The sequence below is a fragment of the Pokkaliibacter sp. MBI-7 genome, from assembly GCF_029846635.1.
Lineage (GTDB): Bacteria > Pseudomonadota > Gammaproteobacteria > Pseudomonadales > Balneatricaceae > Pokkaliibacter.
Genome location: NZ_JARVTG010000001.1, coordinates 2042400 through 2096812, shown reverse-complemented (window position 1 = coordinate 2096812; position 54413 = coordinate 2042400). Strand labels below are relative to the sequence as shown.

At 59.9% G+C, this 54413-nt stretch carries 61 protein-coding genes (2 of these 61 cut by a window edge); 34 read left to right on the top strand and 27 right to left on the bottom strand.

The window, feature by feature from the left end; translation table 11 throughout:
* Nucleotides 1–601, bottom strand: the 5' portion of a protein-coding gene (locus tag QCD60_RS09390; protein ID WP_279784583.1) for an L-lactate permease. Its footprint begins 1076 nt before the window's first position; the window shows 601 of its 1677 coding nt (coding positions 1–601); its start codon is at nucleotides 599–601; the stop codon falls past the left edge of the window.
* Between the two features lie 625 nt (nucleotides 602–1226).
* Here QCD60_RS09390 and rpmB point away from each other — a divergent pair.
* The 6 genes from rpmB to QCD60_RS09360 all read left to right on the top strand — a co-directional run bounded on the left by rpmB (nucleotide 1227) and on the right by QCD60_RS09360 (nucleotide 6178).
* Nucleotides 1227–1463 (top strand): 50S ribosomal protein L28, encoded by a 237-nt coding sequence (gene rpmB, locus QCD60_RS09385; RefSeq protein ID WP_104155515.1) that lies wholly within the window; start codon nucleotides 1227–1229, stop codon nucleotides 1461–1463.
* 11 nt (nucleotides 1464–1474) lie between these two features.
* On the top strand, nucleotides 1475–1642 hold the full coding sequence (rpmG, locus tag QCD60_RS09380) for a 50S ribosomal protein L33 (RefSeq protein ID WP_104155516.1): 168 nt from the start codon (nucleotides 1475–1477) through the stop codon (nucleotides 1640–1642).
* A gap of 267 nt (nucleotides 1643–1909) precedes the next feature.
* Nucleotides 1910–3349 carry an ATP-binding protein gene (locus QCD60_RS09375; protein ID WP_279784580.1) on the top strand — a complete coding sequence of 480 codons (1440 nt, stop codon included), beginning with the start codon at nucleotides 1910–1912 and terminating at the stop codon, nucleotides 3347–3349.
* Between the two features lie 11 nt (nucleotides 3350–3360).
* The gene (locus tag QCD60_RS09370; RefSeq protein WP_279784578.1) at nucleotides 3361–4749 is read left to right on the top strand and encodes a sigma-54 dependent transcriptional regulator; all 1389 of its coding nucleotides are present in this window, start codon (nucleotides 3361–3363) and stop codon (nucleotides 4747–4749) included.
* A 274-nt stretch (nucleotides 4750–5023) separates the two neighbouring features.
* On the top strand, nucleotides 5024–5281 hold the full coding sequence (locus QCD60_RS09365; RefSeq protein ID WP_279784576.1) for a PepSY domain-containing protein: 258 nt from the start codon (nucleotides 5024–5026) through the stop codon (nucleotides 5279–5281).
* A 345-nt stretch (nucleotides 5282–5626) separates the two neighbouring features.
* The gene (locus QCD60_RS09360) at nucleotides 5627–6178 is read left to right on the top strand and encodes a DedA family protein (protein WP_279784574.1); all 552 of its coding nucleotides are present in this window, start codon (nucleotides 5627–5629) and stop codon (nucleotides 6176–6178) included.
* Between the two features lie 45 nt (nucleotides 6179–6223).
* On the opposite strand, the gene QCD60_RS09355 is transcribed toward QCD60_RS09360, so the two are convergent.
* Complete coding sequence (locus QCD60_RS09355; RefSeq protein ID WP_279784572.1) at nucleotides 6224–6589, bottom strand: hypothetical protein; 366 nt, start codon at nucleotides 6587–6589, stop codon at nucleotides 6224–6226.
* A gap of 365 nt (nucleotides 6590–6954) precedes the next feature.
* On the opposite strand from QCD60_RS09355, the gene QCD60_RS09350 reads away from it, so the two are divergent.
* Entirely contained in the window at nucleotides 6955–7848 is an 894-nt protein-coding gene (locus tag QCD60_RS09350; protein WP_279784571.1) for a DMT family transporter, read from the top strand.
* 16 nt (nucleotides 7849–7864) lie between these two features.
* Here QCD60_RS09350 and pspC read toward each other — a convergent pair whose 3' ends face one another.
* From pspC to pspA, 3 genes are read right to left on the bottom strand one after another with little or no spacing between them, the layout of a single operon-like run.
* Nucleotides 7865–8254, bottom strand: coding sequence for an envelope stress response membrane protein PspC (gene pspC / locus QCD60_RS09345; protein WP_104152629.1), 390 nt, complete (start codon nucleotides 8252–8254; stop codon nucleotides 7865–7867).
* Nucleotides 8254–8514, bottom strand: a complete 261-nt coding sequence (gene pspB / locus QCD60_RS09340) for an envelope stress response membrane protein PspB (RefSeq protein ID WP_279784568.1) — start codon at nucleotides 8512–8514, stop codon at nucleotides 8254–8256. Before pspB ends, pspC begins: the two co-directional genes overlap by 1 nt.
* A complete protein-coding gene (gene pspA, locus QCD60_RS09335) occupies nucleotides 8514–9191 on the bottom strand; it encodes a phage shock protein PspA (RefSeq protein ID WP_279784566.1) in 678 nt (225 codons plus the stop codon). The genes pspB and pspA overlap by 1 nt, the downstream gene beginning before the upstream one ends.
* 230 nt (nucleotides 9192–9421) lie before the next feature.
* On the opposite strand from pspA, the gene pspF reads away from it, so the two are divergent.
* Nucleotides 9422–10468 carry a phage shock protein operon transcriptional activator gene (gene pspF / locus QCD60_RS09330; RefSeq protein WP_279784564.1) on the top strand — a complete coding sequence of 349 codons (1047 nt, stop codon included), beginning with the start codon at nucleotides 9422–9424 and terminating at the stop codon, nucleotides 10466–10468.
* Between the two features lie 28 nt (nucleotides 10469–10496).
* On the opposite strand, the gene cyaY is transcribed toward pspF, so the two are convergent.
* On the bottom strand, nucleotides 10497–10820 hold the full coding sequence (cyaY, locus tag QCD60_RS09325) for an iron donor protein CyaY (protein ID WP_279784562.1): 324 nt from the start codon (nucleotides 10818–10820) through the stop codon (nucleotides 10497–10499).
* Nucleotides 10821–10928: 108 nt separating this feature from the next.
* Here cyaY and QCD60_RS09320 point away from each other — a divergent pair, with 108 nt between their 5' ends.
* From QCD60_RS09320 to QCD60_RS09290, 7 genes are all read left to right on the top strand, one after another.
* The gene (locus QCD60_RS09320) at nucleotides 10929–11138 is read left to right on the top strand and encodes a lipoprotein (protein WP_279784560.1); all 210 of its coding nucleotides are present in this window, start codon (nucleotides 10929–10931) and stop codon (nucleotides 11136–11138) included.
* A gap of 199 nt (nucleotides 11139–11337) precedes the next feature.
* Entirely contained in the window at nucleotides 11338–12168 is an 831-nt protein-coding gene (gene dapF / locus QCD60_RS09315; RefSeq protein ID WP_146074226.1) for a diaminopimelate epimerase, read from the top strand.
* Nucleotides 12165–12893, top strand: a complete 729-nt coding sequence (locus QCD60_RS09310) for a DUF484 family protein (protein ID WP_279784556.1) — start codon at nucleotides 12165–12167, stop codon at nucleotides 12891–12893. Before dapF ends, QCD60_RS09310 begins: the two co-directional genes overlap by 4 nt.
* A gap of 48 nt (nucleotides 12894–12941) precedes the next feature.
* On the top strand, nucleotides 12942–13841 hold the full coding sequence (xerC, locus tag QCD60_RS09305; RefSeq protein ID WP_279784554.1) for a tyrosine recombinase XerC: 900 nt from the start codon (nucleotides 12942–12944) through the stop codon (nucleotides 13839–13841).
* Nucleotides 13792–14538, top strand: a complete 747-nt coding sequence (locus QCD60_RS09300) for an HAD family hydrolase (protein WP_279784552.1) — start codon at nucleotides 13792–13794, stop codon at nucleotides 14536–14538. Before xerC ends, QCD60_RS09300 begins: the two co-directional genes overlap by 50 nt.
* Before the next feature lie 11 nt (nucleotides 14539–14549).
* Entirely contained in the window at nucleotides 14550–15035 is a 486-nt protein-coding gene (locus QCD60_RS09295) for a GNAT family N-acetyltransferase (RefSeq protein ID WP_279784550.1), read from the top strand.
* 95 nt (nucleotides 15036–15130) lie between these two features.
* Nucleotides 15131–15943 carry an NERD domain-containing protein gene (locus QCD60_RS09290; RefSeq protein WP_279784547.1) on the top strand — a complete coding sequence of 271 codons (813 nt, stop codon included), beginning with the start codon at nucleotides 15131–15133 and terminating at the stop codon, nucleotides 15941–15943.
* 66 nt (nucleotides 15944–16009) lie between these two features.
* On the opposite strand, the gene QCD60_RS09285 is transcribed toward QCD60_RS09290, so the two are convergent.
* The 8 genes from QCD60_RS09285 to QCD60_RS09250 all read right to left on the bottom strand — a co-directional run bounded on the left by QCD60_RS09285 (nucleotide 16010) and on the right by QCD60_RS09250 (nucleotide 21407).
* On the bottom strand, nucleotides 16010–17287 hold the full coding sequence (locus QCD60_RS09285; RefSeq protein WP_279784545.1) for a dihydroorotase: 1278 nt from the start codon (nucleotides 17285–17287) through the stop codon (nucleotides 16010–16012).
* 12 nt (nucleotides 17288–17299) lie between these two features.
* Nucleotides 17300–18328, bottom strand: a complete 1029-nt coding sequence (locus QCD60_RS09280; RefSeq protein ID WP_243410203.1) for an aspartate carbamoyltransferase catalytic subunit — start codon at nucleotides 18326–18328, stop codon at nucleotides 17300–17302.
* Between the two features lie 43 nt (nucleotides 18329–18371).
* Nucleotides 18372–18884, bottom strand: a complete 513-nt coding sequence (gene pyrR / locus QCD60_RS09275; RefSeq protein WP_104152618.1) for a bifunctional pyr operon transcriptional regulator/uracil phosphoribosyltransferase PyrR — start codon at nucleotides 18882–18884, stop codon at nucleotides 18372–18374.
* The gene (gene ruvX, locus QCD60_RS09270; RefSeq protein ID WP_279784542.1) at nucleotides 18885–19355 is read right to left on the bottom strand and encodes a Holliday junction resolvase RuvX; all 471 of its coding nucleotides are present in this window, start codon (nucleotides 19353–19355) and stop codon (nucleotides 18885–18887) included.
* Complete coding sequence (locus QCD60_RS09265; RefSeq protein WP_104152616.1) at nucleotides 19348–19920, bottom strand: YqgE/AlgH family protein; 573 nt, start codon at nucleotides 19918–19920, stop codon at nucleotides 19348–19350. The genes ruvX and QCD60_RS09265 overlap by 8 nt, the downstream gene beginning before the upstream one ends.
* 71 nt (nucleotides 19921–19991) lie before the next feature.
* Complete coding sequence (locus QCD60_RS09260) at nucleotides 19992–20312, bottom strand: antibiotic biosynthesis monooxygenase (RefSeq protein ID WP_279784538.1); 321 nt, start codon at nucleotides 20310–20312, stop codon at nucleotides 19992–19994.
* A gap of 170 nt (nucleotides 20313–20482) precedes the next feature.
* Nucleotides 20483–20701: a TOBE domain-containing protein gene (locus QCD60_RS09255; RefSeq protein WP_104152614.1), complete on the bottom strand. Its 219-nt coding sequence runs from the start codon at nucleotides 20699–20701 to the stop codon at nucleotides 20483–20485.
* Between the two features lie 154 nt (nucleotides 20702–20855).
* Nucleotides 20856–21407 (bottom strand): GNAT family N-acetyltransferase, encoded by a 552-nt coding sequence (locus tag QCD60_RS09250; RefSeq protein WP_279784535.1) that lies wholly within the window; start codon nucleotides 21405–21407, stop codon nucleotides 20856–20858.
* Between the two features lie 107 nt (nucleotides 21408–21514).
* On the opposite strand from QCD60_RS09250, the gene QCD60_RS09245 reads away from it, so the two are divergent.
* Nucleotides 21515–22396 (top strand): LysR family transcriptional regulator, encoded by an 882-nt coding sequence (locus QCD60_RS09245; protein WP_279784533.1) that lies wholly within the window; start codon nucleotides 21515–21517, stop codon nucleotides 22394–22396.
* A gap of 3 nt (nucleotides 22397–22399) precedes the next feature.
* On the opposite strand, the gene QCD60_RS09240 is transcribed toward QCD60_RS09245, so the two are convergent.
* Nucleotides 22400–22807, bottom strand: coding sequence for a hypothetical protein (locus tag QCD60_RS09240; RefSeq protein ID WP_279784531.1), 408 nt, complete (start codon nucleotides 22805–22807; stop codon nucleotides 22400–22402).
* A 210-nt stretch (nucleotides 22808–23017) separates the two neighbouring features.
* Here QCD60_RS09240 and QCD60_RS09235 point away from each other — a divergent pair, with 210 nt between their 5' ends.
* Nucleotides 23018–23923 carry a LysR family transcriptional regulator gene (locus QCD60_RS09235; RefSeq protein WP_279784528.1) on the top strand — a complete coding sequence of 302 codons (906 nt, stop codon included), beginning with the start codon at nucleotides 23018–23020 and terminating at the stop codon, nucleotides 23921–23923.
* A gap of 207 nt (nucleotides 23924–24130) precedes the next feature.
* On the top strand, nucleotides 24131–25060 hold the full coding sequence (locus QCD60_RS09230; RefSeq protein ID WP_279784526.1) for an AEC family transporter: 930 nt from the start codon (nucleotides 24131–24133) through the stop codon (nucleotides 25058–25060).
* Between the two features lie 98 nt (nucleotides 25061–25158).
* On the opposite strand, the gene QCD60_RS09225 is transcribed toward QCD60_RS09230, so the two are convergent.
* From QCD60_RS09225 to ssuE, 4 genes are read right to left on the bottom strand one after another with little or no spacing between them, the layout of a single operon-like run.
* Nucleotides 25159–26001, bottom strand: coding sequence for an ATP-binding cassette domain-containing protein (locus QCD60_RS09225; RefSeq protein WP_279784524.1), 843 nt, complete (start codon nucleotides 25999–26001; stop codon nucleotides 25159–25161).
* Nucleotides 25998–26825, bottom strand: a complete 828-nt coding sequence (gene ssuC / locus QCD60_RS09220) for an aliphatic sulfonate ABC transporter permease SsuC (RefSeq protein ID WP_279784522.1) — start codon at nucleotides 26823–26825, stop codon at nucleotides 25998–26000. The genes QCD60_RS09225 and ssuC overlap by 4 nt, the downstream gene beginning before the upstream one ends.
* Entirely contained in the window at nucleotides 26822–27814 is a 993-nt protein-coding gene (locus tag QCD60_RS09215) for an aliphatic sulfonate ABC transporter substrate-binding protein (protein ID WP_279784519.1), read from the bottom strand. The genes ssuC and QCD60_RS09215 overlap by 4 nt, the downstream gene beginning before the upstream one ends.
* Before the next feature lie 35 nt (nucleotides 27815–27849).
* Entirely contained in the window at nucleotides 27850–28494 is a 645-nt protein-coding gene (ssuE, locus tag QCD60_RS09210) for an NADPH-dependent FMN reductase (RefSeq protein WP_279784517.1), read from the bottom strand.
* A gap of 705 nt (nucleotides 28495–29199) precedes the next feature.
* On the opposite strand from ssuE, the gene QCD60_RS09205 reads away from it, so the two are divergent.
* From QCD60_RS09205 to QCD60_RS09175, 7 genes are all read left to right on the top strand, one after another.
* On the top strand, nucleotides 29200–30324 hold the full coding sequence (locus QCD60_RS09205; RefSeq protein ID WP_279784515.1) for a poly(3-hydroxybutyrate) depolymerase: 1125 nt from the start codon (nucleotides 29200–29202) through the stop codon (nucleotides 30322–30324).
* A gap of 95 nt (nucleotides 30325–30419) precedes the next feature.
* Nucleotides 30420–30926 carry a hypothetical protein gene (locus tag QCD60_RS09200; RefSeq protein WP_279784513.1) on the top strand — a complete coding sequence of 169 codons (507 nt, stop codon included), beginning with the start codon at nucleotides 30420–30422 and terminating at the stop codon, nucleotides 30924–30926.
* Between the two features lie 276 nt (nucleotides 30927–31202).
* Entirely contained in the window at nucleotides 31203–31412 is a 210-nt protein-coding gene (locus QCD60_RS09195) for a YezD family protein (protein WP_279784511.1), read from the top strand.
* A gap of 134 nt (nucleotides 31413–31546) precedes the next feature.
* The gene (locus QCD60_RS09190; RefSeq protein WP_279784509.1) at nucleotides 31547–32623 is read left to right on the top strand and encodes a sulfate ABC transporter substrate-binding protein; all 1077 of its coding nucleotides are present in this window, start codon (nucleotides 31547–31549) and stop codon (nucleotides 32621–32623) included.
* Between the two features lie 83 nt (nucleotides 32624–32706).
* On the top strand, nucleotides 32707–33543 hold the full coding sequence (gene cysT, locus QCD60_RS09185; RefSeq protein WP_279784507.1) for a sulfate ABC transporter permease subunit CysT: 837 nt from the start codon (nucleotides 32707–32709) through the stop codon (nucleotides 33541–33543).
* A gap of 33 nt (nucleotides 33544–33576) precedes the next feature.
* Nucleotides 33577–34476: a sulfate ABC transporter permease subunit CysW gene (gene cysW / locus QCD60_RS09180; RefSeq protein WP_279784505.1), complete on the top strand. Its 900-nt coding sequence runs from the start codon at nucleotides 33577–33579 to the stop codon at nucleotides 34474–34476.
* Nucleotides 34477–34503: 27 nt separating this feature from the next.
* The gene (locus QCD60_RS09175; RefSeq protein WP_279784503.1) at nucleotides 34504–35565 is read left to right on the top strand and encodes a sulfate ABC transporter ATP-binding protein; all 1062 of its coding nucleotides are present in this window, start codon (nucleotides 34504–34506) and stop codon (nucleotides 35563–35565) included.
* A gap of 5 nt (nucleotides 35566–35570) precedes the next feature.
* Here QCD60_RS09175 and QCD60_RS09170 read toward each other — a convergent pair whose 3' ends face one another.
* From QCD60_RS09170 to QCD60_RS09145, 6 genes are all read right to left on the bottom strand, one after another.
* Nucleotides 35571–35930 (bottom strand): DUF86 domain-containing protein, encoded by a 360-nt coding sequence (locus QCD60_RS09170; protein WP_279784501.1) that lies wholly within the window; start codon nucleotides 35928–35930, stop codon nucleotides 35571–35573.
* Nucleotides 35923–36213, bottom strand: coding sequence for a nucleotidyltransferase family protein (locus QCD60_RS09165; protein WP_104152598.1), 291 nt, complete (start codon nucleotides 36211–36213; stop codon nucleotides 35923–35925). The genes QCD60_RS09170 and QCD60_RS09165 overlap by 8 nt, the downstream gene beginning before the upstream one ends.
* A gap of 185 nt (nucleotides 36214–36398) precedes the next feature.
* Nucleotides 36399–36701 carry a hypothetical protein gene (locus tag QCD60_RS09160; protein ID WP_279784499.1) on the bottom strand — a complete coding sequence of 101 codons (303 nt, stop codon included), beginning with the start codon at nucleotides 36699–36701 and terminating at the stop codon, nucleotides 36399–36401.
* Nucleotides 36702–36871: 170 nt separating this feature from the next.
* On the bottom strand, nucleotides 36872–37459 hold the full coding sequence (locus QCD60_RS09155; RefSeq protein ID WP_279784497.1) for an alpha/beta hydrolase: 588 nt from the start codon (nucleotides 37457–37459) through the stop codon (nucleotides 36872–36874).
* A 46-nt stretch (nucleotides 37460–37505) separates the two neighbouring features.
* Nucleotides 37506–37772: a hypothetical protein gene (locus QCD60_RS09150; RefSeq protein ID WP_279784495.1), complete on the bottom strand. Its 267-nt coding sequence runs from the start codon at nucleotides 37770–37772 to the stop codon at nucleotides 37506–37508.
* Nucleotides 37773–37867: 95 nt separating this feature from the next.
* Entirely contained in the window at nucleotides 37868–38812 is a 945-nt protein-coding gene (locus QCD60_RS09145) for a CysB family HTH-type transcriptional regulator (protein ID WP_279784493.1), read from the bottom strand.
* Between the two features lie 398 nt (nucleotides 38813–39210).
* Here QCD60_RS09145 and QCD60_RS09140 point away from each other — a divergent pair, with 398 nt between their 5' ends.
* From QCD60_RS09140 to QCD60_RS09125, 4 genes are all read left to right on the top strand, one after another.
* Nucleotides 39211–40551, top strand: a complete 1341-nt coding sequence (locus tag QCD60_RS09140; protein WP_279784491.1) for an efflux RND transporter periplasmic adaptor subunit — start codon at nucleotides 39211–39213, stop codon at nucleotides 40549–40551.
* Nucleotides 40552–40556: 5 nt separating this feature from the next.
* Entirely contained in the window at nucleotides 40557–42539 is a 1983-nt protein-coding gene (locus QCD60_RS09135; protein WP_279787903.1) for a MacB family efflux pump subunit, read from the top strand.
* A gap of 10 nt (nucleotides 42540–42549) precedes the next feature.
* Nucleotides 42550–44097 carry an efflux transporter outer membrane subunit gene (locus QCD60_RS09130; RefSeq protein ID WP_279784488.1) on the top strand — a complete coding sequence of 516 codons (1548 nt, stop codon included), beginning with the start codon at nucleotides 42550–42552 and terminating at the stop codon, nucleotides 44095–44097.
* A gap of 178 nt (nucleotides 44098–44275) precedes the next feature.
* Nucleotides 44276–44833 (top strand): YbhB/YbcL family Raf kinase inhibitor-like protein, encoded by a 558-nt coding sequence (locus QCD60_RS09125; protein ID WP_279784486.1) that lies wholly within the window; start codon nucleotides 44276–44278, stop codon nucleotides 44831–44833.
* A 30-nt stretch (nucleotides 44834–44863) separates the two neighbouring features.
* Here QCD60_RS09125 and QCD60_RS09120 read toward each other — a convergent pair whose 3' ends face one another.
* Entirely contained in the window at nucleotides 44864–45685 is an 822-nt protein-coding gene (locus QCD60_RS09120; protein WP_279784484.1) for an AraC family transcriptional regulator, read from the bottom strand.
* Between the two features lie 401 nt (nucleotides 45686–46086).
* On the opposite strand from QCD60_RS09120, the gene QCD60_RS09115 reads away from it, so the two are divergent.
* From QCD60_RS09115 to QCD60_RS09100, 4 genes are all read left to right on the top strand, one after another.
* On the top strand, nucleotides 46087–46593 hold the full coding sequence (locus tag QCD60_RS09115) for a sigma-70 family RNA polymerase sigma factor (protein WP_279784482.1): 507 nt from the start codon (nucleotides 46087–46089) through the stop codon (nucleotides 46591–46593).
* 19 nt (nucleotides 46594–46612) lie between these two features.
* On the top strand, nucleotides 46613–47608 hold the full coding sequence (locus QCD60_RS09110) for a FecR domain-containing protein (RefSeq protein ID WP_279784480.1): 996 nt from the start codon (nucleotides 46613–46615) through the stop codon (nucleotides 47606–47608).
* Nucleotides 47609–47911: 303 nt separating this feature from the next.
* On the top strand, nucleotides 47912–50362 hold the full coding sequence (locus tag QCD60_RS09105) for a TonB-dependent receptor (protein ID WP_279784478.1): 2451 nt from the start codon (nucleotides 47912–47914) through the stop codon (nucleotides 50360–50362).
* Nucleotides 50363–50544: 182 nt separating this feature from the next.
* The gene (locus tag QCD60_RS09100) at nucleotides 50545–51924 is read left to right on the top strand and encodes a PepSY-associated TM helix domain-containing protein (RefSeq protein ID WP_279784476.1); all 1380 of its coding nucleotides are present in this window, start codon (nucleotides 50545–50547) and stop codon (nucleotides 51922–51924) included.
* Here the strand turns inward: QCD60_RS09100 and QCD60_RS09095 are convergent.
* The gene (locus tag QCD60_RS09095) at nucleotides 51906–53528 is read right to left on the bottom strand and encodes a methyl-accepting chemotaxis protein (protein WP_279784474.1); all 1623 of its coding nucleotides are present in this window, start codon (nucleotides 53526–53528) and stop codon (nucleotides 51906–51908) included. The genes QCD60_RS09100 and QCD60_RS09095 overlap by 19 nt on opposite strands.
* Nucleotides 53529–53921: 393 nt before the next feature.
* On the opposite strand from QCD60_RS09095, the gene QCD60_RS09090 reads away from it, so the two are divergent.
* Nucleotides 53922–54413: the 5' portion of a sigma-70 family RNA polymerase sigma factor gene (locus tag QCD60_RS09090; protein ID WP_279784472.1), read on the top strand. The gene runs 12 nt beyond the window's last position; only the first 492 of its 504 coding nucleotides appear in the window; it begins with the start codon at nucleotides 53922–53924; its stop codon lies beyond the right edge, outside the window.

Sequence of the window (54413 nt, the reverse complement as noted above, 5' to 3'; positions counted from 1 at the left end):
CCACATGGTCAGTGATCTGTTGCAGGAACTGCGCCCAGTTGCTGCCATCCGCCAGTAACTGCTGCTCGATGCTGTCGTTCTTCAAACCTGCGGTGACGCCAATAACAATCGGGGTACCGACAGCACCAAAGGAAACCGGCGTACTCTGGATCATCATGCCGATCATGACTGCCGCCAGTGCGGGGAAGCCCAGGGCTACCAGCAAGGGAGCGGCGATGGCTGCAGGTGTACCGAAACCACTGGCCCCTTCGATAAAACAGCCAAACAGCCAGGCGATGATGATGGCCTGCACCCGGCGGTCAGGGCTGACATCAGCAAAGCCGGAGCGAATGGTGCGGATGGCGCCGGAGTACTGCAGTGCTTTCAGCAGCAGAATGGCACCAAAGATGATCCACAGAACCGAGGCCGTCACGACCAGACCCTGCAGGCTGGAGGCCGCAATACGCAAGGGAGTCATGTCCCAGCCTAGCCAGGCGATGGCCGCAGTCAGCAGAAAAACGAGAGGCATAGCGCGGCGTGCTGGCCAGTTCAGGCCCACCAGCAGAAAGCCAGCAGTGGCGATGGGCAACACCGCCAAGAGTGCTTGGATGGATGGTTGCATAGTCTTTTCCTGTAGTGCCTGGTAAGGCTGCCGTTGCATCACGGAGCAACGTTGTCGGCAACGAAAGGCAGTCATTGCGCCAGGCGGTTTATTTTTATTGAGCTGTCAGAAGTGTGCAGACCTATGACAGGGAGTGTTCACGACGAACCGCTGAGGCAGTGATGGCTGGAAAGCCACTCTGGCCTCAATGGTTCGCGGATAAACAGCACCATACGCAAAGTCAAACTGCTTGTTAAATAGACAAAGGTTGAATTTTGTAAAATGGTAATACCAATAAATGGCGTTTTTAGGCTATTTATAGACTAAAATCACTATTCTTAATTATTGGTATTACCAATATTCGATATGAACTCGGCGCTCGTCAGCAGGTGGTTTTGCACGGACGCAGGCCTGTTTTGATGGGAGTTGAGATGGCTGAGAAACGTGGCGGGGCGAGTAAAAAGTGAGCAGTTTTCTTGCTATTGGCAGGGGGGAGGGGTATCATGCCGCCCGCTTGTACCTGTGGTACGGGATTTTGCCCCTGAATGGTTGGGGTGCTCCGCCTGAGGCTGGGCCTGGGTTGACCCGCAAGGGACTCGGTAGCAGCCGATAATGTTTGGACAACAAGCAAATTAAGGTATAGATAATGTCTAAAGTTTGCCAAGTTACCGGTAAGCGTCCAGCTGTTGGTAACCACGTTTCTCACTCTAACATCAAGACCAAGCGTCGCTTCATGCCTAACCTGCACTACCATCGTTTCTGGGTAGAAAGCGAACAGCGTTTTGTGCGCCTGCGTGTATCTTCTAAAGGTATGCGTGTCATCGATAAGAAAGGTATCGATGCAGTTCTGACCGAAATCCGCGCTCGCGGCGAGAAAGTGTAAGGGGATAGATCATGGCTAAAGGTGTTCGTGAGAAGATCAAGCTCGTTTCAAGCGCTGGTACTGGTCACTTCTATACCACTACCAAGAACAAGCGCACCATGCCTGAGAAAATGGAGATCAAAAAGTTTGATCCCGTTGTTCGTCAGCATGTGAACTACAAAGAAGCCAAAATCAAGTAAGCTCTGGCTTCTTCTGATTGGATTCGTAAAGACAGCTGCCTCCGGGTGGCTGTTTTTATTTGTGCGCCTCCCTGTCGTTTACCCTTCCCGTATTTGACAACGCGTTGCCGGCAAAAAGCGGCTAGAATATTTCGCGTCTGTCTTACTGTCAGACGAGTTACCCTGCCAGCGCTTCTCCCATGCCGGGTGCTGGTACCCTCATCTGTTTGAAACACGTCGTCGGCCGTCCGTCTGGCCGGTGTTCCTTTGTCAAAGCCGAGGCATGAGATGCTGCGTTCTGTCTTTCTTCGCTCGGTATTGTGGCCAGTGCTGCTGGTCACGGTACTGTTGTTATTGGCTCTGGGGCTGTTGCTGGCCAAGTCCTGGCGCACACTGGAAAATCTCCAACCCGTCGAAGATCACCTGGAAGTGCTGGTGCAGCTGCAGACCACTGAGCAGCATTTGCAGCGTCTGGTGCTGGCTGAAGTCAGCCCGCTGCCCTGGGGGCTGTTGCAGGCGGACGTCAAACGTCTGTATGACATGAACGGCTTTATCGATCTTGACTCCAACGATCATCTGCGCAATGTGCGGCGGGTGCTGAACAACGCCGATCTCAATGACCACCAGCGGCTGCAGCAGTTGCAGGAGCTGCTGTTTACCCTGTCTGATGAAGAGCATGCCGCCCACCAGAATCTGCTGCGGCATGTACGGGCGTCTGCATGGCAGGAAGCCTGGCTGTCTGCCCTTGCGCTAGGGCTGTTCCCCTCGCTGGGTATCGGGCTGCTGTTCCTGATGCGTAAACGCATCTGGCAGCCTCTTGAGCAGCTGGGCCTGCTGATGACGGCACTAACCGACGAAGGCTACCGGCCTATGTCCACCGAGGATGTAGACCCGCTGCTGCAGACACTGTTCCGGCATTACAACACCATGGTAGCGCGCCTGGCAGAGCTGGAGCAGGAACATATCAGCCGCAATCAGCTGCTGCAGAATGAAGTGGAGCAGGCCAGCCGGACTTTGCTGCTGCATCAGCGTGAGCTGGCCACCGCTGAGCGTCTGGCGGCGGTGGGTGAACTGGGGGCCAGTCTGGCGCATGAGTTGCGCAACCCGTTGGCGGGTATTTCCCTGACCCTGTCCAATCTGCGTGCAGAGCTGGACGATGAGGATCAAACCGAGCGCCTTACTCTGGCCATCGGTGCGCTGGACCGGATGTCGAAGCAGCTCAACACACTGCTGGCGCAGACGCGGCAGCAGCCGGAGCCGCTGTGCCGCTGTCAGTTGCATCGCAGTATCGAAGAAATTGTCGCACTGGTGCGCTACCAGATTCCCGAGCACGTCCATATCCATAACAACATTCCCGAGCATATCCGTGTGCAGCTGGCCGAGGGCAGGTTGCATCAGGCCATTCTCAATCTGATTCTTAACGCGGCGCAGAGCCTGGATCATCAGCTGGGGCAGATCGTGCTCGACGCCACCGAAGATGCCGATCACGTGACGCTGACGGTAGCTGACGACGGTCCTGGCTTCCCCGCCGCATTGTTGAGCGGAGGGATTCGTACCTTTGCCAGCTTCCGCGAAGGCGGGACTGGTTTGGGGCTGGCGATGGTCCGGCGTTTTATGCAGGACATGGGCGGCGAGTTGCAGGTGGCGAACCGGGCAGAAGGCGGGGCACTGGTGTCGCTGCGCTTTCGCATCGGTGAGACCGGAGATTACCGCGAGCAGGCAGGCTAAAGGAGACCTAGATGGCCGATACCATAATGATCCTCGAAGATGAATCGTTGCTGGGCGCCGAGCTGCGTCGCCATTTTCAGCGTCAGGACTGGGAAGTGTGCCTGTGCTCCAGTCTGGCCGAGGCGCGTCACTGGTTGCTGGAGCAGCAGCTGGATCCGCTGGTAGTGCTGTCTGATATGAGCCTCGGCGATGGTAACGCCCTGAGCCTGCTGGAAGAGGTGCGCAAAGCGCAGCGGCCGCAGGAGTGGATCTTCCTGACAGGCTACGGCTCGATTCCGGACTCGGTGCAGGCGTTAAGACTGGGTGCTTTCGATTTTCTGGAAAAACCCTGTGATCTGGGGCGTCTGGATCTGGTGGTGCAGGGGGCTGCCCGCAGCGCCCGTGCCCAGCGACGTGTAGAGCTAATGAGCAGTAGCGATGGGCAGGGGGTGGATGCCTTCGTCGGTCGTAGTGAGGCAGCAGAGCGGGTGCGGGCATTGCTACAACGGTTACTGACCGTGCCGTTCAGTGCGCTGGCCATTACCGGCGAGACCGGGACAGGCAAGGGGCTGGTTGCACGTATTCTGCATCAGGGCGGTTTGCATCGTGACGGGCCGATGGTGGAGATCAACTGTGCGGCGTTGCCCAAGGAGCTGCTGGAATCTGAATTGTTCGGCCATGAAGCCGGTGCTTTTACCGGTGCCAAGGGACGTCGCCGTGGTCTGCTGGAGCAGGCCAGTGGTGGCACGTTGTTCCTCGATGAACTGGGCGAGATGGACATCGAGCTGCAGGCCAAACTGCTAAAGGCTATTGAAGACAAGCGTATTCGGCGTTTGGGTGGGGAACAGGAAATTCAGGTGGATGTGCAGATCATCGCGGCCACCCATCGCAATCTGCAGCAGCGGGTCGAGCAGGGCTCCTTCCGCGAAGACTTGTATCATCGCCTGAGTGTCTTTCAGCTCGAGCTGCCTGCGTTGCGGGAGCGTCTGGACGATATTCAGGATCTGGTCTGGCCGCTGGTGCATGAGTTCAATCTCAAGGCGAATCGCCGGGTACGGCATATACCGCCCGAGGTCTGGCAACGGTTGCGTCAGCATCACTGGCCGGGCAACGTGCGTGAGCTGCGCAATGTCGTGGAGCGATGCGTGCTGCTGGCCGAAGATGAGCGTTTTCCGCTGGAGTGGCTGCAGCTCGGTAAAAGCCATGAAGCGGAGCCGGCGCCGGTGATGAAGGCAGAGGTTCAGGGAGATGCTCTGGTGCTGCCGCTGGATGGCAGTATGGCGCTGGATGAAATGGAGAAGCACATCATCGAAACAGCACTGACGCGCCATGGTAATAATGTGGTGGCCACGGCCAGAGCCCTGGGGACCACGCGCGAAACCCTGCGCTATCGTCTGCAGAAGTACCACATCAAGATTTGATGCGTGTGGATTCGTCCGGCGCTTATGCATTGGCAGTGGGTAATATCACCCAACTGGTTTATATCAACCACCGATTTGCCGATGTGGTGGTTGATATCCACCATCTCCCGTTCGGTTTTTGCTCCTGATCAAGACGAAGCCCAGTAAAATCAAGGCTTGTAGGAGTTGGCACAGCAGATGCAATAGTACAGATGACTCTCTGGTCATCTCCCCGTCCGAGAGTTATGGCATGGGACGGGGAGATTCTCCAGACCGTAGAGGAGGATCTACTAAAATGTTGAAACATCGCGCTATTGCCACTTACGTTGCCGCTGTACTTTTCTCTGGCGGTGGTCTTGCAGAAGCAGACAGTGGTGTTACCCCCGAAAGTATCCAGCGTACAGCACTTGATGCATACCCCGGTAAGCTGCGTAAGGCAGTCAAGGTGCAGAAAGGCGGTATTGAAGTCTGGCAAATCCAGATTCACGGTAAAGACCTGCAGGATCACACCCTGTATTACAACGCCCGCAGCGGCGAAGAAATCGAAGCCTGATCCACTGCGCTGCTGATGACCTTGTTGTAAGTCGTCTTCAGCTAGCTGGGGCTGGTCGCTAAGCTGCTGTGTTGCTGAGCTCTCTTCTCTCTGATCGTTCGTGGGAAGTCGGGCTCCGCCATCTGAAATCATTCCTCAGCATCAAAGCGACGCGCATAGGTCATGATGAAGACGACATCATGACTTGTGCCGGCAGGTTTCCCTCAGATCGGCCTGTCTGATTTTTGTCCTGAATATCTCCCATTTTCCGAATTCGAGTTGGTTTACGATTTGTGCCCCGTCCTGTTCGGGGTTTTTTCGTTGTGCAGATTTTATGCTTCAGTGGTAAGGGAGGTCAGGTCACGCATGTATGGTTGGGAGTACTGGGTCGGTCATTATGGCTATCTGGCGATTGCCATTGGCACTCTGCTGGAAGGGGAAACCGTGCTGGTGCTGGCCGGTCTGGCCATTAGTCAGGGGCAGTTGCTTTATCTCAAGGTGATACTGCTGTCAGTCATCTGCAGCTTTATCGGAGATCAGTTCTGGTTCTGGCTGGGGCGGCGTTACGGCGATCGGCTGATCTATGCCTGGCCGCGCCTGCAGCCACGTGTGGAACGTATGCAGCGGCTGATCAGTCGCTACCACGCACCGGTGATTATCGTGAACCGCTTTCTTTATGGTTTGCGGGCGCTGGGGCCTGCGCTGTTCGGGACCACGCCGTTGCCGCTCTGGGTATTTGTCTTCTTCAATCTGGTCGGGGCGGTCATCTGGAGCATGGTGGTGGTCGGGGTGGGCATGGGACTGCATGAGTTCTGGAGCCGCTTTGCTGCCACCCTGCCCTTGGCGCTGGTGGCAGTGCTTTGTCTGATCGCTGTGGTGTTGTGGTGGCGGCGAGGCCGGCGTCAGCGGGCGGCGTGAGTTGGCTCACTGCTGCCCGCACGGTATCGGGGTGGTTGGTGCCTGTTAGTTGAGACGCTGTAATGGCAGCGTAATGGTGTTACCTGCATAGCCCAGATTGCTGTCGTGGGCGCGCAGATAGACCAGCTTGACGTTGTCCGGAATCATGACGCCTGTCATGGTTTGATTGCAGGGTTGCTCAGTCTGATCGTTCAGTGACATGTAAGTGATGGCCAGCACTTCGCCTTCTTCCGTCAAAACCTCCCATCGGTCGGCATAATGCTGGGCATTGGGTTTGTTGGTGTAGATGGTGACATCGAAACGCCAGCTGCCATCGCGCTGCTGACGGGCATCGGCATCAATGATATCCGCTTGCCCGGCAAAGCGATCAAGCGAAAGCAGCAGACCCAAATCGGAAATCGTTTGTTGCATGACTCTTCTCTCTGTACTAACCCCGCAAGCGCCGGTCGATCCACTGCAAAACTCAGTCGAGATGCCAGTGGTGACCTGTTGTCCGTGACCTGCCAACGGTCAATGCCATCCTTTGGGTCAGAAATGCTCTCAGTACCGCCAGCTTCAGCAACAGGCGTTACTGAGGCTGGCAGTCGTTTAAGTATGGTTCAAGGTCGCACAGTTGCACGGTCAAGATGTGGATTTATCTGTTTCTGTGCATGTCCTGTTGCTGAATCTGGCTTGACCGTCCGACAGGCTGAGCCGGATTTAAAGTTGTTAGTCAGATTGCATGCAATTTATAGTGGGCCGCCTGCGATGAAATTGCTGTCAGAGAGGATATCGCCATGACATCTGCCAAGACGCCGGCCAGCCCGTGGTTGGCGCTGGTGCCCTGGGCCTTCGTGCTGCTATGGAGTACCGGTTTTATCGGTGCCAAATACGGCCTGCCTTACATTGAGCCTTTCAACTTCCTGTTTATCCGCATGCTGCTGACCCTGGTGGTGTTTGCCATCCTGATTGGCTGGCAGCGCACGCCCTGGCCCAGCTGGTCAGAGGCCCGCCAGCAGATGCTGGTGGGAGCACTGGTGCATGGCTTGTATCTGGGTGGCGTGTTTGCTGCTATCAAAACCGGTCTGCCTGCCGGAATGACGGCCATTATTGTCGGGTTGCAGCCCTTACTGACGGCGGTAGTCGCCCGTTTCTGGCTGGCTGAGCGTTTGTCTCTCATGCAGCTGCTGGGCTTCTGGTTAGGGTTGCTCGGTGTGATTCTGGTGGTGCTTGGCCGGCAGGCTGCCGTCGGTGCTGTGCAGCCTGCCGGAATACTGTGGGCACTGGCTGCACTGCTGGGTATCTGTGCCGGTACCCTGTATCAGAAGCGCTACGGCGGGAAGGTGCCACTGCTGACAGGCACGTTCTGGCAGTACTGTGCAGCGGCGCTGATGATGGGGCTGATGACCTGGAGTACAGAGAGCGGCTCGGTGATCTGGTCACCCCAACTGCTGCTGGCCATGGCCTGGCTGGTGTTGGGATTGTCACTGACCGCGATTCTGCTGTTGATGGTGATGATCCGTGAAGGGGAGTCGGCCAGGGTGGCCAGTTACTTCTATCTGGTTCCCCCCCTGACCACGCTGGAGGGCTGGTTGCTGTTCAATGAGCATCTCAGCCTGTTGAGTGTATGTGGTGTAGGTCTGACCGCGGTGGCGGTATGGCTGGCGGTGGCCCGAGCGACCTCCGCCTGAGGTTCAGCCAGTTGCGTCACAGATCACGAAACTCTTTGTCATAGCGAAAGCGGTTGGAGGTGACATAGCGCTCCATCCGCTGCAGGCGGCGATCCAGCTCTCGCATCCGCTCTGCCAGGGCACGAGCGCGCTGGGTCAGGGGCTGCCCGTAATCAAACTTCGGCTGGCGTGGTTCGGCTTCCCGGGCGCTGAGCGGGCGGCGTTTGAGCAGAATGACCCCAGCCAGATAAAGCAGAACTCCGAGGCTGCCGCTAAATACAAACAGGGTCAGCATCACGATACGAGCCAGCCACACTGGCTGGCCGTAACTTTCTGCCAGCCCGGCACAGACGCCGGCGATCCAGCCCTGGCTGGAGCTGCGATACAGGTTACGCAGGTAACCATTGTCTTTATTAGCACTGTTCATCAGCTTCCTCCTCGACGGTAGTCATCCTCACGGGCGGTGCGCCAGCTCGGATGCTCCGCATCCAGAATGGTTTCCAGCGTGGTGACGCGTTTTTCCAGCCGTTCCGCCACGCTCAGGGAATCCTCCAGCGTCTGGCGCTCCTCATCACTCAGGCCCTTGTTTTGTCGTGAACGGGTCCAGTAATGCAGGATCAGCCAGATGGGAGCGACGACGGTGAGAAAGATCACCGCCGGCACGAAAAAGAACACCAGCATGCTCATTAGCTCTCGCTCCGTGCATCACCATTCATCCGGGCCTTCAGGGCTGCCAGTGCTTCTTCCACCTTATCGTTGCGTTCAAGCTCTGCAAATTCATCATGCAGGCTGCGGCCACGGCCCAGATCCTCAGACTCCAGTTGTGCCTCCAGATCATCCATCTTGCGCTCATAGGCGTCGAACTTGCGGAACGCCTCTTCCAGCTTCTCGCGGTTGCCACTACGACGCATGTCCATACGTGAACGGCTGGTTTGCTCGCGTACCAGCAGGGTTTTCTGCTTGGCTTTGGCATCATCCAGTTTCTGTTGCAGCTGTCCGATTTCCTCGTGCAGCACCTGCAACTGTTCTTCAATAACGGTGAGTTCGCGGCTGCAGGCTTTGAGGCTGTCTTCTACCGCCTGCTGTTCAGCCAGAGCGGCGCGGGCCAGGTCTTCGCGCCCTTTACTGATCGCCAGCCGGGCTTTAGATTCCCAGTCGCCGGCTTCTTGTTGCAGGCGGGCCACCCGGCGCTCCTGTTCTTTGCGGTCGGCGATGACCCGGGCGGAGGTGGTGCGGACTTCCACCAGTGTTTCCTCCATTTCCTGAATCATCATACGAATCATCTTGGCCGGGTCTTCAGCACGGTCGAGCAGGGCGGTCAGGTTGGCGTTAATGATGTCGCCGAAGCGTGAAAAAATTCCCATGGTGGTTCTCCTTTTGATCAGGGCGTAAATCAGGTTGTGACCACCGATATATAGCGATAGCTGTGCCAGTGTTTTTAACTCACTGTTTTTGAAGTGTTTTTGTCATTATTGCTGCGCTGTTAAAGGCCCTTGGCTCAATAGTTTTGGCTGAATACACCTTTTTATGGTTTTTTTGACTACAGTAACTGGCTCAGATAACCAGATTTCGAGATGTGTTACAGGGAGGAGCTATGGCGTCGGCCAGGCAGAACATCATCGGCAGTTCGGAAGCCTTGCACCAGGTACTGCAACAGACGTCGAAAGTTGCGGTGCTGAATCGACCGGTGCTGGTTATAGGTGAGCGCGGTACCGGCAAGGAGCTGATTGCAGAGCGCCTGCACTATCTGTCCGGGCGCTGGCAACAACCCTATCTGCAGGTCAACTGTGCGGCGATGAGTGAGCATCTGCTGGAGTCGGAGCTGTTTGGTCACGAGGCAGGTGCTTTTACCGGTGCCAGTCGCAGTCGTGCCGGGCTGTTTGAGCGTGCTGATGGTGGCACCCTGTTCCTTGATGAGCTGGCGACCGCCTCACTGCAGGTGCAGGAAAAGCTGTTGCGGGTGATTGAGTACGGCCGCTTTGAACGGTTGGGTGGTAGCCGCACTCTGCAGGTCGATGTCCGGGTTGTCGCTGCTACCAACGCCTGTTTGCCTGAGCGGGTCGCATCGGGAGCGTTTCGCGGTGATCTGCTGGATCGCCTGGCGTTTGATGTAATCAACCTGCCGCCACTGCGGGTGCGGCAGGATGACATTGCCGAGCTGGCAGAGCATTTTGCTCTGCGTATGTCGCTGGAGCTGCAGCGTGAATACTTTGCCGGATTCTCGCCAGCCGCTATGCGAGAACTGTTGGAATACACCTGGCCTGGCAATATTCGTGAGCTGAAGAACGTGGTGGAGCGCAGTGTCTATCGCCATGAAGAGCCGGCAATGCCTGTTCAGCATATCGTGCTGGATCCCTTTGCAGTCAGCTGGCAAGCCTATCCGTTTGCCGGGGTTAACGATAAGGCCGCTTCGCCGGTCGATTCCAGGCAGAAGAGTGGCAACGAGGCTGCACCGGTGTGTTATCCCTTGGATCTGCGAGCGCTGCTGGAGCAACAGGAGCAGCAGCTTATTGGCCAGGCGCTGACCGCGCATGGCTTTCATCAGCGTCAGGCTGCCGCTGCTCTGGGGCTCACTTACCACCAGCTGCGAGCGGCTTTGCGCAAGTACCCTGAGTTGCTGGCGCAGCGTCAGGGTAATTGAGAAGGGGAGGGTATGCCGGGCTGTGGCCTTACAGATCAAATGCCAGCGTTTCTCCGGCCTGAGCACGCAGTGCCTCCTGCAGGCGCTCTGCCAGGGTTCCGCCCTTGGCTCTTTCCAGCCAGCATTGCCCGTCACTGTCCCAGTCGAAGTGATAACCATCCTGTTTGGTCGCCAGCCACAGCTGTTTGACCGGTGTCTGCCGGGTCAGAATGATGCGGCTGCCGTTCTCACAGATGACGGTCAGAATGCCGTTGTTGAGATTAACGTCGAGATCGCTTTCGGCATCATCAAGGATGGTTTCCACCTGCTCCAGCGTGTCGTCAACCTGCTGGTGGAATTCGCTCTCGGTCATCTGTTGCTCCTGATTAACAAATAAACATTTTGGGTGGGATCGCCTGTGGCGACGGGCTATAATCGCCTAATTGTTTTGCTGGTCCAACGGCTTTTTTCAAGAGCTGTGATGCTCGCCAGTGATTCTCTGTGGCCAGCCCTGCTGGGCGCCTCTCCTGATATCACCGTACCCAGGCAGGCGTTGCCTGGTCAGATAGGAAACCGGTCAATGCGCATAGTGTTTGCTCTGCTGATTCTCACCACCAGCCTGCTGGCCGGATGTGGTAACAAGGGGCCGCTGTATTTGCCTCAGCAGTCTTCGGCGCAGACCAGCCAGTGATGCTCGTCTGAGTGGCGTGTATACCCTGTGGCCACCTCCAGCATCAGCTTGGCGGTGCTGAGGGAGTGGGTTATAAAGAACATTCTAGGCATCACTCTGCTGTGTAAAGCCGAGTGCCAATCATCGAAAGTGGAACAGTTCTGGCAAGGTGTTTCTCAGCCAGCCAAACTGGACTAGCCCTGGGCAGGATTAAAGACAAGTGTTGATACGTTTTACCAAGATGCATGGCCTGGGCAATGATTTTATGGTGCTGGATCTCGTTACCCAGCGCCTGTCCCTGAGCACTGAAAAAGTGCGTGAGCTGGCCGACCGGAACTTTGGCATTGGCTTTGACCAGCTGCTGGTGGTTGAGCCGCCCAGCAACCCCGAAATGGACTTCCGCTACCGTATTTTCAATGCTGATGGCTCCGAGGTGGAGCAGTGCGGTAACGGTGCCCGTTGTTTCGCCCGTTTTGTGCGGGAGAAGCGCCTGACCGGTAAACGTGAAATCGCGGTAGAAACCGCCAAAGGCATCATTCACCTGTTCCATACCGATGATCATCAGGTGCGGGTGAACATGGGGGCTCCCTTCCTTGAGCCTGCCGACATTCCCTTTGTTGCTGATCTGCGCGCTGCGACCTACAGCATTGCCGCTGGCAGCAGCATGTATGATATTTCTGCCGTTTCCATGGGCAATCCTCATGGTGTGCTGGTCGTCGACAACGTCGATACTGCCCCGGTGCTGACACTGGGGCCTGTGCTGGAGCGCCATGAACGCTTTCCGGCCAAAGCCAATATCGGTTTTATGCAGATTTTGTCCCGCAAGGAAGTACGTTTGCGGGTGTTTGAACGAGGTGTGGGTGAAACCATCGCCTGCGGCTCCGGCGCCTGTGCTGCAGTAGTAGCAGGGCGGCTTCGTGGGCTGCTTGATGAGCAGGTCAGTGTTCATCTGCCGGGCGGCACCCTGACTATCCAGTGGGCAGGTGAGGGCAGTCCGGTGTGGATGACGGGCCCGGCGACCACCGTGTTTGAAGGGCAGATCCATATATGAGCAGAAAGGTGCAGACCAGCCCTCTTCCTGAGACCCCCACCGCCGAACAGGTGGCCGACTACTTGCGGGAACATCCCGAATTTTTCGTCGACCACCCGGCGGTGCTGGAAGAATTGCGTATTCCCCACGCCTGTGGCCCCGCAATTTCTCTGGTGGAACGGCAACTGCACCTGCTGCGTGAGCGTAATGGTGCGCTGTCTCACCGGCTGGACGAAATGATCGACACCGCCCGGGAAAATGACCTGATCTTTGAAAAGACCCGCCGTCTGGTACTGGGCGTTCTGCAGTCTGCCAGTCTGGAAGAGCTGGCGCGGGTGCTTGACCGCCATCTCTGCTTTGAGCTGCGTGCCGATCGCTGCGAGTTGCTGATCATCGACGATGAGGATGCCTGGGTAGCGGCGGGCGTGCGTCGGGTGGAGCGCAATGAAGCAATGAGCATCATCGGCAGTCTGGTGGATTCGCGCTGGGCCGTCTGTGGTGAGCTGAGCGATGAAGAAAAGTACTACCTGTTCATCCATGACTGTCATCGTATCGGTTCCGTGGCTCTGGTACCGCTGATGGTCAACAATGTCACCGTCGGTGTGCTGGCCATGGGCAGCTACGACCGTCAGCTGTTTCACTCCAGTCTGGGAACGCTGTTTCTGGATTACGTCGGTGAAGTGCTGACCCTGACCCTGCCACGTCTGCTCGATGCTGTGCCGCCTGTCGCGGTTAACGCCGAGTGATCATCCGCGTTGCGCTGAACCCGCATGTCAGCTTCTGGTAATGCGCCCATGACCGTCTGGCCTGATGCCTTTCTGCAGTATCTGCAGAAGGAGCGCCACTACTCTGACCATACCCTCGATGCCTATCAGCGGGATCTGCACGACTGCCAGCAATGGCTGCAACAGCAGCAGCTGGACTGGCAGACGCTGGACGCCGCCCATCTGCGTCGCTTCCTCGCTTCGCTGCGACAGAAGCAGCAAAGTAGCCGCACACTGCAACGCAAACTGTCTTCCCTGCGGGCGTTCTATCGCTACCTGCAAACACAGCAGCTGATGCAGCGTAATCCCTGTGATGGCGTGCAGGCACCCAAAGCCGATAAGCCGCTACCCGACGTGCTCAGTGTCGATGACCTGCAGCAGCTGCTGGACGTCAGCAGCACCGATCCACTGGAATGCCGCGATCTGGCGATGATGGAGATGCTGTACTCCTCGGGCCTGCGTCTGGCTGAACTGGTGGACCTGGATTGCGCTGACGTCGATTTTGCACAGCAGCTGGTACTGGTGCGCGAAGGTAAGGGCGGTAAGAGCCGTCTGGTGCCGGTTGGGCGCAAAGCCATTGACGCCCTGCGCCGTTATCTGAGCCTGCGGCCGACCCTGCTCAAGGGGCGCGGTGAAGCCGCCCTGTTTCTCAGTCAGCAGGGCAATCGGCTGGGCGCCCGCGCCGTACAGCAACGCCTCAGTCGCTGGGCCAGACAGCAGGGGCTGGGTCAGCATATGCACCCACATCAGCTGCGGCATTCCTTTGCCAGCCACATTCTGGAGTCCAGTGGAGATCTGCGCGCGGTGCAGGAACTGCTGGGCCATGCGGATATCCGCACCACTCAAATCTACACTCATCTGGATTTCCAGCATCTTGCCCATGTCTATGATCAAGCCCATCCCCGTGCCCGTAAAAAATCCTCATCTTGACTGGATCTGCTTCGATCTTGACGACACCCTGTGGGCGGTCGAGCCGGTCATTGATCGTGCCAACAGCCGCATGTTCGACTGGCTGGCCAGCAACGTGCCGGGAGCGGCCGGGCAGTATTCAGTAACCGACTGGCCACGGCTGCGCGACGGAGTGCGTGAACGCTTTCCGGCCACCGCGCACAGTGTGACCGCCTTGCGCCAGACGGTGCTGGATGAGCTGATGGCGGCGCTGGGTCATCAGGGCGAGCAGGCGGCAGCCTGGAGTCAGGCGGCGTTCGAGGCCTTTCGTGTTGCCCGTAATGAAGTGGAGCTGTTTGCGCCGGTGGAAAGTATGCTGACGACCCTGCAGCAGGCAGGCTACCGTCTGGGTGTGTTCAGTAACGGCAATGCCGATTTGCAGCAGATCGGCATTGGTCGCTATTTTGAAGTGGTACTCAATGCCGATATGGTCGGTGCCGCCAAGCCCGAGGCTGCTGCGTTTAGTGCGCTGGTGCAGGCCTGCGGCTCGGAGCCCCGGCGTATGGTTTATGTCGGTGACCATCCGCATTACGATGTGGCCGGTGCCAATGCGGCGGGGCTGTTCAGTCTGTGGTTCAATCCTGAAGGCGTTGCCTGGCCTGCTGGGCAGCAGCGGCCGAGTCTGGAAGTGGCCTGTCTGTCTGAAATTGCAGCGGCGCTGGCGCTGTTGCAACCCTGAGGGATGATGTCATGACCCGCCGCGTTCCGGCCTCGCTCAGTGTGCGTAATGTTGATCCCTTTGATCCTGAGCTGAAGCGTCTGCTGGATGCGTCCAGCACCCTGATGCTGTCGTTGTATCCCGATGACAGCAATCGTCTGGATGGGCCCGAAGAGCTGGCACGCAGTCAGGCCTGCCTGCTGGGAGCCTATTGTGAAGGGCAGGGGCTGATTGCCTGTGGTGCGGTCAAGGTGCTTGAGGATGATGGCCGCTACGGTGAGGTCAAGCGCGTGTTCGTGCGCCCTGAAGCCCGTGGCATGGGGGCCGCCAAGGCGATTATGGCCGCGCTGGAGCAGCATCTGCTGCACAAGGGCATCACCCTGCTGCGGCTGGAAACCGGTATTTTCCAGCAGGAAGCTATTGGCTTATATCGGGCACTGGGATATCGACAGCGTGGTCCTTTTGGCCAGTATCAGGCTGACCCGCTCAGTGTGTTTATGGAAAAGCGTCTCGATTAACCATTCTCGACTGAAAGAGTCAGAGGGATACCACGGATGGTGCAGATACCTAACCCCTTACAGATGATCTGGCTGGCCGTGCAGCAACAGCCCTGGTGTGGTGCCTGCCGCCGCTGCTGGCCATACTCTGGCTGCTGCGACAGCCCTGGTGCAAGGGCATGCTCGGTGAAGCGGCAATCAATCGTGCCCTGCGCCGGCAGCTCGATACGCGGCACTATCATCTGCTGCACAACGTCACACTGCGTACCGACGAAGGTAGCACCCAGATTGACCATATACTGGTGTCGGTGTTCGGCGTCTTCGTGATCGAAACCAAGAATATGCAGGGATGGATCTTCGGAGACCGTCAGCAGGCGCAGTGGACCCAGCAGCTGTACCGGCACAAAAGCCACTTTCAGAATCCGTTACGGCAGAATTATAAACATGTGAAGGCGCTGCAGCAGGTGCTTGAGCTGGATATGGCTCACCTGCATTCTGTCGTGGTATTTACCTCTGCAGCCAGTTTCAAAACGGCCATGCCAGATAATGTTCTGTGTGGAACGACTGCACTGGTGCGCTATATCCGCAGCAAGCAGCAACGGATATTGGAAGAGGCACAGGTGCAGGACATTTATGAGCAGTTACAGCAGCAGCGTCTGGCGCCCACTCTGACGACTCATCGTCAGCATGTACGCCAGCTAAAAGCCAGACAGCGCCGCGAGCCTGAGCTGAGAGACGCGGTTGCCGTGCCTTCTGAGCCATCGACCAATGTGGGGCACCCGCCATTGCTAGCAGGATGTCAACGTTGCGGTGCTGAGCTGATTGAGCGTGAGAGCAAGCGTGGCATTCACGCCGGGCAGCGTTTTCTGGGCTGCAGCCGCTACCCACAGTGTCGGTACAGGCAGGATTTGGGTGGAAAGGCAAAGTGATTAATCATCCATAAAACACAAGGGCGTCTGATGACGCCCTTGTTGTTTACTGAACTTATACCGTGCTTAGCTGGCCTGATAGACCAGCTCGCCGTCCACCAGGGTGTAGCACACCCGACCTTTCAGGGGCAGGCCCAGCAGGGGGGAGTTCTTGCCGCTGGAGCGCATGGCTTCTTCGGTCAGTATCCATTCAGCCTCAGGATCAAACACGCAGATATCAGCCACGCTGCCCAGCCCCAGCTGACCACTGTCCAGACCCAGTACCCGTGCCGGGCCCAGCGACAGTTTCTCGATCAGTTGATCCAGCGTCAGCACATCCTGTTCGACCAGCAACAGCGCCTGAGACAGCAGGGTTTCCAGACCGCTGATGCCGGGTTCGGTTGCGCCAAAGGGGGCGCGCTTGGCCGCTTCATCATGGGGCTGATGATCCGAGCAGATTGCACTCAGAGTGCCGCCCAGCAGCGCCTCACGCAGACCGGCACGATCAATGGCCGAGCGCAGCGGTGGGTTGACGTGGTAGAGGCTGTTGAAACCGTTGAGTTTGGCATCGGTATACAGCAGGTGATGCACGGCCACATCGGCAGTGACACGCAGGCCCTTGGCGCGCGCATCCATGATCAGCTGTGCCGCACGGGCCGTGGATAGCTGGCCGAAGTGGGCACGTACGCCGGTTTGCTCCACCAGCAGCAGATCACGGGCGACGGCGATGGTCTCGGCGGTTTCAGGGATACCGGGCAGGCCGAAGCGGACGGCGTTGGCGCCATCATGCATCACTCCGGCAGCAGACAGATCAGGATCCTGCGACTGGAAAATCACCAGCAGATCAAACGTCGCTGCGTATTCCAGGCAGCGCATCAGGGTCAGGCTGTTACGGATGGCATTGCGGCCATTGGAGACGGCGATGCAGCCGCTTTCCGACAGCCCCTGCATGTTGGCCAGCTGTTCCCCTTCCAGTCCCTTGGTCAGAGCACCGATGGGTAATACTCGGGTGAATCCGGCCTGACGGGCCTTGTCACTGATCAGCTTGGTCACGGCTGCTGAATCATTGACCGGGTTACTGGTAGGCGGGCAGCACAGGGTGGTGATGCCGCCCGCTGCTGCCGCGTGGGTTTCGCTGCGCAGGGTACCTTTGTGGGTGTAGCCTGGCTCGCGCATGGTGGCGCAGAGATCGATAAAGCCCGGGCTGACGACTTTGCCGCTGGCATCCAGTGTCAGCTCGGCGACGAAGCCGGGAATGGCAGCGCCAAGGCTGGCAATGCGGCCATCCTGCACGTAAACGTCCATCACTTCGTTGACATGGTTGGCCGGATCGATAACGCGGCCGCCAGTGATCAGTATATTCATGCTCATAATGCCTTAGCCCTCTGCACCCTGTTGTTTGGCCAGATCCTGCTGCTGTTGCAGCTGACCAGTGATGGCCATGGACATCACTGCCATGCGCACGGCAATGCCGTTGCTGACCTGGGTGAGAATGCGGGACTGTTCGCCATCCGCCACCGATGACTCGATTTCCACTCCGCGGTTGATGGGGCCGGGGTGCATGACGATGGCATCGGGTTTGGCGTAGGCCAGTTTTTCTTCGTTGAGGCCATAGAGGCGGAAAAACTCCGACTCGGACGGCAGCAGTGCAGTGTTCATGCGCTCTTTCTGCAGACGCAGGGCCACGATGACATCGACGTCTTTCAGGCCCTGTTTCATATCCCGGTAGATATTGGCACCCAGCGCCTGCAGGGTATCGGGCACCAGCGTCTTCGGCCCGATCAGCCGTACTTCTTCGGCACCGAGGGTGTTGAGCGCGTGGATTTCCGAACGGGCAACCCGCGAGTGCAGGATATCGCCGACGATGGCCACCTTGAGCTTGCCGAATTCGCCCTTGCAGCGGCGAATGGTGAGCATGTCGAGCATGGCCTGTGTGGGGTGGGCATGGCGTCCGTCACCGGCGTTGATAATGGCCACGTCGGGGGTGACATTCTCGGCGATAAAGTGCGCAGCACCGCTGTCGGCATGGCGTACCACAAACATGTCGGCGCCCATGGCGCGAATGTTCCACAGGGTATCCTGCAGGGTTTCGCCCTTGGCAGTGGCTGAGGTGCTGATATTGAGGTTGAGAATGTCTGCCGACAGTTTCTGTGCGGCCAGTTCAAAGGTGCTGCGGGTACGGGTGGAGTTCTCGAAGAACAGATTGACCACGGTCAGGCCGCGCATCAGCGGCACTTTCTTGACCGAGCGGCCGTTGCTGTCGATGAACGACTCGGCGGTGTCGAGAATGTCGGTCAGCAGCTCGCGGCTGAGACCTTCCGTGGTCAGGAAATGGCGGAGCTGGCCCTGCTCGTTGAGTTGCAGTTGGTGCGGCGCTGCGTGACTCATGGCTGTAAGGTGGCTCATGGCAGATTTTTCCGAAAATATGGCCCCGTGGGGGCCATTTGAGTTAGGACGCTTTGCTCAGGATTTCCAGACCCAGAGGGTCGGGGCCGGTCAGCTTGATCTGCTGTTCCGGTTCCAGCGACAGATGCTGGCCAACAATGTCCGGCTGGATGGGCAGCTCGCGACGGCCAATGTCGTACAGACAGACCAGGGTCACGGAGGCCGGGCGGCCATAGTCGAAAATCTCGTTGAGGGCGGCACGAATGGTACGGCCGCTCATAATCACATCATCCACCAGAATGATATGCCGGTCTTCACAGTGAACAGGGAGTGAGGAGGGCTGCACACGCGGATGCAGGCCAATACGGGAGAAGTCATCGCGGTAGAAGCTGATGTCCAGCATGCCCAGAGGTTCTTCCAGCGCCAGCTTCTGCTGCAGGCGCTCGGCGATCCAGACTCCACCGCTGCGAATGCCGATCAGCAGAGGCGCGGTAATGGCCCGTTCTTCCAGGTAGCACTGAATCTCAATGCCGAGTTTGTCGATCAGGCCATCGATAGGCATGGGGGCCGATGACATCTACAAGTCCTCCAGTCGGGTATGGGCGGGGATAAACAGGCCGTCAGTCAGCCAGCTCTCCACGATCAACTGGGCAGCCAGGGCATCAACAGGGTCTTTGCTGAAGTGGCTGGAACCACCGCGCCCAAGGTGAATGGCCTTGGCTTCACGGGTGGTGAGTCGCTCATCGGCGAGGAAGCAGGGAAGCTTGAAACGTTCATGCAGGCGATTGGCGAATTTACGCGCCCGTCGGGCCATCTCGCTCACGCTGCCATCCATGTTCAGGGGAATTCCCACCACCAGAGCGTCCGGCTGCCAGTGGGCGAGTATTTTACTCAATTCGTCCCAGTCAGGGATACCGTCACGGGCATTAATTGGTTTAATCGGCGAGGCCGTTCCGGTCAAACTTTGACCGAAGGCAAGGCCGATGCGTTTACTGCCAAAGTCGAAACCCAATACGGTGAATGGGGTGGGGAGAGTCGTCTCAGCCATGTCCTGCTTGTGTCGATAGAAGGGTAAGGTCGACGCCGATGGAGCGGGCTGCCGCATCCAGACGTTGCTCAACCGGAGTGTTGAACAGGATACGGTAATCAGCCTTGCAGGTCAGCCAGGCATTTTCCGCCAGTTCATGTTCCAGTTGCCCTTCACTCCAGCCGGAATAGCCGAGGGCGATCAGATAATCAGTAGGGCCCTGATCCTGAGCGATGGCCTCCAGCACATCGACCGAGGTGGTCAGGCTCAACTGATCGTTGATCCGGAAGGAAGACTGCCACTCACGCTCGGTATTACGGTGCAGGACAAAGCCGCGCTCGGTCTTCACCGGGCCACCGATAAAAATGGGAGGGTTGCGTTTTAACGGCCGTGGCTGGGACATGTCCATGTGGCCGAGGATCTCGTCCAGATGCATCTCCAGCGGGCGGTTGACGATCAGGCCCATGGCCCCCTGCTCGTTATGGTCAAAAATATAGGTGACCGTACGGGCAAAGTGCGGATCGCGCATGCTGGGCATGGCAATCAGGAACTGATCGCTGAGTGAGGTAAGTGCTGATGTTGTCATGGGCTAAGTATTGGAGCCATCCGGCATTGCTGCAAGTTTAAAGGCGTTACAACTGATAAAGGCGCATTCGGTTATGTTTCTGGCGGCGGTGGGGCGGGATAGTGCTGCAGCGGCCGGTAGTGCCCGACCACCGGGAAGGGGTCATAGAAAGGATGCAGCAGCGCCCGCCACTGCTGATACTGTGCCGACTGACGAAAGCCCACCGTATGATCTTCGAGAGTGCGCCAGTGAGCCAGCAGCAGGTATTGATCAGGCTGCTCCAGACACTGCTGCAGCTCATGGCCAAGATAGCCGGGGGTGGCGGCAATCAGTGGCGCCGCCTGGCGGAACGCCTGCTCGAAGGCCGTGCTCTGGCCCTGACGAACATGCAGGATGGCAACTTCCAGAATCATCAGTGGCTCCCGTGCCGGTGCAACGTAAATCGATACAGATAGCAGCTAGCATAGCCTGTTGACGCGGGGCAGGTGGTAAAGAGTGGGTAAATAGTGCGGAGGTACCGACGCTGGTCAGAGCGAAGTGCTGTGGTGGTAGCCACAGCCACCCGCTCTGGCAGAGGGGCGCATTACTCCAGCAGGCCGATGGAGACCTCGGTGGATTTGACGAAGGCGACCACCGGCGACCCCACGGTCAGCCCCAGCTCCTTGACCGAGCGGGTGGTGATGACCGACGTGACGATGCCTCCCGGTGTTTCCACCTCGACTTCCGACAATACGGTATCGCTAATGATTTCCCGCACGACGCCACGAAACTGATTGCGTACGTTGATGGACTTGATGCTCATGCTGATCTCCTGACAGGGCAGCCACAACGGGTGGCTGTGGTGGCCAGTCTAGGAGAGAGACGGCGTCTGGCTAACCAAGGAATCTGGCAAAGCTTTTTCGATCAGCGGGTAAGCACGCCTGCCATCACTGCACAGGCCATTACAGCTCAGATCATCACTGCTCAGGGGCGCTGTGCTGTCCGCTGTTCAGTGGCCGCTGCAGAAAGGCGGTATCAATCCAGCGGCCAAATTTGTAGCCCACCGCGTTCAGCGTGCCTACCTGCACAAAACCCAGACGCTGGTGCAGGGCCATTGAGGCGGGCTCTCCTGAGTCGGCGACCACGGCGATCATCTGTCGCCATGGGCCCCGCTCACAGCGACGTATCAGCTCAGTGAGCAGTGCCGTACCCAGCCCCCGGCCGCGGGCATCGGTATGCAGATAGACCGAATCCTCGATGGCATAGCGATAGGCCGGACGTGGCCGGTACAGGCTGGCATAGCAGTAACCCACGACCCGCTGCTCCCATTCCACCACCAGAAAGGGCAGGCCGCGGGCCACCACGGCAGCGTGGCGCTGGCTCATTTCAGTCACATCCGGCGGCACCTCCTCAAAGGAGGCGGAACCATGCAGCACATGATGGGCATAAATAGCCTGTATCGCCGCCATATCGGCAGGCTCGGCATCACGGATGGAACAGGGCGACAAGGACGGTGTGGCGGCAGACATGGTGAATGGCTCGATGACAGGCAAGTAAGAAGGAAGACTGCAGGGTAGTGGTCACAGTGCTATAAAGGAAACTTTGTCTGTTTATGCACAGCATAAGGAAAACTTTGGTGACTACTTTCAGTCTTGATCAGCTGCGCTGTTTTGCCGAAGTGGTGCGCTGTGGCAGCTTTTCGGCCGCCGCGGATGTACTGGGCGTCACTCAGCCGGCCATCAGCCTGCAGATTCGCCAGCTGGAGAAACGGCTGGGCGTCGCACTGATTGAGCGTGTCGGGCGGCGCACGATGGCGACTGCCGCCGGTGAGGAGCTGCTGCGCCATCAGCAGCGGATCGATGCTGCAGTGGGCGATGCGCTGGCCGCAATGGCCCAGTATCGGCAGGGCGAGCTTGGGCAGGTGCGGCTTGGCACCGGCGCCACCGCCTGTATCTACCTGCTGCCCGGTGTGCTGGAGCAGTTGCGCCAGCAATGGCCTTCACTGCAGGTGACGGTCAATATTGGCAACACACGGGATATGCTGCGTGCCGTGGAAGAGAACCGGCTGGACATGGCACTGGTCACCCTGCCCGCGTCAGGCCGTATGCTGGACGTTACCCCCTGGCTGCAGGATGAGCTGGTGCTGGTCGCCTGCCGGGATGTCGCCCTGCCCGAACAGGCCAGTGCCGAGCAGCTGCGGCAGCATTCCCTGCTGCTGTACGAACCGGGTGGCAACACCCGACGGATTGTCGATGCCTGGCTGACCGAGCAGGCGCAGGAGGTCGAGGTATCGATGACGCTTGGCAGTGTCGAGGCCATCAAGGAGCTGGTCAAAGCCGGACTGGGCTGGGCTATCGTGCCCAGAATGGCGGTCGAGGCGCAGGCTGAGCTGCACTATTGCTCGTTATCGCCACCGCTGTTTCGCACCCTGGCGCTGGTCATGCGACAGGACAAGAGCCTGAGCAGGGGCTTGCAGCTGATGCGTCAGGCACTGTCGGAACAGTGCCGCGAATATTGAAGGTCAAGGTTTGGGGTTTAGCTGCAATGCTTTGACTATCAGGGCTCGGAACGCATCAGGATCGTGATTCAACAGTGACTGAAGACCGTTCAGGAGGGCTTCCTCATTGATCTCTTTATTCAGCTTTTTTATCGCTTCAATCTGTTTGTATGCAGCAACCAAACGCTCTCTGGCATGGTCTGCGTCCTTTGGGCTCACGACATCCGTGCTGACCAGTGGAAGTAAAACCTCTATGAGCCAGCCCAGCTGTGTGCCATAGCTGTAAGCGTCAAATATCTGCTGTTCCGTCCGACCATCACCTGCACCCATTCGGATACTGTCAAAGAACCATCGTGTGTGGGGTTCAACACTTTGCCGCAATGTGCCGCTGAATGGGTAATGGGGAGCCCAGTGAATAAACCATGGAAACATGTTCGCAATCCTCTATGGGGGAAAGGTATTACTTGGGCATGTCGGCGATAGGTTTTATAGGTATAACAGCCAGCATCGTTCTGGCGTATCTGATCAAGTAACAGGCAATCCTCGGATTTATTGCCATGCGGCATTGCTGTTTTGGACGCCAGGTCCATGGTGAAACTGGATTAATCTCTGAGTCATTAATCTCATGTTCAAGGAGACTCCATGTCACTACGTGCGCTGCGAACCCTGGTTGCCATTGCCCAGTACGGCTCCTTTGCCCGTGCTGCGGATGTGGTGTGCCTGACCCAGTCGGCGGTGAGTCTGCATGTCCGCAGTCTGGAGGAGGATTTCAATGCCCAGCTGTTTGATCGCAGCAAACGGGTGCCGGTGCTGACCGATGCCGGGCATCTGGCGGTACAGCGGGCGCAGGAGATTCTGGCGCTGTACGACGGCATCGCCGCCGAGCTGGGCGAGGGCGGTGAGCTGACCGGGCGTCTGCGTCTGGGCGCTATCCAGACGGCACTGGCAGGCGCGTTACCGGCAGCACTGGCCAGCCTGCACCAGCAGCATCCACGCCTGCGGGTGCTGGTCAGTGCAGGCATGTCGGCGGAGCTGGCGATTCGGCTGGATGCCGGCGAGCTGGATGCGGCAGTGACCACCGAGCCGGTCAAACCCTACCCTACCGGACTGGTCAGTACGCCGTTGTATCAGGAGGGCTTCTGGATCATCGCACCGGCGGCGTTAGCTCTTGAGGAAGGGCTGGACGGGCAGAAAGGGCGAGCCTTGCTACAGCGTCAGCCGTTTATCCGCTTCGACCGGCGTGCCTGGGCCGGGCGCACCATCGACAGCGAGCTGAAACGTCAGCGGCTGCGGGTGCAGACCGATATGGAGCTGGACAGTCAGGAAGCCATCATACAGATGGTCGCCAGTGGTCTGGGGGTGGCCGTGGTGCCGCTGGCCAGCTTGCAGCGCTGCCAGCGCGAGGGTTTGCACTGTCTGCCCTTTGGTGAGCCGCAGCTGTGTCGGCGGGTGGTGTTGCTGGAGCGGGAAGACCGTCCGGCCGGGCGTATGGCCATGGCGCTGGCGCAGGTCATCCGCAGTCACAGTGATGTGCCTATCCTTGAGTAGCGCTTGCCATCCTTGAGTAAAACTTGATGTTTCATCGATTTTATATCGATTTTTCTTGAGGTAAGCCGGGGCTATTCTGGGTGTCTATCGCTCAGACCGAGTCGCCAGCATGACGCCACACCTGCTATTTCTTCCGCCTTCTTTTCAGCTCCGCACAAGGGTCTACCTCAGCGTTTGCCCTGCACTGCTGTTGCCAGGTGAGGCGTTATGATTGCCCCGCTATTACTGGCGTTATTGCCCATCGTCCTGCTGATCACCCTCGGTGCCCTCCTGCGCCAGCGTGAGTTTGTTGCTGCGACCTTCTGGCCGCAGGCGGAGCGGCTGGGTTACTACGTGCTGTTGCCCGCGCTGTTTTTCCATGGACTGGCAACGGCCAGACTAGACGGCGTCCCCGTCACGGCGATGGCACTGACGCTGGTGACTTCCACGGTTGTGGTCGCCGCCGTCGTGGTGCTGATGCGGCGCTGGGTGAAGGCGGATGATCCGGCGTTCACCTCGGTATTTCAGGGCGGAGTGCGCTTTAACAACTATGTCGGTGTCTCCATGGCTGTGGGTCTGCTGGGAACGCAGGGGGTAGCACTGGCGGCCGTGGCCAATGCCTCCATCGTGCCGACGGTCAATGTGCTCTGTGTGCTGGTCTTTGCCCGCTACGGTCATGGCGCTGAGTTTTCGCTGCGGGCGGTGGTACAGCAGTTGCTGCGCAATCCGCTGCTGATGGCCTGCATGCTGGGGATGGCGGTGCGGATGCTGAATCTGACCCTGCCTGCTGGCATCGAGCCCTTCCTCAAGACGCTGGGACAGGCTTCGCTGCCGCTGGGTCTGCTCTGTGTTGGCGCTGCACTGGATTTCTCTTCGGTCCGGCGCTGGCTGCATCCGGTCAGTATGGCCTCGCTGGCCAAGTTTGCGCTGATGCCCCTGTGTACGGTGGTGGCCTGTCATCTGTTTGGTCTGACCGGGGTGGCGGCCATGGCTGCCCTGTTATTTCAGACCCTGCCAACCGCTTCTTCATCCTATGTGATGGCCCGCCAGCTGGGCGGGGATGCCCCGCTGATGGCCGGCATTATTGCCAGCCAGACGGTGCTGGCGGGGATTGCCATGCCGTTGTTGCTGCCGGGTCTGGCACCCTGGTTGAACTGATGAAAAAAGGCCATGCCTCGGGGCATGGCCAACAGCCCTGCGCCATGGCTTTCGGCCAGCCAGGGCGCAAGGTGCGGAGAGTCTTCTGGGGCGGCTAGCTAGAGTGCCCAGCGCACGCCAGAGTGCGACGGGCGAATCACCGGTTCCGGTGCCTGCTGCGCCAGAATCTGCTGCAGGATGCGCTGCTCCAGCGTGGCGGCGGCGGTGCTGCTGGCTTCACGCGGGCGACCCAGCAGAATCGGCAGATCCAGACCCACACGGCCCTGTTCCAGCACAATCACCCGGTCGGCCAGCTGTACGGCTTCGGCCACGTCATGGGTAACCAGTACCACGGTGAACTGGTGCTGCAGCCACAACCGTTCAATCAGCTTCTGCATGTCCAGCCGGGTCAGGGCGTCCAGCGCTCCCAGCGGCTCATCCAGCAGCAACAGCCGCGGCCGGTGAATCAGCGCCCGCGCCAGTGCCACCCGTTGCCGCTGCCCGCCGGACAGCTGTGACGGCCAGGCATCGGCGCGATGAGCCAGACCCACTTCGGTAAGCACCGCCTGGGCCTGCGCCTGCCAGTCACCCTGCAAACCCAGACCGACGTTCTCCAGCACGGTTTTCCATGGCAGCAGGCGGTCATCCTGAAACATCAGGCGGCTCTGTTGCTGCTGGGTCGCCAGTGGTTCGCCGTAAGCGCGCACACTGCCGGTACTGCTGTGTTCCAGACCAGCCAGCAGGCGCAGCAAGGTGCTCTTGCCGCAGCCGCTGTGGCCGACGATGGCGACAAACTGCCCGGCGGGAATGGCCAGACTGATCCCTTTTAACACTTCCTGCCCGCCAAAGTGCTTGCGCAGGTTGTTCAGCAGCAGATGGGATTCTCCCTGCGGCAGCGGTGCCTGAACCGTTGCACTGTGCCCGGCAGCGAACTGTTCTGTGCTCAGAGGTGATGTACTCATCCTTGTTGCTCCTTCAGGTAAACCGGGTGCCAGCGCAGCCAGCGGCGTTCCAGTAAGCGGGCGGTGGTATCGGCCAGCTTGCCCAGCAGGGCATAGAGCACAATGGTCAGCACCACCACATCGGTTTGCAGAAATTCTCGGGCATTCATCGCCAGATAGCCGATACCCGAGCTGGCAGAAATGGTTTCCGACACGATCAGCGTCAGCCACATCAGACCGAGGGAGAATCTCAACCCCACCAGAATCGAGGGCAGGGCGCCGGGCAGGATGACCTGACGAAACAGCGGCCAGCCTGACAGGCCATAGTTGCGGGCCATTTCGATCAGCCCGGGGTCGAGACTGCGGATGCCATGCAGGGTATTGAGGTAGATCGGGAACAGGGTGCCCAGTGCCACCAGAAAGACTTTCGCCGCTTCATCAATACCAAACCACAGGATCACCAGCGGAATCAGCGCCAGATGAGGAATGGTCCGCAGCATCTGGATGCTGCTGTCGAGCAGGATTTCGCTCCGCCGCGACAGGCCGCACAGCAGGCCAAGGGCGAGGCCAATGCTGCCGCCGATCAGCAGGCCCAGCAGCGCCCGCTGGGTGCTGATCAGCAGGTGGGTCAGCAGTTCACCGGATGCGGTCAGCTGCCAGCCTGCCACGATGACGGCGGAAGGTGCCGGCAGCACACGGGTCGACAGCCAGCCCAGTTCGACCGCCAGCTGCCAGCCGATCAGCAGGGCCAGTGGTAAGGCCCAGGGCGCCAGCCAGCGGCGCAGGTGGGTCAGCGGGCGCTGCCAGCGCAGTAGCAGTGGGGTAGCAACAGATAGCGTACTCATTGGTTGGCTTCCTGCGGTGCCTGCCAGATCACCTCACTGACCCTGGGGTCACGGGGGATCAGCTTTTGCTGATAGAAGCGGTCAGCACTCTGCTGCTGTGCCGCGACGATAGTGTCATTGAGCGGAAACACGCCGGACGGATCACGGTTGCTGACCAGTCGTTCGATGACGTCTTCGGGCAGGCCCATGCTGGCCGCCAGAATCTTCACACTGTGCTGCGGTTGCTGGCGCAGATAGCTGTCGGACTGATTGAGTGCTGCCAGCACTCCTTTGACGAAGTCAGGATGATCATGGACGAAGGGGCCGGCGGCGAGATAGAACGAACCGGTGTCGGTGATACCACTGCCGTCCCTCAGGGTGCGAGCATTACCGTGCAGCAACGCTGCTGCATAGAACGGATCCCAGATCACCCAGCCATCAACGGCACCGCTGGCCAGCGCCGAGCGGGCATCCGCCGGGGCCAGATACACCGGCTGGATGTCAGTTATGCTCAGCCCGGCACTGGCCAGTGCCCGCAGCAGCAGGTTATGGGCGCTGGAGCCTTTTTGTACGGCCACTTTGGCACCGCGCAGGTCTTCGGTGCGCTGAAAGCGGCTGTCCTTACCGACAATGATGGCGGCGTTGCGCGGTTGCGGTGGTTCGTAGCCCACATAGAGCAGATCAACGCCTGCCGCCTGGGCAAAGATCGGCGGCATATCGCCGGTGGCGCCCAGATCAATGCTGCCGGCGTTGAGTGCCTCCAGCAGCTGCGGGCCGGCTGGAAATTCCACCCAGTTGACCCGCAGCTGGGGGTAGGCCTGTTCCACCAGCGCGTAGGATTTGGCCAGTACCAGATTGACGGTGCCTTTCTGATAGCCAATCCGCAGCTGGGCGGGAAGCGTCTTCGCCGCCTGACTGAGCGGGCTGATCAGGCTGGTGCTGGCCAGCAGGCTGAGAGCACTGGCTTGCAGCCAGCGACGCAGGGCAGAGCGGGCAGGGTGTAGAGGCATGATGGCGTCCTTGTGCTGAATAAGAAAACAGGATGTCAGCGGCTGATGGCCGCTGGCGAAAAATGACCGCTGGGTGTGTTGGGCAATGGCAATGCCGCTGACCGGGTACGCCGGGCCTGCGCCTGACGGTGAGGTTGCTGACGGAGCAGCGCCAGATGGAATTCATCCAGTGCCAGCTGCAAGCGCTCGCGCAGCGCGGGGTCGGTAATGCGAGCACGGACCTGCTGCGGATCATCCTGCAGCAGTTGCAACTGGGTGGTGGTGGCATACACCCCGGCCAGCTGCTGGCGGGCACCGAGGGCGGCCAGCACGGTCTTCAGGGCGTAGTCCAGCACCAGCTGATGCGCTGCCGAGCCGCCACTGACCAGCGGCAGTACCCATTTGTCGGCCAGTGCCTGCTGCGGGATCAGATCAAGCATCAGCTTGAGCAGACCGGAGAACGACGCCTGATAGACCGGCGTGGCCACAATCACGCCGTCGGCCTCGCGCAGACGCTGCTGGAATTCACGCACGCTGTAATGATCAAAGTGGCCGAACAGCAGGGCCTGGGCGTCAAAGTCCTGCACCGTGAAGCGCTCGGTGTGGATGCCTGCCGTGCGCAGGCCGGCCTCGGCCAGGGTCGCCAGTGCGGCGGTAGTGGAATCGGGCAGGGGGCTGCCCAGTACGGTGATGACATTCATGGTAATACTCCAGTCCGGGGTGCAGCAGGCAAGTCAGCCTTGCAGGAATGGAGTCAGTGTGGCGGGCGGCAGCTCGCAGCGGAAATATGCAAAGCGGGATTGGTTATCAGTATTTGTGCAAAAGGCGCCAGTACCATCGAATAGGCACTCGTCAACCGGTGCGGTATTTATTTATCCATAAAAGTCAGAGGTTTATAAAAATGTGGAACAAATGGATGGCGCTGATATATGAAAATATTATGCGCACTGAGTGCGCTTATTAGAAAAATAGATATGTCTTAATGGATGCTGAATAAAAATAAAAACTATCGAAAAAACAATATGCTGCAGTGCCGTTGTGTTTCTTTATCGTCTCTTGCCAGTGTCAGAAAGTATTTTACCTGCTGCGTTTTGTGCGTATGCGTGATAAACAGGTAATGACAGTGGTGGAAAGGCAGGCGGGTGGCGGCATTGCATGCAATCTGGCGGCACTGGCGTTATCCGGTATCACCTGAAAAGGAAGACTTAATAATGGCTGTCAGGAAATGGCAGCAATATTGTCACGGGCAGCTGGTTAGAATATAGACTGCCCGTGCTATTCGCGATGTCAGCCTTTGTCGCAATAAAGGTATTGCCGAGATTCGCCCGCCTTTCTGCTTCCTGAATAAGCCTGTTGGTTGTCTGGCTTCTGGTTGTATTACATGCAGTCAATAAAAGGATGACATCATGAATACCCGTTCAGCTCAGCGTCCGTTATTTCATCCCCTGGCCGTTTTACGCCGTACCGTCCAGACCGCCCTGGCAGGCGTGTTGCTGTGCTCGGCGCTGGCCGCGTCGGCACAGGCCGACACCACGGTGGAGATGCCGGCCCTCGGTATCAACCTGAAGGAAACCTCGGTGTCGGGGTTGTCGTCCGGCGCTTTTATGACCTCACAGGTCTATATCGTCTTTTCCGACATCATGAAGGGGGCGGGCATCGTTGCCGGTGGCCCTTATTACTGTGCCGGCTCCTGGTCATTCAACACCTATCTGCAGAATGCCACCGGTGCCTGTATGAACCCGCTGACGCCATCGGTCGGCCCCAATGTGCCGGCATTGCTGGCCAAAACGCAGCAGCTGGTCGCCGCCGGCAGTATTGACCCCACCAGCAACCTCAGCGACGACCATATCTACATGTTCAGCGGCACCAAAGACACCACCGTGACCACCATGGTGATGGATGCCAACTACCAGTACCTGACCCAGCTTGGGGTGCCCGCAGCCAATATCGAGTACATCAAGGATGTGGCCGCAGGCCATGCTTTCATCACCAACAGCAAGTCTGATACCACCTGCAGCCTGACCAAGCCGCCTTATATCAACTACTGCCCGCCGACCGAACAGGCCGATGCCATCATTCAGCAGATCTATGCTGATGAAGGGCCCGTCAATCCGCCGGCAGCCAGCGCCACCGGCACATTGCTGCAGGTGGATCAGAAGGCGTTTCTGCCGACCAGCAGCACCAGCATGAGTGATAACGCTTACCTCTATGTTCCCACGGCCTGTGAGCAGGGCGGCTGCCGTCTGCATATTGCCCTGCACGGCTGCGAACAGGGCTACAAGGTGATCGGTAATGAGTACTACACCACCACCGGCTACAACGAGATGGCCGACACCAACAAGCTGGTGATTCTCTATCCCCAGGCCGAACCCTCGCAGGGTGCCGGCAAACCCTACAACCCCAAAGGCTGCTGGGATTTCTGGGGCTACAGCGCCACCAACCCGGCCAATCCCGATTTCTACACCAGGGACGCACCGCAGCTGGCGGCGATCAAGGCCATGATTGATCGTCTGGCCCAGCCAGTGCAGTAAGCACCCGCACAGGGAAGTCAGTACCACCAACAGAGTCACCACCCGCGGAGCGCAACGCCGCTCCCTTCGTACCAGCTAAGCAGAGGATATTTGAGATGAAAGCCAAAACCAGCCCTGAAGGCGTGGATGCGTTCAAACAGATCACGGCCATCGTCACGGATGCCGTCAACAACTACGTGACAACCCTGCAGGCCATCACCCCGGTGAAGGACTATCTGCAGATCACGACCTCCATCAAGGAGCGCTTCGGTGATGACCCGTCGGCCACCGCGCAGGCGATGATCAAGCATATGTTCGACCCCGAACTGATGATGTCATCGGTTAAATCGCTGGAGGAGATTTCCTCGGCGGCGGTGAAGCGTATGCAGGCCGATCAGAGCGCGGCGCTGACCACCCTGAAAGGCACCAGCGACAGCTATTTCAAATCCATCACTGAGGCCACGACCCCGGAAGCCTGGAAGTCGGTGCAGGTGGATTCGATGGTGGAATTCTACAAGGACATGAAGGCCATCTCCGAAGAGCAGATGAACACCGTTAACGCCATCTATGTCGGTTCCAAGTCATGGATGGAAAGTACCGTCGCCTCCTACTGCGCCAAGTAACGCAGTCGTCACGCTGGCGGCCGTCTCTGCCCTCTGGCAGGACGGCCGCTGATGTTTACCCCTCTGTCTTCCCCCCCAGTGCGGATCGTGCGCTATCACCCAGAACGGTCATCATGACCGGCCTTATGCAGAAATCAGAATAAGCAATGCGTATTTCCTTGGTTAGGGAATAAGGCCCGACTGCCTACTATGGCTCTCAGGCAACACGCCGCCCCACCCACGGGGCAGCGAGGCGATCCCGCCCGTTGTAATGAATTTTGCATGAGGAAGCCGAGCATGAGCAGACACCCAGCAGGCGCCAGTCATTTACACGATGAGGCGCATCACAGTGCCCCCCTGGATGAGCGCCGGCAGCAGTCTCTGCTGCAACTGTCCACCGCCCTGCATGAGCTGATCGGCCATATTGAATTCGGCACCCTCGAACTGGTGTATCACCAGGGCAAGCTGGTGCAGCTGGAACGGCGTGAAAAACTGCGCCTGTCTTAGCCGCGCGCTTCCAGATAACCCCCGTTTTCCCCGCGAGTCGCTGACGAGCCCTCGCTCTGCTGCTGCAACCTGTGCTGACCGGACCCCCGGAAGTGCTGACCCAAAAACCTGATGTGACGGATGGAGAGAGCACCATGAGCAAGGTGACAGGAACCCTATTGCCCGTTGCGGCGACCACTGGTCGCCGGACATTTCTGCGTCGGGCTGGCCTCGCCGCATTCACTGCCGCCACGCTGCTGAGCGTGGCCAGCCAGAGCGCACGTGCCGCCGATATTTCGCTGCTGAACGTGTCCTATGACCCGACCCGCGAGCTGTACCGTGAATACAACGGCTGGTTCAGCCAGCAGTGGCAACAGAGCCACCAGCAACGTGTGGATATCCGTCAGTCTCATGGCGGATCAGGAGGACAGGCGCGGGCGGTGATTGATGGCCTGGAGGCTGATGTGGTCACCCTGGCACTGGGTTATGACGTCGATGCCCTGCGCCAGAAGGCCGGGCTGATCCCCGACAACTGGCAGGCCCGCCTGCCGCACAACAGTTCACCCTATACCTCCACCATTGTGCTGCTGGTACGCAAGGGCAACCCCAAGCACATCCGGGACTGGGATGATCTGGTGCGTGACGATGTAGAAGTCATCACCCCCAACCCCAAAACGTCCGGCGGCGCCCGCTGGAATTATCTGGCGGCCTGGGGCTATGCGCTGAAGAAATACGGCAGTGAAGAGAAGGCTTATGACTTCGTCCGTGACATTTTCAAACATGTGCCGGTACTGGATTCCGGAGCCCGTGGTGCCACCAATACCTTCGTTCAGCGTGGCCTTGGCGATGTGCTGGTTGCCTGGGAAAACGAAGCCTTCCTGTCGGTCAATGAGCTGGGCAAGGGTGAGTTCGACATCGTCGTGCCGTCCCTCAGTATTCTGGCCGAGCCGCCGGTGGCGGTAGTGGACAAGAACGTCGACAAGCACGGCACCCGCGAAGTGGCGACCGCCTATCTGCAGGGGCTGTACAGCGAAGAGGCACAGCGTATTGCCGCACGTAACTTCTACCGGCCGACCGACCCGAAGGTGGCGGCGGAGTTTGCCAGCCAGTTTCCCCAGCTGGATCTGATCACCGTCGATGACACCTTCGGTGGCTGGCAGCAGGCACAACAGAAACACTTCAATGACGGCGGGGTGTTTGACCGGATTCTGGCGGAAACCGCACCGAAGTAATCCGCCATCCATGCTGCGCGACCGGCATACCGCCAAGGCAGGCTGCCGGTCGATCGCTTATCCCTTTGCCTCGGAGTGATGCCATGTCTGCCACTGTTCCGCTTAATCGCACCCCAAGGGTCATTCCCGGCTTTGGCCTGACCCTTGGCTTCACCCTGTTCTATCTCGGTCTGATTTTCCTGCTGCCGGTCGCCAGCCTGCTGCTGTTTACCCTCAGCATGAGCTGGCACGACTTTGTCGCTGCTGTCACCCATCCGCAGGTGCTGGCTTCCTACCGCCTGTCATTGCTGGCCTCGCTGGCGGGGGCCAGCATCAATCTGCTGTTTGGCGGGCTGGTGGCCTGGGTGCTGGTGCGCTACCAGTTTCCCGGTAAGCGTCTGCTCGATGCGCTGGTCGATCTGCCCTTTGCCCTGCCCACGGCGGTTGCCGGTATCGCACTGGTAACGCTGTATGCCAAAAGCGGCTGGATTGGTCAGTATCTGGAGCCCTTCGGTATCAAGATCGCTTATTCCCAGCTGGGCGTGGTCATGGCGCTGACCTATATCGGCCTGCCGTTTGTGGTGCGCACCGTGCAGCCGGTGCTGGCAGACCTGCAGGCGGAACTGGAGGAAGCCTCGGCCAGCCTGGGCGCCAGCCGTTTCACCACGGTGCGCCGGGTGATGCTACCTGCCCTGCTGCCAGCGCTGCTGACCGGTTTTGCCCTGGCCTTTGCCCGCGCTATCGGTGAGTACGGCTCGGTGGTGTTTATTTCCGGCAACATGCCTTACCGCACCGAAATCACGCCCCTGCTGATCGTCGCCAAGGCCGAGCAGTTCGACTACCACGGCGCGGCGGCCATCGGCACGGTGATGTTGTTATCTGCCTTTGTCCTGTTGCTGCTGATTAATGGCCTGCAGGCCTGGGCCAGCCGCCGTGCCTGAGGGGCGGGTGGTGACGAGAACGGAGAGAGATGCATGAATTCCCTGACCCATGATGCCGCTGATGAGCTGGCTGCCGGTGCTGTGCCGGTCGCCCGGCGCTGGCAGCGCGCTACTGAAGAACCGCGCTGGTTGCGCTGGACCCTGATCGGTATCGCCGTCGCTTTTCTGGCCACCTTTCTGCTGCTGCCCCTGACCGTGGTGCTGTACAGCGCCTTTGAGCGCGGGCTGGCCGTGTGGTGGCAGGCGCTGAACGATGCCGATGCCCGTTCGGCAATTCGTCTGACCCTGCTGGTAGTGGTGATTGTGGTGCCGCTGAACGTGATCTTCGGCGTCGCTGCCGCCTGGGCCATCGCCAAGTTTGATTTCCGTGGCAAGCCGGTTCTGATTTCGCTGATTGATATGCCCTTTGCCATTTCGCCGGTGGTGGTGGGGCTGATCTTCGTCATCCTGTTCGGTGCCCATGGCTGGCTCGGGCCCTGGCTGGCGGAACACAACCTGAAAGTGATCTTTGCCGTACCGGGCATCGTCATCGTCAGTGTGTTTGGTACCTTGCCCTTCGTCGCCCGTGAGCTGATCCCGCTGATGCAGCAGCAGGGCAAGGAAGAGGAAGAGGCCTCCCTGACCCTCGGGGCCAGTGGCTGGCAGACCTTCTGGCGGGTCACCCTGCCCAATATCAAGTGGGGGCTGATCTACGGCGTGATCCTGTGTAATGCCCGCGCCATGGGCGAGTTCGGCGCCGTGGCGGTGGTATCCGGGCGGATTCGCGGTGAAACCAACACCATGCCGCTGCATATCGAAGTGCTCTACAACGAATACCTGTTTACCGCGGCCTTTGCCGTGGCCTCGCTGATGACAGGTCTGGCCCTGCTGACCATCGCCATCAAGACCCTGATCGAATGGCAAGACGAACGCCGCCGCCATGGTGCGCACTGATAGAGACTGACCGGTGGGAGACACACCATGAGTATCGAGATTCAACAGATCAATAAACGCTTCGGTGATTTTGTCGCCGTCGATAACGTCAGCCTGTCCATTGAAGACGGCCAGCTGACGGCGCTGCTGGGGCCATCCGGCTCCGGCAAGACCAGCCTGCTGCGGATTATTGCCGGTCTGGAAGCCGCCGACAGCGGTCGCATCCTGCTGCACGGTGAAGACAGCACCGATCGTCATGTCAGCGAGCGCGGTGTCGGTTTTGTGTTCCAGCACTATGCGCTGTTCCGTCATATGACCGTGTTTGACAACGTGGCCTACGGCCTGACGGTCAAACCGCGCGCCGTGCGCCCCGACAAGGCGACGATCCGCAAGAAGGTGATGAGCCTGCTGGAGCTGGTACAGCTGGACTGGACCGCTGCCCGCTATCCATCACAACTGTCTGGCGGCCAGCGTCAGCGCATTGCGCTGGCGCGGGCACTGGCGGTGGAACCCAAGGTACTGCTGCTGGACGAACCCTTTGGTGCTCTCGATGCCAAGGTGCGGGCCGAGCTGCGGCGCTGGCTGCGACGGCTGCATGACGAGATTCACGTCACCAGCGTGTTTGTCACCCACGATCAGGAAGAAGCGATGGAGGTGTCCGACCGGGTGGTGGTGATGAACCGGGGCCGGGTCGAGCAGGACGGCTCACCGGAGCAGGTTTACGATCATCCGGCCAACCCCTTCGTCTATCAGTTTCTGGGCAGCGTTAACCGCTTCCCGGCACGTATTCATCAGGGCGTGGCAGAGGTGGCAGGCATGGTGCTGCCACTGGCGCAGCCGGGCGATCACAGTGAGCAGGGGCAGCTGTACGTGCGCCCCCATGAGCTGGACCTGTTTGCCGAAGCCACACCCAACAGCCTGCGCGCGCAACTGGAACTGGTAACGGTGGTGGGGCCAACGGTACGGTTGGAGTTACGTCAGCAGGGCAGTGAGGAGGTGATTCACGCGGAGCTGCCGAAATACCGCTTCCGCGAGCTGGGGCTGGTGCAGGGGGAACAGGCCTGGCTGCGCCCCCACGGTGCACGGGTGTTCAGTGAGCAGCTGGGGTGAGGGTGTTAGTCAGGATAATGACGACGTTTCAGCTCAAGCAGTCTTGGGAGTAGCTCTGGAATATCATCACGGATGATGCTCCAGAGTGTGTCGTTGTCGATGCCCAGATAGCCGTGAATGAGCCGATTGCGTGTCGCAATGATCATGCGCCAGGGAATCTCTGCATGGTCAGCCCTAATTTCGGCAGGAATGTGTTTCGCCGCTTCGCCAATCAACTCCAGATTTCGCAGAGTGGCATCATAGGTGATGCCACTGGCCTGAAAGCGAGTCTGGTCGAACCCTTCCGTATACGACTGGACTTTCCCGGCAAAGTCGATCATGTCATCGAGGTAAAAGCGCCACTCTCGTGGTGATCCATCAGACATTAACGCGCTCCTTGTCGATAAAGGGGCGGAGCTCCGGCCGCAAGGCTTTCTCGGTGACCAGATCAACCGGGCAGCCAAACAGGTCTTCCAGATAGAACTGCACGCCGAAATAGCGTTTTGACGTGGCAGGGCCATCAAAGTCCACCAGCACATCGATATCACTGTCATTGCTGGCCGTATCGCGGACCGTCGAGCCGAACAGGGCAAGGCTGGTGACGCCAAAGCGCACCTGCAGCTCGGGTTTGCTGCGGCTTAACAGCTCAAGAGCCTGTTGTCTGTTCATGCTTGCCCCTCAACGCGATCTGGCATCTGCACGGTGGTGATGGGTAGTGGCCAGCGGCGTCTGCTCACAATACAACAACTTTCTTGTCGGTGTGATGTCCGTAAGTCCAGTGATTCATGGACGAAAGGATCAGGCTGGTCAGCAAAACGGAGCTCATGGGCTCCGTTTTCTATCGTGCGGGTGGCTTACTGCGCCGGGCACTGCAGATGCTTCAGGGCATCCATGTATTTATCGGGTTTGTCTTCGCGCAGCGCCTGCGTGGCGGCGGAGATGGGGCCCTTGTTGGTGGCCAGGGCCGCCTGAATCCAGCTGTCGTCCTGCTCGCGGGCATTGACGTTGCACTGACCGCCCAGCTCGACCAGTACCAGCGCGGTGCGCGAGTCATCGTAATTCAGTTTCTTGAAGGCGTCGGAATCGGCATGGGCCGACAGCGACAGCACGGCACTCAGCAGTGCGGTGGACAGCAGGGAGGTACGCAGCAGGGTCATGGTCAGGGTTCCGCTAACTTGATCAGAGCTGGCGCTGTGGTCAGCGCCTTTGCAGGTTGCCGGTCAGTATAGCGGTGAAGGTGCAAAAGTGAACGGAACAGCGGGTTGCGAAATGCTTCTCCCCCGCATAGCGAATGCGCCCTCGTAAGCGGCGGCAATGGCACACCGCTTTATGACGCCATCCGCTGCCACGGGCTGCGTTGCTGGTCCAGACGCTGCTCCAGCTGATCGAGATAGCTCAGCCCTTCGGCCCAGCGATGATGTCCAGAGGCGACGTTGATATGGCCCGCACCGGGCAGAATGGCCACGTCGGCCCCCCATAGCCTGGCCAGCTCACGGGCGCGGGCTTCGCTGGCGGCGTAATCGTTGCTGGAACCCACCACCTGGGCGGCAAACGGCAACGCTGCGGTCGGGATCGGTGCAAAAGGCCGCAGGGCCTCGGGGCAGCCGTCGCGTTCGACATCGGCGGGTGCCACCAGCAACGCACCTTTGACTTTCTGTCGCAACGCCGTACTGGCACCTGCCGCCCAGTGTGCGGTGCTGATGCAACCCAGACTGTGGGCAATCAGGATGACCGGCCCGGCGCAACGGCGAATGGCGTGGTCCAGTGCCGGTATCCAGTCTTCACGCTGGGGTTGCTGCCAGTCGCTTACCTCGACCCGCTGGTAGTTGGGCAGATAGTGCTGCCAGTAGCTCTGCCAGTGCTGTTCGCCCGAACCTTGCCAGCCGGGCACGATCAGATAGTGGTAAGGGGTCATCACTCTCTCCTTGGCTCGCACGTCACCGACCGGTACGGCAGAGCAATCAATGGGTGGCCAGCAGCAGATTGCCGTGGCGCAACTGGCCGCCGACCTGGCTGCCAACACGGATGTGCAGGCGCTGCAGCTGACGACTGGACACCAGTGCCGTGACGATGCCGTCACGAGTTTGCAAACGCAGCGCTGACAGCGCGGGGCCGGGGCGGATTTCGATCACGGTGCCGCGGCAGTGATGGCAGTGGCTGTCATAGCGGGGACTGTCATAGCGGTAATTGACATCGTGTCTGGCGCTGAGTGCGTGGCGGGCTTTCATGGGCTGGTCCTTCCGGGCTGAGTCAGAGGCTCAGTCTAGGCAGCGCCACGCCGCTGCCGAACCAAGGATTTCTGCTTTGTATATTCGCCCCGCCGTTAAAGGCGCTGTCCCGGCTCAGTGCTGGCCAGTGCCTGCTGTACGCTGTCCTGATCCAGTTCATCGCTGCAGTAGTTGAGAAAGCGATAGGCGTACTGACGCAGGAAATGGCCACGACGCAGCGCGATCTGCGTGGTGTTGAGGCTGAACAGCGATTCCACCGGCAGGCACTGCAGCAGGGTGTCACGTTCGGCGGTGTAAGCCATCGAGGCGATGATGCCAATACCCATGCCCAGTTCGACATAGGTTTTGATCACGTCGGCATCCACCGCCGACATCACCACGTCCGGCGTCAGTCCGGCATCGGCGAACACCGCGTCGATACGGGTACGGCCGGTATAGCCTTCGTGATAGGTAATCACCGGGTATTCGGCCAGATCGGCCAGCGTCGGCTGACTCAGCTGGGTGAGGGGATGGTTGCACGGCACTACCACCGAATGCTGCCAGCTGTAAAAGGGGAAGCAGACAAAGGCATTGCCTTCGTTGGGCAATGCCTCGGTGGCGATACCTATATCGACCTGACCGGCTTTCAGCAGCGAGACGATTTCATCAGGGCCGCACTGGTGCAGTTCCAGATGGACCTTGGGGAATTCCAGCTTGAACGCCTTGATGATTCGCGGCAGGGCATAGCGTGCCTGAGTATGGGTGGTGGCAATGGCCAGCCGCCCTTCATCCTGCTGCACATACTGGCGTGCCAGACGCTTCATGTTTTCCGCTTCCAGCAGGATGCGTTCGGCCATGCCCAGCAGCTGGGCTCCCGGTGCGGTCAGGCCGAGCAGGCGCTTGCCCTTGCGCTCGAACAGCTCGACGCCGAGTTCTTCTTCCAGATCCTTGAGATGTTTACTGACCCCTGACTGTGAGGTGTAGAGCGCATTGGCCACATCGGTCAGATTGAACTGACGACGGGCGGTCTCTCTGACGATGCGAAGTTGTTGCAGGTTCATGGTGTCCGTCCGTTTGCTGCAGGAACAGGGGGCGTCCTTTGCTTCTGTCTTCCACCAGGGAATCAGCTGTTGCTCAAGGATTAATCAGCTAAATTGCGTTTTTGGAATATAAATTGAATCTCTTATTCCAATAAATACCGATTTTTTATATCCATAGTCTGTTTGCGTGGCCCGCTGGCCGCAGTGGAGTGGCTGCGTGACAGCGGCTTACAGGACATCGCCTGTGCAACGCCGTGTCATAAAGCACTGGCGGGAAATGTGCATGGACGCTGTAAATTAACCGTAAGCAAAGGTTAAATGAGACGCCTTCGCAGTTGGGGTGGTTCTCCCTGCGTAAAACAGTGCAACCGCAGAGCCAGCATCTCTGCAGCGTCGCCGGATTGAGGAAGTAGCGGTTGATGAGCAAGACCAACAGTAAACACACGCGCCGTCGCCCCTGGCTGTCGGGCCTGACCCTGGCCATTGTGCTGGCGGCCGGAGGCTATGGCGGCTGGCGTTACTATCAGGCCCCCGCCAGTCAGCAGCAGGCCCGGCTGACCGCCACGGTACAGCGGGGTGATCTGGAGAATCTGGTCACTGCCACCGGCGCCCTGCAGCCCCGCGACTATGTGGATGTCGGCGCGCAGGTGTCGGGGCAGCTCACCACCATCCATGTGGAAGTGGGAGATCAGGTGAAGGAAGGTGACCTGCTGGCAGAAATTGACCCCACTGTGCTGCAGGCCAGGGTCGACTCCAGCCGTGCGCAGCTGCGCAATCTCAAAGCCCAGCTGGAAGAAAAACAGTCGCAGCTGACGCTGGCAGGGCTACAGTACAAACGCCAGAAAAACCTGCTGGCCGAGCAGGCTACCTCCACCGATACCTTCCAGACCGCCGAGGCCGAGCTGCGTTCGGCCAAAGCCCAGATCGAAGCGCTGAAGGCACAGATCGACCAGACCGAATCCACCCTGCGCGGCGATCAGGCCAATCTGGGCTATGCCCGTATCTACGCACCGATGTCCGGTACTGTCGTGTCGATCTCGGCGCGCAAAGGCCAGACCCTCAATTCCAATCAGCAGGCGCCGGTGATCCTGCAGATCGCCGACCTGTCGACCATGACCGTCCAGACCCAGGTGTCGGAAGCGGACATCAGCAAACTCAAGGTCGGCATGGCGGTGTACTTCACCACGCTGGGCAGTCAGGGCAGGCGCTGGGAAGGCACCCTGCGTAAGGTCGAGCCGACGCCGACGGTGACCAATAACGTAGTGCTCTACAACGCCCTGTTTGATGTCCCCAATCCGCGCGGTGCGCTGATGACGCAGATGACCGCGCAGGTGTTTTTTGTGGTGGGAGCCGCCCGGGATGCCTTGCTGGTGCCGGCGGCGGCGCTGGAAATGAGTACACCGCGCCGACGCGAAGGTGCGGCGGGCGCTAACGGTGCGGGCGGGAGTGGTGACAAGGCAGCCCCAGCCCCAGCCCCTGCATCAGCCGCGCCGATGGCCGGTGCCGAACGCAGCAGTGCAGGGATGGCCGGTGGCGGTCGTCCGCATCCGGCCAGAGTCAAGGTACTGAAGGCCGATGGCTCGGTGGAAGAGCGCAGTGTCGAAGTGGGCGTCACCAACCGTATTCAGGCGCAGATCCTGTCGGGTCTGAATGAAGGTGAGCAGGTGCTGCTGCCCAATGTCGCCGGTGGCAATCGCAGTGGCCAGCGCAGTGGTGTCGGCACGCCGCCGGCAGGGCCTGAGTCGAGGATGCGCCTGTGAGCCAGATGATCTCCTCCCGGCCCGTTTCCGCAGCCGATGTTGCTAGCCAGTCAGCCACACCGCTGATTGCCCTGCAGGGTATTACCAAGACTTTTCGTAACGGTGATCTGGAAGTCGAGGTGCTGCATGGCATCGACCTGCAGATCCATGCCGGTGAGTTTGTCGCCATCATGGGCACGTCCGGTTCGGGCAAGTCGACCCTGATGAATATTCTCGGCTGTCTGGATCAGGCCAGCAGTGGCCAGTACCGCTTTCGGGGAGAAGATGTGTCCACCCTGCAGGGCGATGAGCTGGCGCGCTTGCGACGGGAGTCCTTCGGCTTCGTGTTCCAGAGCTATAACCTGATCGCCACCGCCACCGCGCGGGAGAACGTCGAGGTGCCGGCGATCTACACCGGCCTGCCTGCCGAGCAGCGTCAGCAGCGGGCGGCGGAGTTGCTGACTTCGCTGGGGCTGGAAAACCGGCAGGATCACCGCCCCAGCCAGCTGTCCGGTGGTCAGCAGCAGCGGGTCTCCATTGCCCGGGCGCTGATGAACGGCGGCCAGATTATTCTGGCTGACGAGCCGACCGGTGCGCTTGACAGCCGTAGCGGCGAAGACGTGATGGCACTGCTGCAGCAGCTGTCGGCCGATGGCCACACCGTCATTCTGATCACCCATGACCGTCAGGTGGCCGAACATGCCGACCGCATTATCGAGATTCGTGACGGCCATATTCTCAGTGACTCGCTCCCCAAAGCCGGTGCGCGTCAGAAGGGCGTCAGCCGTGACTTTCGCCCGGCAGAAGAACAGCACCGGCCACTGGTGGACATCACCGAGGCCGCCCGTATGGCGTTGCGGGCGCTGCATGCCAATGTCTTTCGCACCGTCCTGACCCTGCTTGGTATCGTCATCGGCGTTGGTTCGGTCATCACCATGCTGGCCATTGGCGACGGCGCCAAACAAGCGGTCATCGACCGCATCAGCGCCATGGGGTCCAACCTGCTGCTGGTGCGTCCGGGTGCGCCCAATCAGCGCGGCCGCAGTACGGTGGCGACGCTGGTGGAGGCCGATGTGCGGGCCATCAGCGAGCTGCCGAATGTGCTGGCGGCGATTCCCGAGCTGACCGGCACCGTCACCGCCCGCGCCGGGGGCAATGATCACGCCACCGAAACCAATGCCACCTCTGCCCAGTTCACGCTGGCGCGCAACTGGCCGCTGGCGGAAGGCACCTTCTTCACCAGTGAGGATGAGGCGCAGTACGCCACCGTGGCGGTGCTGGGCAAGACCGTGGCACAGGCACTGTTCCCTGACCGCGACCCGCTGGGCCAGTACGTGATGCTCAACGCCATCCTGTTTCAGGTGATCGGCATTATGAGTGAGCGTGGCGCCTCGCCGATGGGGCAGGATCAGGACGATGTGATCTTTGTGCCGTACTCCACCGGCAGCCTGCGCCTGTTCGGGCAGAAGTACCTGCGCAACGTCACGGTGGCGGCGGAGGATGTCGAGCAGATCGACGATACCCAGGCTGCGGTGTCCAAGCTGCTGCTGGAGCGTCATCAGCTGGAGGATTTCCAGATTCGTAACATGGCCTCGATCATCGAGACCGCTTCGGCCACGCAGAACACCCTAACCGTCCTGCTCGGCTCCATCGCCGCCATTTCGCTGCTGGTCGGTGGTATCGGGGTGATGAACATCATGCTGGTGTCCGTCACCGAGCGTACCCGCGAAATCGGTATTCGCATGGCCACGGGCGCCCGTACCGGCAATATTCAGCAGCAGTTCCTGATTGAAGCGATGGTGGTGTCGGCCCTCGGCGGGCTGCTCGGTGTGGCCGGTGGCCTCGGCGTGGCGGCCCTGCTGGATGCGCTTGGTACTTCCATCCGCTTCTCCCTGCTGCCGGTGGTGCTGGCCTTTGGCTGTGCCTTTGCCACCGGTCTGGTGTTTGGCTATCTGCCGGCACGCAAGGCGGCCCGCCTTGATCCGGTCGTGGCACTGGCCAGCGAGTGAGGGCAGGGCGATGACTATTTTATCCACAGGCAGTATGTCCATGAGTCAGCGCGCGTTATCCACCGTCTCTTCCGCCGTCACCGGCATGGCTCACCACAACGGGCGTCCTCTGCGTCTGAGTGCGCTGGCCCTGAGCCTGACTCTGCTCGGCGGTTGTGTGATCAGCGAACCCCGCACTCAGGTGGCGATGGCGCTGCCAGCGCAGTGGCAGGAGCCGGATGAAGCAAAGGGCAGTGTGCTGGAGCAGCAGTGGTGGCAGGGTTTTCATGCCGCTGAGCTGGATCAGCTGATCACTCAGGCGCTGGCCCACAGCCCTGATCTGCACAGCACGCTGGAACAGGTGCGACAGGCCGAGCTGGCGGTCAATGTGGCGGGGGCTTCGCTGTTTCCCAGCGTGAGTGCTGCGCTTGGCAGCGACTGGCGCCGCAGTGAGTCCAGCGCGGGCGACAGCCAGCAAAGCCGCAGTTCCAGCGGCAGTCTGGCCATCAGTTATGAAGTCGATGTGTGGGGCAGACTGGCGGCTGAGCGGGACAGTGCCCGCGCCAGTCTGGCGGCCAGCCGCTTTGACTATCAGGCCAGCCGCCTGAGTCTGGCCAGTGCGGTGGCTGATGCCTACTTCAACGTGCTGGCGCTGGATAAGCAGATCGCGCTGGCCGAGGACAACCTGCAGATCGCCGCACGGGTGATGAAGATCGTTGAGGCGCGCTTCCGCAACGGTATGGCCACGGCACTGGATGTCAGCCAGCAGCGTAATACTGTGCTCAACCAGCAGGCGGCCCTGCTGCCGCTGCGGGTGCGGGCAAGGCAGACCCGCAGTGCACTGGCCATCCTGCTCGGGCAGACGCCGCAAACGCCGGTGCTGGCAGAACATCTGGCACTGGATGCCATCCAGCCGCCAGCGATCAGCGCCGGTTTACCCAGTGAGCTGCTGACACGCAGGCCCGATCTGGCCAGCGCTGAAGCCGATCTGGCTGCGGCCGACGCCGATGTGCTGGCAGCCCGCGCAGCCTTGCTGCCGAGTGTACAGCTGTCGTCATCGCTGGGCGTTTCCACCGCGGCCCTGCTGTCGCTGGCTAATCCGGCCAACAGTGTCAGTCTGGCGGGGTCACTGGCCCAGAGCCTGTTTGATGGTGGCCAGCGGCGCAGTCAGGTGGCGATCAGTCAGTCGCGTCGGCGGCAGCTGGTGGATAACTACCGCAGCGCGGTGCTGACGGCCCTGAAAGAAGTAGAAGATGCGCTGGGCAATACCCGGCTGACCGCTGATCAGGAACAGTTGCAGCGGCAGATCGTGGCGGAGTCACAGCGCAGTCTGCGGCTGGCGGAGCTGCGTTATCGCGAAGGGGCAGATGAACTGCTGGCGGTGCTGGATGCCCAGCGCACACTGTTCAGTGCCCAGTCCAGTCTGGTGGATATTCAGCTCAGCCGTCTCAGTGCGGCGCTGGATCTTTACAAGGCGCTGGGCGGCGGCTGGCAGCGGGGGCAGATCATCGATACCGGTGAGCCTGCTGAGGATGCGCAGCGGGATGCCACCACGCTCCAGCCATCGGTCCACACATGATGGCTGGCGGAGGGGCAAACCCTAACCCCGCTCATTATGCGCGGATGCCCGCCGCGTTCAGGAAAAGAGGGGCAACTTGAAGGAAATGGGCTAAAACCTGGCTGTTTTGCGGATAATTTACCCGCCGGTGGCTGGTTAGCATAAACGCCTTCTTTCACTGTTATTCACGGAGCGTTTTATGAGCACTTTCGCAGCCAGAATGGCCTTTCCTGCAATGATGCTGGGCGCCGTAGCGGCGAATGCAGGGGCATTTGAACTGACCAGCACCGATATGGCCAATGGCCAGCCCCTGACCAGCCGTCAGGAATATCAGGGCTTTGGTTGCAGTGGCGATAACCTGTCACCGCAGCTGTCGTGGTCAGGCGCACCGGCAGGCACGAAAGCCTTTGCCGTGTTTGCCTATGATCCTGATGCGCCAACGGGCAGCGGCTGGTGGCACTGGCAGGTGGTGAACATTCCTGCCGGGGTCAGCTCTCTGGCGACCGGTGCCGGTGATCCGGCCAGACAGCTGATGCCTGCCGGGGCGGTGCAGCGTAACAATGACTATGGCCAGCCGGGTTTTGGTGGCGCCTGCCCGCCCGCGGGTGATCATGCCCACCGCTATCAGTTCACCGTGTACGCGCTGGCACATACGCTGGAGCTGCCGGCCAATGCCTCCGCCGCCCTGACCGGCTATATGGTCAAAGCCAGTGCGCTGGGGTCGGCGACACTGGAGGCGCTCTATCAGCGTCCCTGATCACAGACTCACACTCTGCTGCGCGCAGGCTCAGGGCTGCTGCTCCACGCTGCTTTTGCGGGTCTTGCGCAGCTCCGTGGGCGTCAGCCCGAACTGGGCTTTGAAGCGCTGGGTAAAGCGAGACTGCGACTGATAACCGCAGCGGTCAGAGATCAGATTGATGCTGTCATCGGTGGTTTGCAGCAGATGCAGGCCGTGGCCCAGACGGGCGCGGTCCTTGATGGCCATCACGCTGGTCTGTTCCTGACGCAGCTTGCGCCGCAGGGTGGAGTCGCTCATGGCCAGCCGGGCACAGAGATCCTCGACGCTGATGTCCTGAAAACGGTTGGCCCGGAACAGGTCGTTGATTTTCTGGCTGATGGTCGGTTTGCCTTTCATCCGGGTGACGGCGGTATAACCCAGATGAAACAACAGGGCGAGCAACTCGCGTCTGCGCAGGGCGATCATGGCCGCGGGGGCCCAGCTGGCAATCTGCACAAACTGCTGCAGCCACTGCTGCAGTTCCAGACCGGTGGTACCGATAAAGTACGCCAGCCTGTCCTCCACCACGGCGGGCAGGTCACTGAAGTCAGCTGCATCGAACTCTAGGATCAGCGCGAAGTAGGGTTTGTCTCTGGGGATATTGCGAATGTCGATGGCATAGCTGTCAGACAGAAAGACAAACTCCCCCTTCTGGCAGCGCGAGCGCGGCTCCCTGCCCAGCTCCTTCTCGCCACTGAGAACAAAGATCAGCAAGGGTCTGGCAATCGGCACGTTGACCAGCGTCTGCTCATGAAACGAGGAGTACACCGCGAAGGGCAGCGTGCTCTGCTGCTGGGTCAGCTGTGTGATGGTGGCGATCAGGTCGTCCATGTTTCCCCCGGTTATCCTGTCTCTGCCGGTGCTCTGCTCAGGCAGGCAAAGGCCAGCTATTGTAGGGCAGTTGCCGGATGGCCACACCCCGCCATTCAGGTTGGAGGCCGCCGTTGTTGGCCGTCTGCAGGCGTGATAACAGGGCACAAGGCGATGGCTGAGCATGGTTCGCCGCCATCAGCGAAAACACTTTGCATAGAAAGTGACCACTTGTTTCTGCGCGTCAATGGCTGATAAGATGCGAACAATTCTCAGGCGCATTATCTTTACGCCTGTATCGTCGCAGCCCGTGGTACTGACAGAGGTCGGCACAACGGCTGAGATGATTCCCCCTCAACCTGTCGAGTATATCGACCACGGCGCTCACGGAGCCGAATGCCGCGGTCGAACAGAATAGTGTTATGACCACGAGCCGCTCCACTGCCAGCCTGTTTCATCATTTCTATTCCGACCACCACCGCTGGCTGCTGGGCTGGCTTGGTCGTCGTCTGGGCTGTCGCGAGCAGGCGGCTGATCTGGCGCAGGATACCTTCGTCAAGGTACTGACCGGCAGTGAAGTCAGCCAGATTGCCGAGCCGCGTGCCTTCCTCACTACGATTGCCCGCCGCGTGCTGTCCAACCATTACCGCCGTCAGCAGGTAGAACGCGCCTATCTTGAAGCATTGGCCGTGATGGCTGATGAAGTGTCGGTCTCGCTGGAAGAACAGGCGGAAATGCTGGAAACCCTGCTGGAAATTGACCGCCTGCTGGATGGCCTGCCACCTCAGGTGCAGCAGACCTTTCTGCTGGTGCAGCTGGATGGCCTGAGCTATGCCTGTGTGGCCGAACAGCTGGGCATCTCGGTTGCCACCGTCAAACGCTATCTGGTCAGAGCCGGCGAGCGTTGCTTCTTTGCCACGCTGGACTGACCGACGCGGAACCTGACCCATGACCATGAATCCTTCAGAAAGCACCCCCATCGCTCCGCATATTGCCCGTCAGGCGGTGCAGTGGTGGGTCGATTTGCAGGCGGATGATCTGACCGTCGAACTGGAGCAGCGCTTGCAGCAGTGGCGTGATGCCGACAGTGAACATGAACGGGCCTGGCAGCGCATCGAAAGTATCCATGGCCGCTGGCAGCAGGTGCCGGGCAGGCTGGCTCGTGCCACCCTGCTACCCCTGCAGGAGCAGAGCCGGGCGCTCAGCCGCCGTCAGGCGGTGAAGCTGCTGACCAATCTGCTGATCGTCGGAGGCAGTGGCTGGATGCTGTGGCAGGGCACCCCCTGGCAGGATGTGATTGCTGATTACCACACCGCCCCGGGCGAGCAGCGTCAGGTGGAGCTGGAAGACGGTTCGCTGCTATGGCTCAACACCAACACCTCGGTGGCGGTGCAGTACAGCGACAGTGAAAGGCGGCTGCGGCTGTATCGCGGTGAGGTGCTGCTGGAAAGTGCACATCAGCGGTACCAGAGGGTTGACCCCCGGCCGCTGCGGGTGCGTACCGAGCAGGGCACGGTGGAAGCACTGGGCACCCGCTTCCGGGTATATCAGCAGCAGGATGAAACTGAAGTGGCTGTGCTGGACGGGGCGGTGGCTATCGAGCCAGTGCAGGACGGTAGCCGTCGCACGGTGCTGCAGGCCGGTCAGCAGACACGTTTCTCGCGCTTCAGCAGCGACGACCCACAGCCGCGGGAGGACAGCCGTGATGCCTGGCTCAACGGCATGCTGGTGGCGCGTAACCAGCGTCTGGACCAGTTTCTTGCCGAGCTGGCGCGCTATCGCCGTGGCCATCTGGGCTGCGATGACGGCGTTGCCGCGCTGCGGGTGTCGGGAACGTATCCGCTGCGGGATACCGATGCCATTCTGGCTGCCATCGAAGCCCTGTTACCGGTGCGGCAGCAGCGCCTGACACGGTATTGGATCAATCTGGCGGCGGCTTACTGAGCGGCGGCGAGTGTCGCTGTGACAGAGGGCTGCGGTGCGGTTTATGCCTCAGCGCATCCTGCGGGGTGAGTCCGACTGCGGTGTGGTTTATGCCTCAGTACATCCAATAAGGTGATGGCAGAGGGCGGGTTTATCCGTTGCATGACTCGGGGATGACGCAGGGTGTGGTGAACGCAGTGAACCGCACCGTGGCTGGAATCCGGCACCCTCAAAAACTTTTTTGCGAAAAAAGCGTATTTCACTGAGCTGATTTTCATTCTCAGGTGACAGGGATAGTAAACCTTCTCTCGGAGCTGAATTCCTGTGACCCCTCTGCGCCACTCCCTGCTGCAACCCAGGCTGCTCAGTCTGGCCATCCATCGTCGCCTGCTGGCGGCAGCTGTCGTTGCCATGCCCCTGCTGGCGGTCATGCCGGTGCAGGCCGAGGAAGCCGTGCAGTCATTCCAGATTGCCGCCGGTCCGCTGGATACGGCGCTGAATCAGCTCGGCCAGCATGCCGGCATCCTGCTGTCGTACCGCCCGGACATGACGGCCGGTTTGCAGAGCAGTGGCTTGCAGGGCAGCTACAGTGCCGCGGCGGCACTGCGGGTGCTGCTGCAGGGCAGTGGGCTGGTGGCGGTGCAGACCGGCAACAACGCCTTTACCCTGCAACCTGCCCCAAAGACGGACGGTGATGACCTGCTGCTGCCGGCAGTATCCATCACCGGTCAGGGTGTCAGCACCGGCGGTGATGTGCTGCCTGATACCTATGCCGGCGGCTATGTGGCCAAAGGCGGGCGGCTGGGTGTGCTCGGTGAACAGGAGGCGGCCAATGTGCCCTTCAGTGTGGTGGGGTACACCGACAGGCTGATCCGCGACCAGCAGGCGGAAACCCTGGCGGCGGTGCTGGATAACGATGCCTCGGTGGTATCGGGTTTTGGCTATGGCAACTACGCAGAAAAATTCGTGATCCGTGGCTTTGAGCTGAATGGCGAGGATGTGTCTTACGGTGGCCTGTATGGTGTGCTGCCGCGGCAGATAGTCTCTACCAACATTGCTGAGCGGGTAGAGCTGTTCAAGGGCGCTAATGCGTTCCTCAACGGCGTGTCGCCCACCGGCACCGGTATCGGCGGTACCGTCAATATTGAACCCAAACATGCCGGCGACGAGCCGCTGCCCCGTCTGCAGCTGGATTATGGCAACGGCGCCCAGACTGGTCTGTCCGCGGATATCAGCCGCCGTTTCGGCGCCGAGCAGCAGTTCGGTGTGCGGGTCAATGCGTTGCAGCGTGAAGGCGACACCGCCATCGACAACGAATCCCGGCGCACCACTCTGGCCAGCGTCGGTCTGGATTACCGGGGTGAACGCTTCAACACCTCGCTGGATGTCGGCTATCAGAAGCAGGATGTCGATGCCGGGCGCTCGGTGGTGTATGCAGGCACTATCACCAAAGTGCCCGATGCACCGGACGCCGATACCAACTATTCGCCCGGCTGGACCGAAAGCCAGATGGAAACCACCTTCGCGCTCTGGCGCGGTGAGTATCAGCTTACTCCGGAGTGGACAGCCTATGCGGCACTGGGTGGCAACAAGACTCAGGAAGTAGGGCAGTACGCGTCGCCCACGGTCAACGATGATGACGGCAATGCCACCCTGCTGCGTCTGGGGGTGCCCTACCGGGCGCAGTCGCTGTCGGGTAATCTCGGCGTGCGGGGCAACTTCGTGACCGGTGATATCAGCCATCAGCTGAATCTGGGTTATTCCGGTTTTGCCCGGCGTACCAATACCGCCTACACCATGGCCTGGCCTTATGCGGCGACCAATATCTATGATCCGGTGGATATCGCCTATCAGCCGACGGTGTTTGCTGACGGTGACTGGGATGACCCCCATGTGCGCTCCCGGGTACGTATGGATGGGGTATCGCTGTCTGACACCCTGGGCTTTATGGATGACCGTCTGCTGCTGACGCTCGGTGGCCGTCAGCAGTGGCTCAAGTCTGCCAACTACAGTTACGCCGGAGCGCTGGAGGGTGACCTCTACCAGGAGTCTGCGCTGTCGCCGGTGGCGGGGGTGGTGTACAAGCCCTGGCAGCATATCTCGGTCTATGCCAACCATATTGAAGGGCTGCAGGTGGGGGATACCGCGCCCACATCGACAGGGCTGGATAACGCGGGTGCCATGCTGGACCCCTATATTTCCCGCCAGAATGAAGTGGGTATCAAACTGGATTACGAGCATATCGGTGGCAGCGTGGCGCTGTTTGAAATTACCAAACCCTCTGCCTCGACTGACACGGCATCGAATCGGTATGCCACCAATGGCAAACAGCGTAATCGCGGGGTGGAGGTCAGCCTGTACGGCGAACCGCTGTCCGGGCTGGTGCTGAATGGCAGTGCGACCTGGATGGATCCGAAGATTATCGCCTCCACCGTGGAGAGCAATATCGGCAAGGATGCCGTGGGCGTGCCTGATTATCGCCTCAGCCTCGGTGCCGCACTGCAGGTGGCGGCGGTGGACGGGCTGCAGCTGAATGGCCGGGTGATCCGTACCGGTGCGCAGTATCTCGACGATGCCAACAACCTCCGGGTTGACCCCTGGACCCGGCTTGATCTGGGTGCCAGCTACCGCATGCGCGCCTATGCGCAGGACCTGACCTGGCGCCTGACCGTCAACAACGTGCTGAATGAGAACTACTGGGCCTCGGCGACCGGCGGCTATCTGACGCAGGGGGCGCCGCGGGAAGTCAGGGTGTCGCTGGCCACCGAGTTTTAACAGGTCGTTGAAAATCTATCTGCGTTGCCGAATACCGCGTCAAAAACAGGCTAAAAATGCTCATTTAGTCCACTAAACTCCGCTTTTTCGCCTGTTTTTTCCTTGTCTCGGCTGCCTCGATAACGTTTTTCAACAGCCTGTTAAGCAACAGACAGCCAGTACATGGAGCAAGAGGCGGGACGATGAGCAAGGGCGGTGCAGGGGTGAAAAAGTGGATGGCGCAGCTGCATCGCTGGCTGGGGCTGACGTCGGCGCTGTTCCTGTTTGTCGCCGGGCTGACCGGCGCCATCATCTCCTGGGATCATGAGCTGGACGAATGGCTGAATGGCCAGCTGTACGATATCGACAGCCACGGTGCCTATCAGTCACCGCTGGCACTGGCGGATCAGCTGGAGGCGAACGATCCGCGTATTCGGGTGTCGTTCTTTCCGCTGCAGTTTGAGCCGGGCCATGCCGCCGTCTACTACGTCAAACCGGCAGTGAATCCGGCTACCGGCCAGCTTTACGAGCTGGATTACAATCAGGTGTTCGTCAATCCGGTGACCGGCGCCATTGTCGGCACCCGCGACTGGGGCAGGATCGCACTGGACCGCGAACACCTGCTGCCGTTTCTTTACAAGCTGCACTACAGCTTTCAGCTGCCGGCGTTTGCCGGGATTGATCGCTGGGGCTACTGGCTGATGGGCGGGGTAGCGCTGATCTGGCTGTTTGACACCTTTATCGCTGCTTACCTGACCCTGCCGTCGCGACGGTCGCCCCCTTCAGTACCGGCGGGCGGCAGGGCGGTCAGCGATAACCCCCGCCGCTTCTGGCAGCGCTGGGCACCGGCGTGGAAGATCAAATGGAACGCCAGCGCCTTCCGGCTCAATTACAGCCTGCATCTGGCGGCGGGGCTGTGGGTATTCAGCCTGCTGCTGATTCTCGCCCTGACCTCGGTATCCCTGAATCTCTATGCCGAAGTGTTCCGGCCTCTGCTGGAAAAAGTCTCGACCCTGACCCCGGACCCCTTTACCCAGCGTCGACCACAGCCGCTGACCGCACCGATTGTGCCGCAGCTCGACCGGCAGGCGATTCTGGCCGATGCCCGGCAACTGGCCCGGCACAGGGGCTGGAGTGAGCCGGCGGGCAGTCTGTTCTACGCCTCGGCCTGGGGCATCTATGGCGTGGGCTTCTTCCAGCCGGGGGATGATCACGAGGGCGGTGGCATGCGGATGAAGTGGCTGTATCTGGATGGCGATAGCGGCGCTGAGCTGGGGGCCCGGGTGCCCTGGCAGGGCACAGCCGCCGATATCTTTGTGCAGCTGCAGTTCCCCCTGCATTCGGGGCGCATTCTCGGCTTGCCGGGGCGCATCATCATCTCCCTGATGGGGCTGGTGGTGGCCATGCTGTCGCTGACCGGGGTGATCATCTGGGCGAAAAAACGCAAAGCCCGGCGCAAGCAGGCCCGCTACCAGCAGCAGAAAATACAGACGGTCACCGTCAGCCCACGTGCGGCGACTGCTGCTCTTCAACCCGCACCCGGCGCGATCCGACCCCGGAGCGGTCAGGCAGAAATACGCTGAGTCAGGGCATGCAGCTCGCCGGACAGCAGGTGCAGGTTCTTGCTGGCGCGAGCTGTATTGTTGACCTCTTCCTGATTGGCGCTGGCAATATCGGTGATCTGGGTGATATTGCGGCTGATGTCTTCCGCCACGCTGGTCTGCTGCTCGGCGGCAGTGGCAATCTGCCGGTTCATATCGCGAATCGATTCGATGGCCAGGGTGATCTGCTGCAGCCGGTCACCGGCGCGGTTGACGTGCTGCATCCCCAGTTCACTGCGTGACTGACCGCTGCCGATGGCTCTGGAAGCTTCTTCGGCACCATGCTGGACGTTGTGGATGATCTGCTGAATCTCCGCAGTGGACTCTGCCGTGCGCTGCGCCAGGGTGCGCACCTCATCGGCCACGACGGCAAAGCCGCGGCCGGTATCCCCCGCCCGGGCGGCTTCAATGGCGGCGTTGAGGGCGAGCAGATTGGTCTGTTCGGCAATGCCCTGAATCACATCGAGTACCTTGCCGATGCGGGTGCTTTCACCTTCCAGCCGCCGGATCACCTCACTGGTGTGATTGATCTGCACCAGCATGTCTTCCATCGCCCGGATGGTTTCCTGCATCACCTGACCGCCTTCCTGTGCATTGTGCTCTGCCTCGTCGGCGGCGTGGGCCGCATCGCCTGCGTGTTTGGCCACCTCGGCAGAGGAGGCCGACATCTCCTGCATGGCGGTGGCCACCTGATCGGTGCGATCAAACTGATCGTGGCTGCCTTTGGCCATACGGGTCGCAATGGTATTCAGCTCGCCGCTGGCGCGGTCCAGCTCGGCGGTGCTGTGCTGCAGGCGGGTGAAGGTTTCCTCAAGGAAGCTGCGCAGCTGGTTGGCGGCACGGGCCAGAGTGCCCAGCTCATCCTGCCGCTGCACCGTGATGGGAGCGCCGAGCCGCCCTTCGCTGAGTTTGTCGATCTGGGTAATCAGGTGGGTGATGGGGTTGACCAGCGAGCGGTTGACCAGCCACTGGCTGAGCAGGCCGATCACAACCGCAGCGACACACAGCACCAGCAAACCGGCCCACATGGTCTTGTCGGCGGCAGCATTGAGCTGTTCACCGCTGGCCAGGGCATGCTGGTTGAGGCTGTCCGACAGCTGCAACAGATGGCTGCTGAACTCACGGTCGATACCACGGGCACTGCGGTCACCGGCGGTAGGGTCCATGTTGGCAGCCAGATAGGCTTCGCGGCTGCTGCGGTAACGCAATGCCAGCTGCTGATGCTGCTGGATAAGCTGGCTGATTTCCGCCTGCGTGGCGGTGTCGATATCCAGCTGGCTGATCTTTTTCAGGGTGCTTTGTACCGTGGCTTCGGCTTTCTCGAACTGGCCCCAGTACTTGTGCTGATCATCAGGATTGGCGCCGCGCAGCAGCACGTCCTTCCATTCCTGCACCTGCCCCTTGAACTGCAGATTGGCCTCGTTGATCAGATTGGCCGCCGCCACCGGATGTTCCAGCAGGGTGCGGTAGCTGCGAATGGTATTGGACAGCGAGTTGACCGTGGCCAGCGCCACCAGCAGCATCAGCAGCAGGCTGCCCGCCATCAGCATGAGGGTTTTCATGCGCAGAGAAGCATTAAGGAACATGGCGAGCACCTCAGGTAAGTGAATGGTCGTGGTGATCTTCCCTGGCTCCGGTAACCGTCCTGAGGTGCAAGTGTAGTCAATGCGGGATTGGTTGTTTTGTGAACAGCCTGCTTTGTCGGGTATTTATTTACTCCGGCGTGATGGGGGCAGTGTTCGGCGGTGTCGTTGCTATTGCCGTGCTTTTTACCCTGTCTTGCCGGCGCCCGTGTTCAGTGGCTCAGGGTGATGGCAATCTGCTGCACGTGGCCTTATTGCTGCCCTTGTGTTTCGATCTTTTTCATTGATAAGATGCGAACAATTCTCAAAAGCATTCTTGTCTCCTGGAACTGCTGTGGTTTCGTCAGTGCCGTTTCACTGACCATCACGTTCATCAATTGCTGGTTCGCACCCACCATGTCAGTCACTTCTTCCGACACTCTGGATATTGGTCAGTTGTATCAGGCCCATCAGCCGTGGCTGCAGGGCTGGCTGAAACGTCAGCTGGGGTGTCGGAGTCTGGCGGCGGATCTTTCCCATGACACCTTTGTGCAGGTACTTGCAGGCAACGCGGTTGATGACATCCGTGAGCCGCGAGCCTGGCTGCTGGTGATTGCCAGACGGGTATTGTTCAACTTCTGGCGTCGTCGCGATCTGGAACAGGCCTATCTGGAAGTGCTGGCCAGTCTGCCGGAGCCGCTGGCGCCGTCTGAAGAAGAACGGGCACTGGTGTTTGAAGCCCTGGCACAGCTCGATCAGGCACTGGCTGAGGTCTCGCAGCGGGCCCGGCAGGTGTTTCTGCTCAGCCAGCTGGAACAGCTGACCTACGCGCAGATTGCCGAGCAGCTGCAGATCAGCCCGATGACGGTGCGCCGTGATATGCACGCGGCCATCCGCGCCTGCTGCCAG

Coding starts and splice junctions, on each gene's coding strand:
- rpmB (WP_104155515.1), top strand. CDS start 1,227: ATGTCTAAAGTTTGCCAAGTTACCGGTAAGCGTCCAGCTGTTGGTAAC.
- rpmG (WP_104155516.1), top strand. CDS start 1,475: ATGGCTAAAGGTGTTCGTGAGAAGATCAAGCTCGTTTCAAGCGCTGGT.
- QCD60_RS09375 (WP_279784580.1), top strand. CDS start 1,910: ATGCTGCGTTCTGTCTTTCTTCGCTCGGTATTGTGGCCAGTGCTGCTG.
- QCD60_RS09370 (WP_279784578.1), top strand. CDS start 3,361: ATGGCCGATACCATAATGATCCTCGAAGATGAATCGTTGCTGGGCGCC.
- QCD60_RS09365 (WP_279784576.1), top strand. CDS start 5,024: ATGTTGAAACATCGCGCTATTGCCACTTACGTTGCCGCTGTACTTTTC.
- QCD60_RS09360 (WP_279784574.1), top strand. CDS start 5,627: ATGTATGGTTGGGAGTACTGGGTCGGTCATTATGGCTATCTGGCGATT.
- QCD60_RS09355 (WP_279784572.1), bottom strand. CDS start 6,589: ATGCAACAAACGATTTCCGATTTGGGTCTGCTGCTTTCGCTTGATCGC.
- QCD60_RS09350 (WP_279784571.1), top strand. CDS start 6,955: ATGACATCTGCCAAGACGCCGGCCAGCCCGTGGTTGGCGCTGGTGCCC.
- pspC (WP_104152629.1), bottom strand. CDS start 8,254: ATGAACAGTGCTAATAAAGACAATGGTTACCTGCGTAACCTGTATCGC.
- pspB (WP_279784568.1), bottom strand. CDS start 8,514: ATGAGCATGCTGGTGTTCTTTTTCGTGCCGGCGGTGATCTTTCTCACC.
- pspA (WP_279784566.1), bottom strand. CDS start 9,191: ATGGGAATTTTTTCACGCTTCGGCGACATCATTAACGCCAACCTGACC.
- pspF (WP_279784564.1), top strand. CDS start 9,422: ATGGCGTCGGCCAGGCAGAACATCATCGGCAGTTCGGAAGCCTTGCAC.
- cyaY (WP_279784562.1), bottom strand. CDS start 10,820: ATGACCGAGAGCGAATTCCACCAGCAGGTTGACGACACGCTGGAGCAG.
- QCD60_RS09320 (WP_279784560.1), top strand. CDS start 10,929: ATGCTCGCCAGTGATTCTCTGTGGCCAGCCCTGCTGGGCGCCTCTCCT.
- QCD60_RS09310 (WP_279784556.1), top strand. CDS start 12,165: ATGAGCAGAAAGGTGCAGACCAGCCCTCTTCCTGAGACCCCCACCGCC.
- xerC (WP_279784554.1), top strand. CDS start 12,942: ATGACCGTCTGGCCTGATGCCTTTCTGCAGTATCTGCAGAAGGAGCGC.
- QCD60_RS09300 (WP_279784552.1), top strand. CDS start 13,792: ATGTCTATGATCAAGCCCATCCCCGTGCCCGTAAAAAATCCTCATCTT.
- QCD60_RS09295 (WP_279784550.1), top strand. CDS start 14,550: ATGACCCGCCGCGTTCCGGCCTCGCTCAGTGTGCGTAATGTTGATCCC.
- QCD60_RS09285 (WP_279784545.1), bottom strand. CDS start 17,287: ATGAATATACTGATCACTGGCGGCCGCGTTATCGATCCGGCCAACCAT.
- QCD60_RS09280 (WP_243410203.1), bottom strand. CDS start 18,328: ATGAGCCACCTTACAGCCATGAGTCACGCAGCGCCGCACCAACTGCAA.
- pyrR (WP_104152618.1), bottom strand. CDS start 18,884: ATGTCATCGGCCCCCATGCCTATCGATGGCCTGATCGACAAACTCGGC.
- ruvX (WP_279784542.1), bottom strand. CDS start 19,355: ATGGCTGAGACGACTCTCCCCACCCCATTCACCGTATTGGGTTTCGAC.
- QCD60_RS09265 (WP_104152616.1), bottom strand. CDS start 19,920: ATGACAACATCAGCACTTACCTCACTCAGCGATCAGTTCCTGATTGCC.
- QCD60_RS09260 (WP_279784538.1), bottom strand. CDS start 20,312: ATGATTCTGGAAGTTGCCATCCTGCATGTTCGTCAGGGCCAGAGCACG.
- QCD60_RS09255 (WP_104152614.1), bottom strand. CDS start 20,701: ATGAGCATCAAGTCCATCAACGTACGCAATCAGTTTCGTGGCGTCGTG.
- QCD60_RS09250 (WP_279784535.1), bottom strand. CDS start 21,407: ATGTCTGCCGCCACACCGTCCTTGTCGCCCTGTTCCATCCGTGATGCC.
- QCD60_RS09240 (WP_279784531.1), bottom strand. CDS start 22,807: ATGTTTCCATGGTTTATTCACTGGGCTCCCCATTACCCATTCAGCGGC.
- QCD60_RS09235 (WP_279784528.1), top strand. CDS start 23,018: ATGTCACTACGTGCGCTGCGAACCCTGGTTGCCATTGCCCAGTACGGC.
- QCD60_RS09230 (WP_279784526.1), top strand. CDS start 24,131: ATGATTGCCCCGCTATTACTGGCGTTATTGCCCATCGTCCTGCTGATC.
- QCD60_RS09225 (WP_279784524.1), bottom strand. CDS start 26,001: ATGAGTACATCACCTCTGAGCACAGAACAGTTCGCTGCCGGGCACAGT.
- ssuC (WP_279784522.1), bottom strand. CDS start 26,825: ATGAGTACGCTATCTGTTGCTACCCCACTGCTACTGCGCTGGCAGCGC.
- QCD60_RS09215 (WP_279784519.1), bottom strand. CDS start 27,814: ATGCCTCTACACCCTGCCCGCTCTGCCCTGCGTCGCTGGCTGCAAGCC.
- ssuE (WP_279784517.1), bottom strand. CDS start 28,494: ATGAATGTCATCACCGTACTGGGCAGCCCCCTGCCCGATTCCACTACC.
- QCD60_RS09205 (WP_279784515.1), top strand. CDS start 29,200: ATGAATACCCGTTCAGCTCAGCGTCCGTTATTTCATCCCCTGGCCGTT.
- QCD60_RS09200 (WP_279784513.1), top strand. CDS start 30,420: ATGAAAGCCAAAACCAGCCCTGAAGGCGTGGATGCGTTCAAACAGATC.
- QCD60_RS09195 (WP_279784511.1), top strand. CDS start 31,203: ATGAGCAGACACCCAGCAGGCGCCAGTCATTTACACGATGAGGCGCAT.
- QCD60_RS09190 (WP_279784509.1), top strand. CDS start 31,547: ATGAGCAAGGTGACAGGAACCCTATTGCCCGTTGCGGCGACCACTGGT.
- cysT (WP_279784507.1), top strand. CDS start 32,707: ATGTCTGCCACTGTTCCGCTTAATCGCACCCCAAGGGTCATTCCCGGC.
- cysW (WP_279784505.1), top strand. CDS start 33,577: ATGAATTCCCTGACCCATGATGCCGCTGATGAGCTGGCTGCCGGTGCT.
- QCD60_RS09175 (WP_279784503.1), top strand. CDS start 34,504: ATGAGTATCGAGATTCAACAGATCAATAAACGCTTCGGTGATTTTGTC.
- QCD60_RS09170 (WP_279784501.1), bottom strand. CDS start 35,930: ATGTCTGATGGATCACCACGAGAGTGGCGCTTTTACCTCGATGACATG.
- QCD60_RS09165 (WP_104152598.1), bottom strand. CDS start 36,213: ATGAACAGACAACAGGCTCTTGAGCTGTTAAGCCGCAGCAAACCCGAG.
- QCD60_RS09160 (WP_279784499.1), bottom strand. CDS start 36,701: ATGACCCTGCTGCGTACCTCCCTGCTGTCCACCGCACTGCTGAGTGCC.
- QCD60_RS09155 (WP_279784497.1), bottom strand. CDS start 37,459: ATGACCCCTTACCACTATCTGATCGTGCCCGGCTGGCAAGGTTCGGGC.
- QCD60_RS09150 (WP_279784495.1), bottom strand. CDS start 37,772: ATGAAAGCCCGCCACGCACTCAGCGCCAGACACGATGTCAATTACCGC.
- QCD60_RS09145 (WP_279784493.1), bottom strand. CDS start 38,812: ATGAACCTGCAACAACTTCGCATCGTCAGAGAGACCGCCCGTCGTCAG.
- QCD60_RS09140 (WP_279784491.1), top strand. CDS start 39,211: ATGAGCAAGACCAACAGTAAACACACGCGCCGTCGCCCCTGGCTGTCG.
- QCD60_RS09135 (WP_279787903.1), top strand. CDS start 40,557: ATGATCTCCTCCCGGCCCGTTTCCGCAGCCGATGTTGCTAGCCAGTCA.
- QCD60_RS09130 (WP_279784488.1), top strand. CDS start 42,550: ATGACTATTTTATCCACAGGCAGTATGTCCATGAGTCAGCGCGCGTTA.
- QCD60_RS09125 (WP_279784486.1), top strand. CDS start 44,276: ATGAGCACTTTCGCAGCCAGAATGGCCTTTCCTGCAATGATGCTGGGC.
- QCD60_RS09120 (WP_279784484.1), bottom strand. CDS start 45,685: ATGGACGACCTGATCGCCACCATCACACAGCTGACCCAGCAGCAGAGC.
- QCD60_RS09115 (WP_279784482.1), top strand. CDS start 46,087: ATGACCACGAGCCGCTCCACTGCCAGCCTGTTTCATCATTTCTATTCC.
- QCD60_RS09110 (WP_279784480.1), top strand. CDS start 46,613: ATGACCATGAATCCTTCAGAAAGCACCCCCATCGCTCCGCATATTGCC.
- QCD60_RS09100 (WP_279784476.1), top strand. CDS start 50,545: ATGAGCAAGGGCGGTGCAGGGGTGAAAAAGTGGATGGCGCAGCTGCAT.
- QCD60_RS09095 (WP_279784474.1), bottom strand. CDS start 53,528: ATGTTCCTTAATGCTTCTCTGCGCATGAAAACCCTCATGCTGATGGCG.